The following is a 57671-nucleotide window of genomic DNA, read 5'->3' as shown; positions in this document are numbered from 1 at the left end:
ACGAATCGCGCAGGGCTTTGATGGTATCGTGGGCTTCTTTCACGCCCTGGTACTGCTTTTCAATCACCGACTTAACGGCGGAAGGCAGGTCCTGGGCCTTCAGGGCGGTTTGGTAGGCTTTCACGGCGTAGTCCTCGCCGCGCTCGCACTCATTGAGTACGGCCTTGCTGTCTTTGCTGGTGATAGCGGCTTTCAGGTCAATCCAAGCGCGGTGTACGGTAGCAGCTACCGAGCCGCTCTCGTCGGGCTTGAGGTTCATTTTGAACATCTGGTCCTCGATTTCGGTGATGTATTCCGAACGCTGGGCCGCGTACTTTTTGAAAGTTTCTTTCAGCTTGGCATCCTCCACGTCGGTCATGGCGTCGGCATAGCCATTTTGGCCATCCTTGAGGGTTTCTACCAATTCGTTGAGCAGGGTTTGGGTTGCTTTGGCTTCCATTGGAAAGGGAGTAAGTAAAGTTGAAAAATTATTCCCTGCTTTACTCCCTGCCCGCAGCTAAGGTTACAACCGGGCGGTGGGTGCCGCGGCCAGCGCCTGTCCAGCCAAATAGCCCGTGGTCCAGGCCGCCTGGAAGTTGAAGCCGCCGGTAATGCCGTCGATGTCGAGGACTTCGCCCGCAAAATGCAGCCCCGGCACGCGGCGGCTGCCCATGGTTTTCAGATCAACCTCTTCGAGCGAAATGCCGCCGCAGGTCACGAACTCGTCTTTGTAGGTGGTTTTGCCGCGCACGGCCAGCGGATACCGCAGCAGGAGTTCCAGCAGGCGGTTCTGGGTTTTGGCCGGCAAGTCGCTCCAGCGGGTGTCGGGGGCCACGCCGGCCTGCTCGGTGAGGCTGCGCCACAGGCGCTGCGGCAAGCCGAATTGCGGATTGGCGGCCACGGTTTTCTTGCCGTTTTCCTGGCGAAACTGCTGCAGCCAGGCGCGCAGGGTTTCTTCCGTAAACGTGGGAATCCAGTTCACCAGGGCCGTGCCCACGTAGCCCAATTCATTCAGCCGCCGGGCACCCCAGGCCGAGAGCTTGAGCACCGCCGGGCCGCTCACGCCCCAGTGCGTAACCAGCAGCGGGCCTTCGTACTGCAGCTTTTCGCCGGCCAGCACCACCCGGGCCTGGGGTACGCTCACGCCCATCAGCTCGCTGAGGGGGGAGTTGGGCACGTTGAAGGTGAAGAGCGACGGCACGGGTTCGGCCACGGTGTGGCCCAGGGCGCGCAGCCAGTCGTAGTTGGCGCTTTTGGGGTTGCCGCCGGTGGCAATAAGCAGGCGCGTGGCGTGCAGCGTGCGGCCGTGCCGGGCCGTGCCCGCGCCGCTGAGCTGCAGGGTGAAGCCTCCGGTGGAGGTGGCCTGAACTTCGTCGACCCCCACATTGGGCAACAGGCGTACACCGGCCCGCCGCGCGGCTTCTTCCAGGGCTTGCGCAATGGTTTCGCTGGAGTCGGTGCTGGGAAACATGCGGCCGTCGGCCTCGGTCTTGAGCTGCACGCCCCGACTGGCAAACCAGGCAATGGTATCGGCCACGCCAAACTGCTGGAACGCGGCCTTGAGCTGCTTGCTGCCGCGGGGGTAGTGCGCCACCAGCTGGGCGGCCGTGTCGCAGGCGTGCGTCACGTTGCAGCGCCCGCCACCCGAAATGCGCACTTTGCCGAGGAATTTGCCCGTTTTTTCAAGTAGTACCACCTGAAGCGCGGGGTTGGCTTCGGCGCAGGCAATGGCCCCAAAAAAACCAGCCGCCCCGCCGCCGAGCACGGCCACGAGGGGTTGAGCAGCATCAATTTTCACGGTGCAAAGGTACAGCAGGACGGCGGGCTGCCGGCCGGGCTAGCAGGAGGCCAGGGCCGCCAGCACGTCGTCGTGCTGGAATTGGTAGGGCACCATGCGGCGGACTAGCTCGCTGTCAATAATTTTGCCGCTCACCCCTTTTTCTTCCTTAAACGTGGGCGCTTCCAGCTGCAGATAGGCGGCGGCGCTGGGGTAAAACACCCGCCGCAGCGGGTGCTGGGCCGCGCACACGTTAAAGGTGTGCCCCCAGGCCTCGTGTTTGATGATGCCCGAGAGCACCCCCACGGCATCGGTGAGGTGCAGCAGGTTGACGGGCGCATTGCCGTTGGCCAGGTCGCGGCGGCCGGCCAGGAAGCGGCCGGGCGCCCGGTCGGGCCCGATGAGGCCTCCCAGCCGCACCACCGTGCTTTTCCACTGCCCGTAGCGGGGCACAAAGTGGCCCTCGGCGCGGAGCACGTCGGAGGCCGCGTCGCGGGTGCTCATCGCATCGCCTTCGCGCATCACGCGCGCTTCATCGGGGTACACGCTGGTGGAGCTCACAAACAGCACGTGCTTGGTGCCTGCCGCCGCCACCGCCCGGTGCACGGGCCGCAGCAGGGCGGGGTAGGTGCCCGCCGAGGCCGCGCGGGGCGGGACGTTCAGAACGAGTACATCGGCTTGCTGCAGCAATTGCAGGAGCAGGGCTTCGGCGGAAGCGCCGAAATCGGTGCCCAATTGCAACAAATACGGCGTAATGCCCGCGGCTTCCATGGTGGGCAGGAGGCCGGGCGTGGTGGTGGTGCCCAGTACCGGGTGCCCGGAGGCAGCGAGCGAGCGCGCCAAGGCCATGCCCAACCACCCGCACCCGAGCACTAACACAGTGGGGGAGGAGGCGCCCGACGCAGTGCCCGCAGAACTAGCGGAAACGGAACTGGTCATAGAAAAAATATGCGTTTGTACAGTTTAAGAGCACGAAGGTGCGAATAAAATGGGTAATACTATATTCAGGGCTGAGCTATTTATGTCCATTTATAGACGGGCTTGGTTGAATTGCGCACCGGCGGGCTTGTACCTTCGACCAGCGGGCCAAGCCGCTTTTTTCCACTCCACACCTGTTTTTCCGCATGAACAATCCCTACACGCAACCCATGCTACGCGACAACGCCCTGGCTGGCAAAACGGTCATCGTTACTGGTGGCGGCACCGGTCTGGGCCGGGCCATGACCACCTATTTTCTCGAGTTAGGTGCCAACGTGACCATTACCAGCCGCAAGCTGGAGGTGTTGGAGAACACAGCCGAGGAGCTCCGGCAGCAAACCGGCGGCAAGGTGCTGGCCATTGCCTGCGACGTGCGAAAATACGACCAGGTAGAAGCCATGCTGGAGCGCACCATTGAGGAGTTTGGCGGCGTGGACGTGCTGCTGAACAACGCGGCGGGCAACTTCATCAGCCCCACGGAGCGGCTCTCGCACAAGGCGTTTGATGTGATAGTGGACATTGTGCTGCGCGGCTCCTACAACTGCACCCTGGCCGTGGGCAAGCGCTGGATTGCCGACAAAAAACCCGGTACCATTCTCAACATCGTTACTACGTATGCCTCGGTGGGCTCTGCTTACGTGGTGCCCTCAGCGGCGGCAAAAGCGGGGGTACTGGCCATTACCCGTTCGCTGGCAGTGGAGTGGGCCAAGTACGGCATTCGCTCGAACGCCATTGCTCCCGGCCCTTTTCCAACCGAGGGCGCGTGGAGCCGGCTATTCCCGGAGCCATTGGCCAGCAAGCTCGACCCCGCCGCCAGCGTGCCGCTCAAGCGCGTAGGCCAGTACCAGGAACTGGCCAACCTGGCCGCGTATCTGATTTCTGATTTCTCGGCCTATGTCAACGGCGAAGTGGTCACCATCGACGGCGGCGAGTGGCTCAACGGGGCCGGCGAATTCAACAAGCTGGAAATGCTCACGCCCGAGATGTGGGACCAGATAGAGAAAACCATGCGCCGGTAAGGGGAGCGTAGTAATTGCAATTAGCGCAATACTAGAAAGGGGCCACTTGTTCGGTACAAGTGGCCCCTTTCTAGTATTGCGGCTAAATCAAAACTTGTAGCCTTTGTACTCTTTGCTGAATTCCTCCAGCGGGATAGACTGGTTTACTACAACGTCCGAAAACTCAAATTTTTCGAATAACCCTTTGTCGTCGTTCACCTGTACCATGGTGGGTAAATACGTTTTAGGGTCGACGCAGACGGTGGTGCGGCGGCCGTAGGCATTGGGCACTTGCAGTACTTTGCCTTCGGGAATCTTCTCGCCGATGGTGAGGCCATTGCGCTCAATAACGCGGTATTCGCCGCAGCCAAACCGGTCGGCCACGGTGGCAATGGTTTCGTTTTTGCCGGCTTTGTAGCTCACGTAACGGAATTGCGGATAGTCGGAGCGCAACACGTGGCTGGTGCGGCCGAGGATGGTGGTGTCGCCGGTGTAGCGGAAGGAGCGGCTGAAGTTATCGTTCTGACGCAGGCCGGTGGTGCTCAGCAAGTCGGAAATGGTGCCAAAGCCGGCCTGAAGCGCGGTGTGGTGCTGGTTGCCCCGCATCAGCTTGCCGTTGGGGTCCAGGCTGATGGTAATGTAGGGAAAGGAGGCAGGATACACCCACGCGTCGCCCCCGTTCTGCCCGCTCACCCACAGCACTTCAACTCCTTTTTGGTTTTTAATGTAAATCCGCAACGGCTTGTAGCTGATTTTCATCATGCTTTGGGCCCGGTTGATACCAGTGCCGATACGTTCCTGCGCTTTCACGTTGCAGCGCAACGTTTTCAGGTTTTCGATGGCGCTGCTGAGGCGGGTGGTGAGCTGTTCGGTGGAGAGGGTAGGCGGTGCGGGAGCCGGAGCATCGGCTAACGCCAAGGCCCCAAGCGGAAATACTACGCGAAATAGACTTGCAGTAAAGGGAAATAAAACCAGCATAGACAGGGAGGCAGAAGGAAATTAAGCAGATTAAATTATCGGCTGCAATAGTTGGTTATTCCACACCAGTAAAGTGAAATCTGCAGCCAGACGCTCAAAAATAATCAGCTAATCAATTTCCACGCCATGAAAAAACGGGTACAGGTCAATCGGCCGTATAGCCGCCTGCAGTGCACTGCTGAATGGGTATGAAAGCCGTTTGAGTAGCATTTGAAAAGCACCATGGCGGAGCACAGGTAGCCCGGCAATGTCTGCAAATACAGTGATTTCCGTGCACAATGAATTAGGGCTGCCGCCACCCAAGTCCGTCCTTGCTGCAGGGCTCTCTATGAATGGCCCAGCTCTGCAACGCTGGGCTGCGCGGCGTCGCCCATGGCGGGGAGGGCGGCTTCATCGGGCCGGGCGGGAGCTGCGCGCTCGATGGCGGACTGGCCCCGGCCGGCGTCTTCCCAGTCCCGGAAGCGGGATATTTCCGTAGAGAAACGCCCCATAAACCAACCAATTAAGCTCAGGTCATCCAGAAAGCCTACTACGGGAATAAAATCGGGGACGAGGTCGATGGGCGACAGCACGTAAAGCAGTACTGCGAGGCCCGTTGCTACAGTGCTTTTAGATATCTCGCGGTATTGGCCGCTGATAAAACTGCGCACCATGCGCACGAGGGTGAGGGCAACGTCGAAAAGCTGCCGAAACTTATTGGTGGTGTTGCCCTTTTCCGCCAGCTTGTCAGCGGCCTCGTTGAGGATGGTAACTACTTTAAAAGGGGTGCCCAGCAGCTTGGTAGCGCGGCCTAAGAAAACGTTGAACAGAACGTTTTTAGAAATTTTAAGGCCTTTGTCGGTGAATGAAGACATGGAGAGGAAATGGAGTTGAGTCAGCTCCGCATTACGCGCAACGAATCCTTCGCGTTGTTTAGCTTGCGGCCTTCCGCTCGAAAAAAGGCGTGGTGCCGCCCACCCAGTCCTTGTCTTTATTGAAGTCCACGCCAATCATCTCGCCGCGGCTCAGCCGGCACAAGCCCGTGAGGAGTTGGGGCCGGGCCACACCTTTGGGCCAGATGTAGAGCAGGCGAATCTCGCTCTTTACCAGGCCATCGGGCGATTGTACCACGGGCTCGTACACTACTTTGCGTTGCAATAGATAGTTCTGCTTGTCTGGCAATGAAGCAAGCTCATCGGCGGTTACGTGCAGGCGCACACCGGCCCCGGCAAAGGAAAACAAGGGCTTGAGCACGTAATTGTGCAGGTCATCGGGGTAGGTGGTGAGCGCCGACAAAAAGTGACTGGGCGGTACAAAAGGGCCTTGCAACAAGGGCAGGGTGTACTTGCTAATGCGAAAAAACCAGTTGGGGTGACCCACCCAGGTCACGTCAACATCCTGCGTTAAATTAAAGGATAAATCAAGCTCGGGGTGCCGGGCTAATTCATCGAAAATAACACGGTTATAAATGCGTTTTATTTTAATTAATTCACCATTATTCTCGTAAAATAATTCCCGCCCGATACGCTGCACTTGCGTGATACAGACGGCTTTAACACCCCATAATTTATTAGATAAAAAGAAATCAATTCGCGTCTTCTGCTTATCTGGAAACAACTCCAATAATATTACCTGCTCAGCTGGTTCGCCGGCCAGAATAAACTGGCGCATCTGCTCCTGATACGACTCGAAATCAGCAACCTCGATAAACGGGCTGACTGCGTCGGAAATGGGGTAATACTGGCGAAATACGCCGGGCAGCCAGGATTGAAAGGCGTACAGGGACGGAAATCCCTGCATTTCGATTAATTGCGGTTCCAACTCGCCGTTCGTATCGCGGCAAACGGCAAAATCGAAGGTGAGAAATTCGGGCCGGTCGTCTTCGTTGGGCACACGCTGGTGCGGGGGAATGGCTCCTTCGGTCAATTCCTTGAAATCGGGCCGCTCAATTACGCTGATGATGCTTTTGCCGGCCGCAATTAGCTTATCGCGCAACCCGGTGGGCACAAAAACCGGCGTTTCCGCCACCCGGAAATCAAGCTGTCCCGGCAATTGCTGGTCAATGTCGGCCAGCATGGCCTGGTAAGTAGCCGGGCTAAACGCGGCGTTGAACTTATGGCGGTGTTCCGGAATCATAACGCGAAGGATTGGTGGCCGCGCGGGCGGTACTTAAGCAGCCGTGAGCTGCCCCAGCTGGGCCAGGGCACGTCGCAAAAAGGTGGGTACGATGACCGATTCGGTCCGTTCGATGGTTTCGGGGTCGGCGAGCAGGTGCACCATCTCCTCGTATTTATCAGTTCCATAAGTGGTTACCACCTGCTGCTTGCGCTCGTCGGTGAGCATGTAGCGGAGCATGCCTTCTCCGTCGGCTTCGGGATGGAACTGCGAGCCGAAAACTTCCGGCGTAAAGCGAATGGCCATTACGGCACGTTCCAAAGGCACGTGGGGGCGTTCTTTCTCTAAGCACAACACCTCGGCGCCCAACTCTTCCAGCCGGGCTTCATTGAGCTGAGTAAGCTGGTAATCCCGCGAATCCACAATAAAGAAGGGGTCCTCGAGGCCCTGCAGCACGGGTTCGTGGCGGCCGGCCGGGGTGAGGTGCACCGGCAGCACGCCGAACGAAGTGGACTTGCGCCGGCTGATTTCGCCCACGCCCAGGTGCCGGCTCACCAACTGAAAGGAATGGCAGATGAGCAGCAGGTGCTTTTTCTGGTCAGAAGTGCGGTTGTGGTCCAGCAGCGAATCGATGAACGCGAAGTAAAGCGGCTCCCAGGCTTCATCGGAGGCCAGGGGGCTGCCGGGCCCGCCGCTCGAAATATAAAGGTCATACCCCAGGTCGGGCAGGGCGTTTTCGGCCCGTACGTTAAAGGTGTCTACCTGAAAATGCAGGCCATTTTCGGCCGCGCCACGGGCCAGCAGCTGCCGAATGCAGCGCATGCCTTCGTTCGGCGCGTTGTTGTACATATCCAGAATGGCAATGCGAATAGTATCCATAATAAAGCAACAGGGGTAACAGCCGGCCAAGCCGGCAAATAATAAAAGCTAAGCAGTAGCCCAGGCAAAAAAAAGGCAACGCCAACCGGAGGGCGGGCGTTGCCTGCACAAAGGTAATTTATTTACAGGCCGTGGGCCGTTTCAGCGAGAATGTAGTCGACTACCTTGCTCAGGTCACCGGTTTCGCGGAACACCCGGAGCTGGCGGTCGGCGCCGGTACCCATTTCCATCATCTTCAATACGTATTCTACCTCGTGGCGGCTACCTAAGTCGTCCACCACGTCGTCTATAAAGTCCAGCAGCTCCAAAATCAGCTGGCGCGTGGGTATTTCCTCCTGTTTGCCGAAGTCAATCATGTTGCCGTCGAGCCCGTAACGGGCGGCGCGCCACTTGTTCTCTTTAATAAGAGCACTGCGATAAACGCGAAAATTCAGGTTCTGGGACTTGAGCTTGTAGATTTTGGCCACCAACGCCTGCATCACGGCCGCCACGGCTATGGTTTCGTCGGCCCGCATCATCATGTCGCAAATTCGGTATTCAATGGTGTCGAAGAACGGGTGGAGGCGAATGTCCCACCATATTTTCTTGCCGTTGTCGATGCAGCCGGTCTTGATGAGCAGCTGCAAAAACTCGTCGTAGTCGCTGGCGCTGTGGAAGTAGCCCGGAATGCCCGTGCGCGGAAACCGCTCAAATACCTTAGTGCGAAACGACTTATAACCCGTTTGGCGGCCTTCCCAGAAAGGAGAGTTGGTGCTGAGGGCAAACAAGTGCGGCAGGAAATAGCGCAGCGTGTTCATCATGTACACGCCAATCTCCCGGTTTTCGATGCCCACGTGCACGTGCATGCCAAAAACCAGGTTGGAGCGGGCAGCTTCCTGCAGTTCCTCCACAATTTTGTCGTAGCGCACGTCGGGCGTGATGGGCTGGTCTTGCCACCGGGAAAACGGGTGCGTGCCAGCGGCCCCAATTTTTAGGTCCTGCTTGTCGGCCAGCTCCATCACCTGGCGGCGCAGGTGGAACACCTCGGTGCGGGCCTCCTCAATATTGTGGCAAATATTGGTGCCCACTTCCACCACCGCCTGGTGCATTTCGGCCTTCACCTGCTCGCGCAGGGTCATGCGGCCGCCCTCCACTATTTGCGACAGGTGGGAGCGGAGTTCCCGGGTTTCGGGGTCAATGGTCTGAAATTCTTCCTCGATGCCGAGGGTAAACGCGGGCATGGCCATGGACGGAGTGAGCTGAGTGAGAAAAATAATAAGCCTAAGGTCCGGCGCGCGAGCCCACGCACCGGACCACCAAGCGTTCAGGTGCTGTTACCCGGCCTTGTCAGCTTTGGGCTTTTTGGCAGCGGTTGCTTTGGGTGCGGCGGCTGCGGCGGCCGCCTTGGGAGTGGCTTTGGGGGCAGCTTTGGCAGCAGGCTTCTTGCCGGAAGCTGGTTTTGCTACCGTGAAGTGGGTGTCGTGTGCGGCGGCGCGGTGGGGGTGCACAAACGTGCCCCAGGTGAGGTTGTCCTGGCCGGGTTTATGGGCCTGGGCGCGCGCAATGGCCATGTTGGCCGCGGCTTCCACCACCCATTCAAAGTTCTGCTCACCCACCGAGTTGATGTCGGCATCGGGCGCGGGGTTGCCGAAGTCAATGGCAATGGGAATACCGTCGCGAACTGCAAATTCAACCGTGTTGAAGTCATAGCCCAGGCCTTCGTTGAGCTTCAGCACGTAGTCCTTCATGGTGGCGAGTAGCTTTTCGCCGGCCTCGCCGGTCGTTTTCATCTCGGTGGCGTAGCGCAGGTGCGGCTCGTTGCGGGGCTCGTAGGGCATGATGAGCACCTCGGTGCCGCCAATGCAGTAGCAGCGGAAATAGTCCGTGAAGTCGATGGACTCCTGGAAAAGCATCACCAGCTGGCCGGTTTCGGCATAGGCGCGGTAAAAATCGTCGGGCGAATGCAGCTTGTATACGCTTTTCCAGCCGCCACCCGAGTGGGGCTTCATGTAGGCCGGGAAACCGATGTGCTGGAAAGCCGCCTCCCAGTCCATCATCGACAGGTTGCGAAAGCTGCGCTCGGACGTATCCGCAGGCCGCTCTTTGCTGGGGAGCAGCAGGGTTTTGGGCACGGGCACGCCAAGGCGCACGGCCAGGGCATTATTAAAGAATTTTTCATCAGCCGACCACCAAAACGGGTTGTTGATGACGGCCGTGCCCATGAGGGCCGCGTTTTTGAGGTAAGCGCGGTAAAACGGAACGTCCTGCGAAATCCGGTCCACGATAACTGCGTAGTCAGAGTCCACGTGCTGCTCTACCTGGTCTATTTTCACAAACTCCGCCATAATGCCCTCCGGGGCTTTCTGGTTGATGCGGTCGATAAATGCCTGGGGGAAGGTGTTTTCCTGTCCGAAAAGAATGCCGATTTTTTTCATTGCAAAGGGTGCTTGGGTGTGGTAAGAGGATGAATGAGTGGAGGAAAAGGCAGCCGCATTCTGGTTAGAAGCCGGCACGGTGTGGCTCTGGCTCCGGTGTGCACAGCATGGGCGTGAAAACCCACGCGAGGCAGCCCCGGAAAAGCCCTGATAGACCCGCCTGCCCCGATGCCGCCTAAATTGTGCTGAGGTACTGCGGAAACATTTCGCGCCACACGGGCCAGTCGTGGTCGCCGAAGGGCTTCACGTCCAGCGTGTGGCTGATGCCTTTTTCGCTCAGAATACGGGAAATGTCGAAGGTGGAATTTTTGCAGAAGTCATGTTCCGCCGTGCCCAGGATGATGTTCATCCAGTGGAAATGCTCGCTTTGCGCGCCGGGCAGGTACTCGGGCGGGTTGTTGAAATACACGTTGTCGTCGTGGTAGCCGTCCATAAACTGCCGGATGTCGAAAGCGGCGCCCATCGTGAAGAGGTGCGCGACCTGGTTGGGGTGGCGGAAGGCAAAATTCAGCGCCTGGTAGCCGCCAAAGCTGCAGCCTGCCACGCCAATCTTGTCCACGTTGCACTCCTGTTGCAGCATGGGCACCAACTCGTCGCTCAAAAACTGGTCGTAGAACCCGTGGTTCTGCACCCGAATGGAAGGATGCAGGTGCTTGGCGTACCATGAAAACCGGTCGACGCTATCGATGCAGTACAGCTTCACGCGGCCAGCTTCTATCAGGGGGCGGGCCGCCTCGATGAGCTTAAAGTCCCGGGCTTCGTTGTCGTGGCCCCCCGAAGTGGGAAAAATGACGACGGGGAAGCCCCAGGTGCCAAAAACCAGCATGTCAATATCCTGGCCGAGGTGGTGCGAGTAAAAACGACGGTGTTGTTCGTGCACGGAGAAGGCGGATTAAGGTGAAGGGCTGTTGGACTAGTTCCTGTACGGCAAACTAGTAAAAAATAACGGGCTCGCCATATTCGGCCAGTTTTAAGGCCACTTGCCTGCCAACTCAGGCGGGTGGCGTTACTTTGTTAGATGCTTCATGATGCTTCCAGCCCTTCCGCTTTCCCTGCCGGCACCCGATTAGTGCGGGAAGTGCTGGCATCCAGCTTCTTGGCGCGCGATGTGGAGCTGAGCATCCTGCTGCCGCCCGCCACCACGGCCGCCCGCCCCGAGTACCCCGTGCTGTACCTGAACGATGGGCAGGACCTGGAGCGCCTGCATTTTCAGGCCACACTCGATAAATTGTACGCTGCCCACGCCGTGTACCCCTTTATAGTAGTGGCTGTGCACGCCAACGAACAGCGCGTGCAGGAATACGGCACCGCAGCGCACGCCGATTTCAACGGCCGCGGCGGCCTGGCGGGCGCCTACTCCCGCTTTCTGCTGGAAGAGTTGCTGCCTTTTGCGCAGGCGCGGTACCAGGCATCGGCCAATCCCGCCCACGCCGTCATGGCGGGCTTTTCGCTAAGCGGGCTCTCGGCTTTTGACGTGGTTTGGCATCATCCCGAAGTATTTGAGCGGGCGGGCGTTTTTTCCGGCTCGTTCTGGTGGCGCCACCGGGCGGTGGGCGCCGGCTATACCCCCGCCGACCGCATCATGCACGGGCTGGTGCAGGCCCGGCCGCCGCACCCCCGCCACCGATTCTGGCTGCAAATCGGCACGCTCGACGAGCGCAACGACCGCAACGACAACGGCGTTATTGACTCCCTGGAAGACTGCCTCGACCTGATTGATGCCTTGGTAATGGGCGGAATGGATGTCAACCAAGCCATTCGCTACGTGCAGGTAGAAGGCGGCCATCACCACCCCGACACCTGGGGCCGGGTAATGCCCGACTTTCTGACGTGGGCGTTTGGGCAGGAGGGTAGCACTGCCGCGCTGCCGGCGCCTCTGCCCGTGGTGCGCCTGCACCTCGACCCCGCCCTGGTCCCAGCCATTGTGCCGTCAACTGCTGCCCCCGCCGTTGCTGCTGCTGCGCCGCCCCTGGTGCTGGCGCCTACGGTTGGGGCGGTTTTGCCACCTGCTGTTCCCATTATTTCTCATTTGTACACGCCAGCCATGCCCATTTCGCGCCCCGTCGACGGCGACTTTCTGCCCTACGCCGGCAGCTACATCAACCTTGTGCCCGAAGGCACCGACCCGCGGGAAGCCCTGCAGACCCAGACCCAGGCCATTCAGGAAATCTTTTCTGGCCTGACCGAGGAGCAGGCGGAGAAATCCTACGCCCCCGGCAAATGGTCGCTCAAGGAAATGCTGCTGCATCAAATAGATTCCGAGCGCGTGTTCGGGTACCGCGCCATGCGCTTTGGCCGGGGCGACAGCCAGGATTTGCCGGGCTTCGACCAGGACGAGTACGTTGTTTACAGCGGGGCAAATAGCCGCTCCGTGGCCAGCCTCCTGGCTGAATACGAGGCTACCCGTGCCGCTACCCTGGCCATGTTCAATAGTTTTACCGACGAGCAGCTGGACCGCCGCGGCACTGCCAACGGCGGGCCCAACACCGTGCGGGCGCTGCTCTTTATCGTGCCCGGCCACGAGCTGCACCACCTCAACATCATCCGGGAGCGGTACCTGCCCATTCTGTAAGATTTCCGCAAAACTTCTACCTTCGCCCGGCACAACGCACCGGCCACCCCGCGCGTCGGCAATTCATCATTTTAGCATTTACTAACCTAACCCTTCTTTTCAATCATGGCCAAAGCACAAGACGCCCGCAAAGAGAAAAAGAAAGAACCCGTTAAAACCACCAAAGAGAAAAAAGCCGAGAAGGACGAGAAGAAGGTTGCCCGCGCCCGCAAGCAGGAGTAGACCACGGATTGGCGTGGATTTAAATGGATTTCACGGATTTTTGGACGATTAATTCGACCTTAAAATAAGAAAAGGCCACTCCTGCGAGTGGCCTTTTGTATGATGCCTGGCGAGCGAAACCACCCCGTGTCAACTACAAAACCCGTGTGAATCCTGCCAATCCGTGGTCAGAGGGTATAGTACGGCTCTTTTTCCTTGTCGTGGTGGCGGATGTAGCCGTGCAGCACCAGCTTGATGAGGGTTTGAAAGGCCCGACGTTTGCCAAAATTCACCAGTTTCATGTACTGGCCCAGCGTGATGCGCGGGTGCGTACGCAAATACTCCAGCACGGCCAACTCCTGCCGGGTGAGCGGAATGGTTTCGAAGCGGGAGTCTGGCTGCTGGCGCCCCAGTACTTTTTCGGTGAGGCCGCTGGTTTGCACGCTGGCATCGTGCACGCGCACGTAGCCGCGCCAGTCGCCGGGAGCTACTTGGGCGCGGTGCGGCTTGTTGGCGCTTTCGGGCACGGTTACTACCAGTACGGTGCGGCCGTCTAATTCCAACTCGTTGAACTCTAGCGTGGTGAGGGCTGGCTCTACGTAGTGCCGGGCGGCCTCGTGCAGCACATACCGTTCCTCTTCCGCATCGCGAATGCCCACAATGCGGCCGGCATCGTCGACGCCCACCAGCACCTGGCCCCCGCGGGTGTTGGCCAACGACACCAGGGTGCGGGAAATGCGGGAGGGGTGGGTGGTTTTCTGTTTGAATTCCAGCGCTTCGCCTTCGCCGCGCGCAATCAGCTCAACTAAGTCCATGGCCTAGTATACGGCGGTCGCAAATAAAAAATGCCGCCTCCGGTGAGCGGAGGCGGCATTTTTGTGGTTTACTGTGGCCACTGAGCGGCCGCAGCGGGACAGTGCCTAGAAAGGCAGGTCGTTGTCGTCGTCGCTGGCGATGGGCGCTGCCGAAGGCTGAGCGCGCAGCGTGGGGTTTTGGTTTTGAGCCGCGGGGCGGGGAGCCGCCTGCTGCTGGCCACCGCCGAAGCTGCCGTTGCCACCCGAAGCCGACTCAATCTTCCAAGCTTCCAGGTTGGTGAAGTACAGCATCTGGCCGTTTTTGTTGAAGCCACGGCCGCGCAGGTTGAAGGTAACCTTCACCTCATCACCCATTTTGTAGGGGTCGATGAGGCTGGTTTTGTCCTGAACCATTTGAAACTTGATATGCTCGGGATACTGGCCGTCCTGGACTTCGAGCACGAACTCGCGCTTGCGGAATTTCTCGCTTACCTGCTGTTCGTCAAATATTTCGTGCAGCCGGCCGGTTACGTCGTATGCCATAAAAGTAGGGTGTTTGGGGATTAGAATTCTTGAGGGTCAAACCTACGAAAAAAAACACTAGCCGCCCGCTGCCCGTTCCCTTGGAGTACCTTTAGGCCCAATATTCTTCACATTTTTATTCCCTAATGTTCGCACTTGCAATCCACGGCGGCGCTGGCACCATTGCCCGCGCATCGCTGCTTCCGGCCGATGAAAAACGCTACCGTTCTGCGCTGGAAGCCGCTCTAGACACAGGGTACGGCATGTTGCGCGACGGCGCTTCGGCCCTCGATTCGGTCGAAGCCGTGGTGCGCAGCCTCGAAGACTGCCCGTTGTTCAATGCCGGGCGCGGCGCGGTGTTCACCCACGAAGGCCACCACGAGATGGATGCCGCCCTCATGGCCGGGCACACCCGCCGGGCCGGGGCCGTGGCCGGGGTGCGCCAGGTACAAAACCCCATCCGGGCCGCCCGCCTCGTGATGGACCAAACCGAGCACGTGCTGCTGGCTTACCCCGGCGCCGACGAGCTGGCCCGCGAACACGGTCTGCCCCTGCAATCGCCGGATTATTTTTTCACCCAGCACCGCTTCGACCAGCTACAGGAAGCCCTGCGCGAAGGCCGCATGCGCCTCGACCACAGCCAGGCCACGCCCGCCCCGGTCCCGGACCCCAACTGGAAAAAAGGCACCGTGGGCGCCGTGGCCCGCGATGCCCACGGCCACCTTGCCGCCGCCACCAGCACCGGCGGCATGACCAACAAGCGCTACGCCCGCATCGGCGACACGCCCCTCATCGGGGCGGGCACCTGGGCCGATGCCCGGTGCGCCATCAGCTGCACGGGGCACGGCGAATATTTTATTCGGGCGGTTGCGGCCTACGACGTGGCGTGTTTGATGGAGTATAAAAACCTTTCTCTGGAAGAAGCCTGCCGCGTGGTGGTGCACGACAAGCTCGGCCCCGATGGCGGCGAGGGCGGCCTGATTGCCGTGGACGCCGCCGGCAACGTAACCCTGCCCTTCAACTCCGATGGCATGTACCGCGGCAGCCGCACCGAAGGGGGCGAGGCCATGATAGCCATTTATAAGTAGGGTTGTCGGTTGTTGAGGTTAGACAGTGTGCCGGCAGTAGAAAAAGCAGTCATGCTGAATTTAGTACGCTGCCTTCTGCACGATTACCTAACCTGACTACCAGGTGTAGTGAACCAGCGGCTTGATTTTGCGGTCGTACACCTCGCGCACGGCCTGCATTTGCTCCTTAGTAAGGGCGGGCAAGTCGGCGGCCTGCAGATTGGAGATGATTTGCTCGGGCCGGGAGGCTCCGGGAATGACGCAGCTCACCTCGTCGAACATCAGAATCCAGCGCAGGGCCAGGGCCGCAAGCTGCGGCTGGCCGGGCAAGGCTGCTTTTAGCTCCTCCACAGCGGCCAGACCGGTCTCATAATCGACGCCCGCGAAGGTTTCGCCTTTGTCGAAGGTTTCGCCGTTGCGGTTGAAGTTGCGGTGGTCATCGGCCGAGAAGCTGGTTTCGGCTGAGAACTTGCCTGTGAGCAGGCCACTGGCCAGCGGCACCCGCACAATAATTCCCACGTCGCGGCGGGCCGCTTCTTTAAAAAGCAGCTCTGGAGCCCGCTGCCGGAACATGTTAAATATGAGCTGCACGGTGGCCACGTTCGGAAATTCGATGGCCTTTAGTCCTTCCTCCACTTTTTCGACGCTCACGCCCAGGTGCCGGATTTTGCCTTCCTCCCGCAACCGGTCGAACACCTCAAATATTTCGGGCCGGTAGTAAACTTCGGTGGGGGGGCAATGCAGCTGCACCAGGTCCAGCACATCGAGCTGCATGCGGCGCAGGCTGTCTTCCACAAACTGGCGCAGCTTGGCGGGCTGGTACGCATCGGCTACGTGCGGGTTGAGCTGCCGCCCGCATTTGGTGGCCACGTAAATCGGCTCAGAACGCGAGCGCACCAGCCGGCCCACGGCCTTTTCGCTTTCGCCGTCGCTGTATACATCGGCGGTGTCAATGAAGTTGATGCCCGCGTCGGCGGCCGCGTTCAGGATGTGGTCGGCGTTAGCGTGGCTGAACGGGTCGCCCCATTTGCCCCCAACCTGCCAGGTGCCCAGGCTAATTTCTGAAACGGAAAGCCCCGTCTTGCCAAGTTTGCGATAGTTCATGAAGTTGGTGTTGTGGTGAAATAAAACGATGACGCGGCCGGGTAGGGGGAGCCCCAGCACTCCGCCACGGAGCTTAGCGTACGCAAACCGGCCGGTGCGGTAGCAAAAAGAGTCCGCCTATCCATGAGATGAGCGGACTCCTTATTATATAGTATCGCAAAAGGTGCCGGTTCCAGAAGAATTGAGGCCCCGGCAGCTGCTAGGACGGCACCGAAGTAGGCTCCGAAGAAGTAACGACCACGGGCGAGGGCTGGCTGTGCGCGGCCTGGGCGTCTTTGCTCACGTAGAATTTGCGGTGCTCCATGTCATACACGTTGCCCTTGGCCAGCACGTGCATGGTAATGTTCTCCACCGAAAGCACGGTGCCTTTTTTGGCAGCGGCCGCGTTATTGTGCTGAATGCTGTGCCCGTCAAGAATGATAACCAGGTTGGAACCAATGGTTTCCACCAGATTGCCTTGGGTGATGAGCACGCCGGTATCTTCCCCTAGCCCGATGCCGATGAGCTTGGGGTGCAGGGCCACCGACTCGATGAGGCGGCCAAACCGGCCCCGCTTTATAAAGTGCGAGTCGATGACGGCAGCGGCCAGCAGGCCCAGGCCGCTGCCCATCTTCACGGCTCCTTTCAGCAGGGCATCGGGCACCGAGCCGCCGCGAATCATGTACTGCGACATGGCCATGGCGCCCGCGCTGGTGCCGGCAATCACGAAATGCGACTCGGCGTAGTAGCGCTGCATCATGAGTTTCAGAAACTCAGTGTCGCCGAACATTTCGCGCAGCCGCGACTGGTTGCCACCCGAAAACATGACGACATCGGCCACCCTCAGACGCTCCAGGTACTCTGGCTGCTGGGCGTCTTCCACGGTACGGATATCCATAATGCCCACGTTCAGGCAGTTGAGCATGGCAAAGGAGCCCGTGTATATCGGCCCCACCTCTTCCGGAATCATCGAAGCCGTGGTAATGACTTCAATGCGCGGGTCGAGTTTGCCGGTTTCCAGCACAATGCGCTTGAGGATGCCCAACTCAAAAAAGTTGAGGTAGTACTTGCGGCGGGTGCGAGGGTTGGGGTAAGTGCCTTTGTCCTCGTTGCCGCCCACGGCGATGAGTTTACCGAGAGGGATGGTGCTTTTCAACGGATGTCTACAATTACTGAAAAAATCAAAACAGCTTGGGCTATGCAATAACGCAAGCAGGGAGCCCGGCGCAAAGTTCGGGCCGGAAGCCCTTTCGTGCGCTACTCCATTAGCGAATCGAGGGTGCCGGTTGCCACGGAATGGTAATTGGCGCGCGCCTGGGCATAAATAGCCCGCGCCCGAACGGGTCCGTCGGGCGTAGCCAGCAGGGCGCGGTACAGCGGCACCAGAAATTTGCGCCGGCCCACGTGCCGCAAAAAGTTTTCGGCGGCCGGCAGCGCCGCGGCGTACCCGGCCCGCAGCGTGTGCGCAAACCAGGCCGTGCTGATTTCGGCGTTGCCGGAAGCAGTGAAGTGAAACGCATCGTCGATGGGCCGGAGTTCGTCGGCGGAAAGGGTAGGCGGGAGGCCGTGCAGAAAATGCACCCACTCGTGGCTGCTCCACTCGGTGGTGGCTGGCACCAGAGCACCGGGGGCCGTGCCGCGCGCCAAACGGTGCAACACCTCCTCTACCGCCGCAAACCGGCTCGAACTGACGGCCGGTGCGGAAGAAGGCAGGCCCGGGCCGTCTACCCACGCGCCCAGGTGCAGCTGCTCCTCCAGCCCCGCTTCCTTATCCAGTAGCTCGGTGCGGAGGTAGGCGAGGAAGGTGGCCGTGTCCATGGCCCGGAAACTGAAGCGAGCGAAGTACTCCTTTATAAAGGCATCGAGGCGGGGCCGGCCAATAAGGCTTTCCAGGGTGAGAAGGAGCGCGCACCCTTTTTCGTATGCTATTTCCGTGAGGCCTTCGTCGGGGTCGCGGCCGGCAAGCTGCAGGCGCAGATGGGTATCGGGGCTGTCGGCCCCCAGCTCGGCTATGGTGTCGTGCAGAGCATCGCGGCCCAGCACCTGCAACATGTCGGCGTAGTCGCGGCCATACAAATGTTCCATGATGCGGCGCTCGAAATACACCGTAAACCCCTCGTTGAGCCAGAAATCATTCCACGTTCCATTTGTAACCAGGTTGCCTGACCACGAATGTGCAAGCTCGTGGGCCACCAAGCTAGTCAAACTCCGGTCGCCGGCCAGAATTGTTGGTGTAACAAATGTTAATCTAGGGTTTTCCATTCCTCCAAAGGGAAAACTTGGAGGTAACATAAGTAAATCGTACTGTTCCCAGCGGTAGGCGCCGTAGAGCTGTTCAGCCGCGGCCACCATCTTTTCCAGGTCGGCAAATTCGTACATGGCCGCGGGCAGCGTAGCAGGCTCGGCGTAGATGCCGGTCCGGTGGCTAAGCGGAGCATAAGCCAGGTCGCCCACCGCCAGTGCCATGAGGTAAGCCGGAATGGGCTGACTCATCCGAAAGGTGTAGGCTCCGGTGGCGCTGCGGGCCGTGGGGTTCTCGGCGCTCATCAAGGCCAGCAAGTGGGCCGGTACCTGCAGGCTGGCCTCGTAGGTGAAGCGAATGCCCGGCGAGTCCTGGCACGGCAGCCAGGTGCGCGCCAGTATGGCCTGCGACTGCGTGAAGAGGAAGGGCTGCGTGCCGGCCGTTTGGGCGGGGGCCAGCCACTGCAGGGCGGCCGCGGTGGGAGCGGTGCGGTAGCGTACACGCAGGGCGGAGGTATCGGCCGCTATGGCCACGTGCAGGGCCTGCCCCAGGGTCGGGTCGGCGGTGCCCAGGGCGAAGGTGGCAGGGGTGGTGTCGCCGGCTTTGTCGAGCAGTTCTACTGCCTCAATGTGGAGGTCGCGCGTGTCGAGCACCACTTCGGTGGCCGCGGCCGGGTTGTCCAGCTGCCAGGTGGCGCTGCCCGCCAGCGTATGGTGATCAAAGTCCACGGTGAGGGCGAGGGCAAGATGGCTGACCCGCGCCGTGCTGCGCCCGGCGTAGCTGTGCGGGTCGGGCGCCAGAGAAGGCAACGGGGCTGGCGAAGAGAAAGGAGGGGCCATGAGCTAGAGGTTAAAAAAATGACAGAGGTGAAAAACGACCGCGGCGGCGGCAGCAGACAAGGAAAGTGCTTTTTGCTGGTAAGCCCGGCGTAGCGCCGGCGCGTGCCTGCTAGCCAGCTTAACGGGCCCGGCTTCCGGTGCGTTAAGGCAACGCTACCAGGCCCTCAGGTGACCCGGGCAAGCCCAGCAGACCCAGGCGCTGGACTGGGTTGAAGTACGGTGGAAACCTAAAGTTGGCATGATTACGGCCAGTGGAAGTACAAGCTCTGGCCGGCACTTGCGTACTTTGCATCAGGACAGCCTCTCGGCTTGCTGCGCAACCACGCTCGCCGCTTGGCAGTACAATGCCTAGCCCGTGGCGGTTGCCCGTGGCTTATGTTCTTTTCGCTTAACTCCCATCCATGTCCTTACTTTTTCGATTTTCTTCCGTGTTGTGGGTGCTGCTAATTGCAGTGGCCGGCAGCACCACACTCACTTCCTGCGGCTCTGAGCAAGGCAGCTCGGCCGTGGCTGAGAAAGTAGGCGGTCTGTTCTCCTCGGTTCCCCTGGGTCCTCAGCCGCTGCTCGATAGCACCTACATCATCAACACCCTGCGGGCCGAGCCGGCGTTTAAGCCCCATTTGGCCACGGCCCGGCGCTTCTACCGCGAGCGGGGGTTCAAGCTGGCCTGGTTCAAAGACCATGAGCCCGTAGAACAGGTGGAAACTCTTCAGCAGATTATAGCTAAAGCCCAGGATGAGGGTCTTAATCCTAAGGAATACCAGGTTAAGGACTTAAAAAAAATGCTGGCTGAATTCGAACAGGCCAAGTCCGACAGCGCGAAGCGTAATGCTTTGGAGCAGCAGATAGATGTGGCCCTGACGGGTACCTACATGAAGTGGGGGTCCGACTACTACCGTGGCATTGCCAACCCGCGCGATAACAAGAACACCGCCTGGCAGGTGAAGCCCAACAAAATCAAGCTCAACAAAGCCCTGCTCACCTTCCTGGGCGAGCGCAAAAGCCGCTACAACTACTACGAATTTGCCCCCCTGCACCCCGAGTACGACAACCTGAAAAAGGCCCTGGCCGCTTACCGGGAACAGGAGCGGGCTGGCGGCTGGCCCGTGCTTCCGGCCAGCCTGAAGCTTCGCCCGGGGCAGTCGTCGCCCGCCGTAGCGGCTCTGCACCGGCGCCTTTTGGGCGATGCCGGCAGCCCGCAGCCCGCTGCGGCCCCTACGGCCGTACCGGTGTCGCAGCGTGAGGGCGGCACACCTTCAACGCCTGCAGCCCCCGCCGATGCGCTCTACGGCCCGGAACTGGTACAAGCCGTGAAAGCCTTCCAGCAGGACGCTGGCCTGCGCCCCGACGGCATTGTGGGCGGCGAAACCCTGCAGGCCCTCAACGTGCCCATTGGCACCCGCATCGACCAGCTTATTCTGAACATGGAGCGGTGGCGGTGGCTCCCCAAGAAGTTTGAGCCGGACTACCTGCTGGTAAACATTCCCGAGTACACCCTGCACGTGGTGGAGGACAACAAGGAGGTGATGAAGATGCCCGTGATTGTGGGCAAGGTTCTCAACGAAACCCCCATCTTCAGCGATAAGCTGGAGTACGTGGTGCTGGCCCCCTACTGGAACGTGCCGTTTAGCATCATTGAAAAGGAGCTACGTGGCAAGCTCGTGGCCAACCCCAACTACCTCGACCGTCTCGATATGGAGGTGGTGAAGGGCTGGGGCGCCAAGGCCACGCCCATCGACCCCAGCAGCGTAGACTGGGCAAACGTGACCCGGGAAAATTTTAAGTACACGCTACGGCGCCGGCCCGGCCCGAAGAATGACCTAGGCGATGTGAAGTTCATTTTCCCAAATAGCAACGATATCTACCTGCACGATACCCCCCACGATGAGCTGTTTTCGCAAACCAATCGCAGCTTCAGCCACGGGTGCGTACGGGTGAAAGAGCCCATCAAGCTGGCCACCTACCTGCTCCGGAAAAAAGCGGGCTGGGACCAGCAGACCATCCTGGATACTATCTCACGACGCCGGGAGAAGTACATTACCTTGAAAGAAAAGCTCCCCGTTTATCTGGTGTATTTCACGGCCTGGGCCGATGCCGACGGGCACCCCCACTTCCGCAAGGATATCTACGGACACGACAAAAAGCTAGCCCGCGAGTATTTCAATTAAACGAATCTTGGTGGGCTGAGCCTTACGGGCCTGCTCCTCCACGCGGATCCACGATATATAAGAGCCCGACAACTTCTCAGTTGCCGGGCTCTTTTGTTTTATCATATAAATAACGCCACAAGCAATACACACACTCGCCAGATTGATTACAATTATAACGGACGAGTAGAAATCGGTGTTCATACGTTTTGGATTGATATGATACAAATGTAATGCAAACATAGTTCAGAATTGTAATCACATCCAAATATTTTCTCTAAAAATATTTTTTAATTCAGGAAAACATTTATGTACATTTGTAACCAAACCTTTATAGATGGTCGAGCGTATTCGGACGTTGCTGGAAACTCGCCAGCTCACTCCTACACAATTTGCTGATTCCATTGGCATCGCGCGCCCTATCGTCAGCCACATTCTGTCGGGCCGCAACAAGCCCAGTTTAGAAGTGGTACAGCGGATTCTGGCCGCTATGCCAGACTTATCAATGGCCTGGCTGCTCAATGGCACCGGGACCATGCTGGCCGGTGCGCCCATTGCCCCTCAGGTTCAGCCCGCCGCACAAGCCCCATCTGCTCCCACCGAACCTAAAGTAGCCCCGGTGCCACCCCAGGAAGTTGTGCTGGGAGTTGCTGAAGCACCCGTCGGTGCCCCGGAGGCCGCTCCAAACCGCTCTCCCAGCCCCGAAACGCCTACAAAACCTAGCCGATTGGCTGCCACGGGTGGGGGTTCTGCACCACCGGAACCCAAGCGGTTTGCGCCTACGGCTGCCCCAGCGCCCCGTCAGCCTGCGTCCGGCCCTGTTCCTCAGGTGCTAACGGAAGCTCCGGCTGTGGAAGTGGAGCCCGTAGCCGCTGTCGCGGCTCCTGTTGCTCAGCCAGCTGCACCAGTAGTTACTGCAGCAGTTAGTGTTGAGGCCCCAATCATTCCAGCCGGCCCCGACTCTATCGAAGCGACGCCCGCCACCACGGCCCTGCTGGCCCGGACAGAAAAGCCAATCCGTCGGATTGTCATTTTCTACCACGACGGCTCCTTCGCCGACTACCGGCCCGAGTAGCAACCTTATACTTTACGGGTAAGAACAACGGGGTGCTTTCCCGCATAGCCTTGGCGCGCCCTTTCTAAAAGCATGCACGCTTTAGGTGGCGCGACACGCCTGGGCATGTGGGAGACCCCGGCTGAACTGCGGCTTGCAGGTAGCACCCCAGCTTGCGATTTGGGTCCTCCCCGGCGTAGGTCAGGTGCTCATTACCCACTTTGTTTTAATGGAAAAAGTCTTGCCCATGCGCCCATCCGGCGGCGGATAGGAGTCGTATATAAAACTCAAGCGGCTGGTAGTTAATGCTGTCATCCCTGTTTGCTATTAACGGCATAACACAAATTATCAGGTTGTTGCAAAGGGGCTTTTAAAGTAATGCTATTCGTTGGTATCCTACGCTCACCAGTGAGTAAGATTCTTATATTCAGGTTTACTTGATGCTAAGTAGAATGGGGGCTAATTGCTGGTGTTAATTGAATGTTTTATTTTGTTCATAAGTTATTAATAACCAAATCAATTGCACTAACTAACGAAAGTGTTGAGTGAATGTTAGTGAGGGGTGTTTTTCGATTTGAAATGGAGAAATTTACTTTGGATTGAGCTTTTGTTTAACTAAGAGAGTTGGTTGCAGCCCAGCGCGTGGAGTAGGCGATGATGCTAATCTTATAGGCTGTAAGCTGACTATGAAAAGTAGTATTGTGGTTGCGGGCGGGCTGGGCCGTATGCTAAGCTATTGAGCGATGAATCCTGGCTCCAAATGCATTTCCAAGTAGTAGCCGGCACCTAGCAGACAGCTGAAAACTGAGGTATGGGGCACAGCCTTTACGTGAGGGGTGCCTGGCATTTGAGGGAGGTGGTCAGCACGGACCGATGAGGGGATAAATGCTCCAGTTGTCAATTGTAAATGGGTGATTATAGCCGGCCGACGCAACTATCAACCCCCAATCAGAATGACCCGTTGCTGTTGCGGTCAGCACAAATGGACCGCATCTTGGCCGTCAACTTTGGTGGGAGTGGTTGTTCAATTGGCGGCGAGAGGCTACCTTCGCAGTATGAAACTGACCCGCACGAATCTTTGGTTGGCCGCTGCCGCGGCAATGTTCCTGACCGCCTCCTGCTCCCAGGCCCCCGACGCTGAAAAGGACCCGTCGGCTGATGCCGCCTACAAGCGCGCCCACCGCGCCGAAGGCTACCGCGAAGCCCAGCGCTCCAACGTCACCCGCTAATTTCCAGGCGAAGCTTATTGTGGCCTCTGCGGCTGTTCAATAAGTCCAGCCCAAGTCCCAACAGAAAACGGCCCCCGCCAAATATGGCAGGGGCGTTTTCTGTTGGACTTGGGTGAAGTAGTCAGGCCGTAAAGGCCGGGTTTAAAAATCGCCGTTGACTCAGGCCTCTGCCGCGACAGCCGCGAAGGCGGGGGTGGGCACGGGCTGGGTGGTGAAGCTGGGCAGGGTGATGCCGGCCAGCAGGTCGCGCTCCAGCAGGTCGGCCCAGGTGCGGAGATAGAGCACCACGTCGTCGCGCTGGTTGTGGCGGAGGGTGTCGCGTCGCTCAAACGCTATGGCTGCCCGAATAGTGGGGTCAGAAATTTTCTCCAGGTGGGTGAGGTCGGTGCGGGAGAAACCCAGGGCCAGCATCTCGTCGATGGTCTGGTCGATGGGCAGGCCGCTGGTGGGGCAATAGTCAATGAGCTGCCGCTCCCAGTCGCCGTAACGCTGCATGGCGCGGGCGTGAATCTCAGCTTTGGTGAGGCGCGTGACGGTTTGGGCGAGGTGGCCGCAGTTGCAGCTGCCCATATGGCCCCACTGGTAGGGCGCTTGGGTGGCGAGACGCTGGGCCGTGTCGCGCAGGGCTTGGATAACAGGAAGCGTGGGCTGAGCCATAGGAACCGAATAGGGAGTAATTAGGGGCGAACAAGCACGTAATCTGCTATAAAAAGCAATGAGGCCCGGAAAAAGTTTTCCTGGCCTCATTGCTCTTTGCTTGAAAATGTGCCCAATACAAAAGAACGTCATGCTGAGCTTGCCGAAGCATCTCTACCGCGCTACTATTCCATTTCGCATGGGATTAGCGTTGCGGTAGAGATGCTTGGGCAAGCTCAGCATGACGTTCTTTTAATCAAAGCAGCCTGTGATGGCGCTTAGAACGAGCCGCGGCGGGTGCCGCCGGCATCGCCGCGACGCCGGCCGCCCAGGTCACCGCCTTCGCGGTTGCCGCCCACGTTCACGCGGGCACCGCCGCTGCCAAAGCGGCGCGACGTGTCCGACTGGCCACTGCCCGCCGCTGGAGCGGGGCGACTGCTGCGCTCGCCGCCGCCGCTGGGACGGCCGCCACCGGAGCGTCCGCCGCCCTGGCCACCGCCGGAACGACCGCCGCCGCCATTGCCACCCTCGCGGGGACCGGAACGGGCCGGACGACCCGCCGGGCCTTTGGGCCGGATGATGCGCTCGTTGCCGTGCAGCATCACCGGCTTGATGCGGCCCGACACGAACGGATGCTCGGCTTCGATGTCAATCTGGCGGCTGATGAGCTTCTGGATGTCCTGCAGGTAGGCGCGCTCCTCGTCTTCCACAAACGAAAACGCGGTGCCGAACGCGCCGGCCCGGCCGGTGCGGCCAATGCGGTGCACGTAGGTTTCGGGCTCGTTCGGGATTTCGTAGTTAATAACGTGCGTCAGCTCGTCCACGTCGATGCCGCGGGCGGCGATGTCGGTGGCCACCAGCACGCGGGTGCTGCCGGCTTTGAAGTTGGACAGGGCCCGCTGGCGGTGGTTCTGGCTTTTGTTGCCATGAATGGCTTCGGCCGGAATCTGGTTGGCGGCCAGGGCTTTCACCACTTTGTCGGCGCCGTGCTTGGTGCGGGTGAAAACCAGCACCCGTTTAATCTCGCGGTCCTGCAGGATGTGGCGGAGCAGGGCGGGCTTGTCGTTGTTTTCCACCAGGTACACCGATTGGGTCACGGTGTCGGCGGTGCTGCTCACGGGCGTCACGGCCACGCGCACCGGGTTGGGACGCAGGATGGTGCTGGCCAGCTCCTGAATCTGGCCGGGCATGGTGGCCGAGAAAAACAGGGTCTGGCGCTTGGTGGGCAGCTTGGGCAGAATGCGCTTGATGTCGTTGATGAAGCCCATGTCGAGCATGCGGTCGGCTTCGTCGAGCACGAACACTTCCACTTGGCGCAGGTCCACGAAGCCCTGGTTCATGAGGTCGAGCAGGCGGCCGGGGGTGGCGATGAGTACTTCTACGCCGCGCTTGAGCTGCGCAACCTGCGAGCCCTGGCTCACGCCGCCGAAAATAACGGTGTGGCGAATCTGGCTCAGGTGGCGGCCGTAGGCGCCGAAGCTTTCGTTGATTTGGATGGCCAGCTCACGGGTGGGCGTGAGCACGAGGCAGCGAATGGCGCGCGGGGCGTGGTTCGATACCTGGGCGGTGCGGTGCAGCACCTGCAGAATGGGCACGGTGAAGGCCGCGGTTTTGCCGGTGCCGGTCTGGGCCACGCCCAGCAGGTCTTTGCCTTCGAGCACGTGGGGAATGGCTTGCTCCTGGATGGGAGTGGGGGTAGTGTATCCTTCCTCTTTGAGGGCTTTGAGGATGGGGTCAATCAGGTTTAAATCGTCAAACGTCATGTGTGGGGGTTTGGTACTCGAATAGTTCGGGTGGGGGGGGCTGGAGCCAACAAGGGGCCGCGCAGCAATAGGGAGCGCCTCGTGCGGAAGCACAGGCGGGCATGGCCACGCCGACGGTGCCGGACGTGGGCGGGGTTGGCGGCTCGTCGGAGGCCGTCAGATTCCCTGAATAAAGAGAAGTTGGGGTGAGGTGCGCTTACTTGCGGAGGCAGCCGAGGCGCGTGGCTTTGCCCGACGCAGCCGGGCAGCGGGCTGCTCCGACGGCGGCCCTGGTGTCAACAAAGGTACAACATAGTAATCCGAACATGCAGATTATCGAGCGGACCCAGGTTTTCAATGGTCACTACAAAGTCAACCAGCTAATCGTTCAGGACGGCGACCAGCAGCTCCGACGTGAGCAATTTGCGCCCGGCAAAGCCGTGGCCGCCCTGGTCTACGACACGGCCCGGCAGGTGTACGTCCTCACCCGCCAGTTCCGCATCGGCCCCGAAGCCGACATTCTGGAAATAGCCGCCGGCATGATAGACGGCAACGAAGCCCCCGAAACCGCCGTGCGCCGCGAGATTCACGAGGAGCTGGGCTACGATGTGAACCGGCTGGAGGAAATCGTGTGCATCTGGCCCTCGCCGGGCACCAGCTCCGAGGAAATTACCGTGTACTACGCCGAGGTAAGCCACAAAACCGGCGCTGGCGGCGGGCTGGCCGAAGAAAACGAGAACATCGAAATGGTGGAGCTGAGCTGGGAAGCGCTGGCAGCCGAGCCGTTGCGCGATGCGAAAACAGTGCTGGCAGTGCAGTGGGTGCGGCTGCGGGAGTAAACTGGAATCTAACCTCTATTAATGGATGAACTACTTTGAAGGGAAGCCTACAGAACGAAGCGAAGGTTCACGGCCAGGCTTGGTATTAAGGCAATTCAGCGCCCGGTGACGGGTCCGTTTGTTCCATTGCCGCCGTGTTCAAAACTGCTGGCCCACAGGTTGTAATCCTAGTGTTTACCGCACATAAGCATCCTAGACAACTCCGTCACGGCACAACGTAGCACTGGCACCAACCGGGGCACAAACATGGTATAATCTGCTGGGTGCGGTCCTTGGTAGCAAATGTCAGCTTGGCGAATGAAATAATCCAGAAACCATTCCCAGCATGGCATGAGTTGACTAATGGGAACCAGAAAAGTAGAGACCTTCGATTCAAGTTGCGTTCGAAAAATCTATGAATATCCGTCTTGTGCAATCCCGACGCCAACCATTAATTACCTGGATTAACTCATTGCTGCCTCATGTTTTAAGTGTTTAAATCTAATAAATATAATATTACTCTTAAAACCAAAATTTAGGGTCAATCGCACACCCACGGCGGTCTATAATTTCAAAATTAAGGGCCTTTAGTCGAGCTCGTTGGGAAAGGGTCGCTAAAGAGTGATTAACCCATTGGCCCTCGACCATTTTTTTCTTTACCAAAGAGCGCACTTCTGGTACTTCAGGCAATCTATTCGTAGCAAAGGTCCATCCACTGGTATTCCGCGTTCCATGGAAATAAAGGATTTGGTCAAAGTCCTCATTGGCTGTTGTCTGCAGTAAAACAGGCACCACGCATTTGCTGCTGTCAGGACTAAAGAAAATGGCCTCATCTATTTTGGAAGCGTACACAATCGAAGAATCAACAAAAGCGGTTCTATACATTGGATTATAATTCTTCTCCGCTATCAATCTGGGTATACTAACAGAAGCGCTGGCATGAGTTTCGCGATATACTGTACTACTGCTGGCCTTCTTGAGTTTTTCATCGTAACAAGCCACTTTATCAAAGGCTTTACACCCTACAAGTAACCCAAACGAGAGGATGACAATAATTTTCATGGATAAAGAAGCTTTACTTTACAAAAACAGTAATATTTAAATCTCTAAAACAAACTGCAAGCTTATCAAGGTTAGTCGATACAGAGTGGCCTTTCATATAGTCTTCTTCACAAGTATCATTTTGTAAGCTCCTCCTCAAAGTACGCCATTCATAAATAGAGAGGCATTAGACAAATGCTACTGCACCGCCGGCAGCGTCAGTGTGTACTCAAACGTCTGGTAAAGCTTGGCGTCGCGGATGCTCACGTTCAGCTCCTGAGCGTCCATTTTGGGGAAGGCAATGGTGCGCTGGGCCTGGTAGAGGTCGCGGCCGAAGAAGCGGCCGTTGCCGGGGGCCAGGGTTTGGGCGAATACTTCCTTGCCGGTTTTGTCGGTGGCGGTGAGGGTGAGGTTGGACAGCTCGGCATTTTTGGGGCCCTGGCGGTGAATGGTGACCAGGAGCACGCCTCCGGCGGGCAGAGCCGCCAGCCGGCGCTGGTAGGTGGTGTCGGCCCAGTTATTGAGCTTTTTGAGGGCTTCGATTTCGGTGAGCATGTCGGTATAGGAGCGGTAGCCGAGGCGGGTGAAGCTGCCGTCGACGTCCTGCTCCTCGTCGGTGTTTTTGGTCACGTTCTGCACGTAGGGCGACACGCCATCCCTTTGGGCAAAGGTGTAGCGCTTGCGGCCTTTGGCGGCTTTGCCGGTGGGCTGGGCGGCGGCGGCCCCGGCCAGCAGGCTCAGCAGGCCAACGGTGAGCGTGTGGCGAATCAGGCGAGGAAAAGTGGGCATAGCGGGGATTGAATTAAAGCGGTAAAACACAATGAGAATAGGAATGCTGATAATCGGTCCAACAAAGAAACTACTTCCCGCGCAAACCCCGGCCGTACCGCCCCAAAAAGTTGCATAAGCCCGCCCAGGCCCCCAAAGACCAGGTGCAATGGTGACGCCGCTGTGAAGCCCTATCCATCGAACGGAGCGAACTTTGGCAACTGGATAAATCCATTATTTGGCTTCCAAAATACCATGCATTTTTCGATTCTACTGATTGTGGTAGAGATGCTTCGACAAGCTCAGCCGGACGCACCAGCTGTTTTTCTGAATCGCCGGGAGGGCAGCTGACCGAATTTAAGCTCGGGTAAGCCGCCCACAGCGTCAGATATGCCGTAGAAGTCGTTTTACAGTTTCTTATGTCCCGCATACTCTACGCCATCCAAGGCACCGGAAACGGCCACCTAGCCCGCGCCCTCGACGTGGTGCCCCTGCTGCAGGCCCGGTGCGAACACCTCGAAATACTGGTCAGTGGTCCGCCGGCCGACCTGCCCGTTCCGTTTGAGGTGCAGCACCGTGCCCGTGGCATGGGTTTTCTGTTCGGCAAAAAAGGCGGCATCGATTTCGTCAAAACGTTTTTGCAGTTCAACTCCGCCAAGTTTTTGCACGAGGTGCGCCACCTGCCCGTCAGGGATTTTGATTTGGTCATCAGCGACTTTGAGCCGGTGTCGAGCTGGGCCTGCAAGCTGCGCGAAGTGCCCTGCGTGGCCCTGAGCCACCAAAGCGCGGTGCTGCACCCGCTGGCGCCCCGGCCCGACGAGGAGGACCCCGCGGGCCGGGCGGTGCTCAAGCATTACGCCCCCAGCACGGCGCAGTACGGCTTTCATTTTCAGGCCTATGGGCCGGGCATCTTCACGCCCGTTATCCGGCAGCACGTGCGCGAGCTGAGCCCCACCAACGAAGGCCACTACACGGTGTACCTGCCCGCGTTTGAGGAGCATTTCCTGGTGGAGCGGCTGCAGTACCTGAGCCGCTCGGTGCGGTGGGAGGTGTTCAGCAAGCACAGCACCAAGGCCACCACCTACGGCAACGTGGCCGTGCAGCCGGTGAGCGGCCCGGCTTTTCTCGACAGCATGGCCCGGTCGGCGGGCGTGTTGTGCGGCGCCGGCTTCGAAACCCCCGCCGAGGCCCTGTTTCTGGGCAAAAAGCTGCTGGCCATGCCCATGAAGCAGCAGTATGAGCAGCAGTGCAACGCGGCAGCGCTGGCCAGCATGGGCGTGCCCATCATCAAAAACCTCAAAGACAAAAACCTGGATAAAGTAGACCAATGGCTGCACCAGGTCGACACCGTGGCCGTGGATTACCCTGACCAGACCGGCGCCGTGATTGACCAATTACTTCGCGAACAGCTGTAGGGTGCCCGGCAGGGGTGGTTTTTGAAGCGAAGCTGCCTTGCATGGATTTCAAGAACGAACCTGAACGTCATGCTGAGCTTGCCGAAGCATCTCTACCGCTTCGTTGCCTCGGCATGGATTACTACTGCGGTAGAGATGCTTCGGCTACGCTCAGCATGACGTTCTTTTTTGAACTACTAAACAGCCTCAGCAGCAGGCAACGCGCTGCCGGACGCGTCAACAACCCCCACTACCTCCCATTTCCGCGCCCTGCGCATGACCACACCACCACCCCGCTTTGAGGAGCCGCTGCCCCCGGCCTTTTACCCGGCTTCGGCGCCGCTGCCGTTTTCCCGCGCCGACTTCGGACCCGATTTCCATTGGGGGGCCGCCACCGCCGCTTACCAAATAGAAGGCGCCTGGCAGGAGCAGGGCAAGGGACCCAGCATTTGGGACGATTTTACCCGCCGCAAGGGCACCATCCGGCGCAACGAGCACGGGCGCGTGGCCACCGAATTCCACCACCGCTACCAAACCGACCTGGACCTGGCGCAGGGACTGGGCCTCACCGATTTTCGGTTCTCCACCGCCTGGGCGCGGGTGCTGCCCGCGGGCGTGGGCACCGTGAACCCGCCCGGCCTCGACTTTTATGACCGGCTGGTAGATGCCTGCCTGGAGCGCGGCCTGAACCCCTGGCTGACGCTCTACCACTGGGACCTGCCCAGTGCCCTGCAGGCCCGCGGCGGCTGGACCAACCGCAACATCGTGGGCTGGTTTGCCGATTACGCCCAGGCCATGGCCCGCCGCCTTGGCGACCGGGTGGCGCACTGGGTGGTGCTAAACGAGCCCATGGCGTTTGTGGGGGCGGGGCACTTGCTGGGCGTGCACGCGCCCGGCCGGCGGCACCTGGGGGCGTTTCTGGCCGCCGCGCACCACGCCACGCTTGCCCAGGCCGAGGGCGGCCGCGCCCTGCGTGCGCTGCTGCCCGGCTCGGCCCAGGTGGGCACCACGTTCTCCTGCTCCTACCTCACGCCGCACCGCCCCGGCCACGCCAACGACGAAGCCGCTACCCGCCGCGCCGATGCCATCCTGAACCGGTTTTTTGTGGAGCCTGCCCTGGGCCTGGGTTATCCGCTGGCCGAGATGCCGGGCCTGCGCTGGCTGCTGGGGCGCTACCAGAAACCCGGCGACGACCAGCGCATGCAGTTCGATTTCGACTTCTGGGGTGTGCAGAACTACACCCGCGAAGTGGTGAAGTTTTCGCCCTGGCTGCCGCTGCAATGGGCCACGCTGGTGCCAGCCAAGCAGCGCGGCGTGCCCCACACCGACATGGGCTGGGAGGTGTTTCCGGAGTCGCTTTACCAAATGTTAAAACAGTTTGCAGCTTATCCAAATGCGCCAACATTGCTGGTAACTGAAAGTGGCTCAGCGTTCCCAGATGTGGCAATGGGCGGCCGGGTACACGACCCGGCCCGGCGGGCCTACCTGCAGGCGGCCATCGGGCAGGTGCTGCGGGCCCGGCGGGAAGGCCTGGACGTGGGCGGCTATTTCTCCTGGAGCCTCACCGATAATTTTGAGTGGGCCGAAGGCTACGGCCCCCGCTTTGGGCTCATTCACATCGACTACGATACCCAGGCCCGCACCGTGAAGGATTCGGGGCTGTGGTACCGGGATTTTTTGGGTGGGCAACCGGTACTGGCAAGGTAGAACCAGTCGTTCGGCGGCGATGAGATGCTTTGCTCTGCTCCGCTTGACAGAGGTAGCGGCTGCGCCGTTTTAGCGCAGCAGCTCGCGGCAGTTCATGAATTTCTCAATGAGCTGTTCCGGATGCTGCTCGTCGAACTCGCCGAAGCCCAGCAGCAGCGCCGGGGCCGGCTGCAGAAACTGCATGGCTTCTTTCACGGCCTCCAGGTACCAGCTCAGGCGCTCGCGGTCGGCGCCGGCGGCGGCTACTTCGGCGTCCCAGCGCAGGGCTGCCGGAGCTTTGCGCACCAGAAACGGGATGACGAAGGGGACATAGCGGCTGAAAATGGGATTTTCGGCGTGGGTTAACCGGGCATCGGGCCACACGTGGTACTCGGCAAAAGAGGCGGGCGGCACCACCAGAAAAGGTGTTTTCTCCAGCGTCATTTCCCCAAACATTTCGATGCGGCTGGGCTGCGCGTAGAACTGCGCAAAGGCCGTGTACCACACCGACACCCCGGCCGGATTGAGCAGCTGGTACGGATGGAAGGAGCTGGCAATGCTGAACCCGCCGTGCGCGCCCACCACGAGCTTGTAGAGCTCACCAAACTTATCAAAGTCAGTAGACTGCTGGTAAGGAGTGGTGGTGAGGCCGTAGAGGTAAAAGCTGGCGAAATCGTTTGGCGTGGGGCCGGTAGGGGCGGCGGGAGGAATGGTGTCAGGCACGTGGGGCGGCTTTGGGGGCAAGGGATTCAACCGGAAACAGGGTTCCAGTATGCAAACCTATTTCCGGTTGGCTGAAAAACCATTACCGCGGCTGTCCGCGCTTTCTTTAAGCCAGTGCTTACCTCTGACACGAGGTGCTTGCTGCAACCTGACTGCCCGCCCCAACGGCTGCTTGCCGCGGCGAAATGAACCAGCGCGCCGGCACGGCACGGGAAGGGGCTACCTCCGGCGACGCTACTCAAGGTCGCTGCTGACGGCTCACGTAGCTTAAGTGGTGGCGTAAGCGAGCTAAATACGGACTAGGGCAGCGGCACCAGCTTCACGCCGGTGTACAGCTGTGGGTTGCTCACCGAAGCCATGGGCTCGATGCGCATGCGCTTATCATACTCGCTGACGTTGGCCAGCTTGAGCAGGGTTTTGTAGTCGCGGGTAAGGCCCGATTTGGTTCTGATGAAGTAGCTGTTGACGTGCAGGCTCTCGGGATTGTAGCTCACAACGAGGGCCGTGGTGTCGTGCCAATAGGTTTTGCTGGCCTCTTTGCCGCCACCGCTGAGCATTTCGCGCGGGGTGCGGTCCTGGTCGTAGCGGATGTCCTGGCCGGTGAGGGGCCGCACTATCTGGGTGGCGTTCATGCCCAGCAGGGCCGGCACGTCGAAGGCGCGGTCCACATTGCGTGCCGTGGTATCGGCAGGAGATTCAGAAGCAAGCTGGTCGGAAGCGGCGCAGCTAAACAGGAAGGCAAGGGGTAGCAAATAGGCGTGACGCATGAGCATGGCGGGCTGAAGTGAACAGGATTGCTACGCAGTAGCCGTTAAAACGGTTCAGCTTCGCCATCCAGCGTCCAAACTTACCTATATATTTTCATGCTAAGGCTACGCTTTGTGAATGCAGGCACTCAGGTGGCCATCCCGCTTTGGCGCGGCCGGGCTCACGGGTGCCTCCCGGCAACTTACGGCAGCCGCCAACCAAAAGCGTGTACCTGCTCTTGTGCAGCCTTCGCACCGGGCCTATGCGGCCTACCCAAATAGCAAGCGCCAATGGTCAATTATTTGAGGCAGCGCTTTGTTGTTATTGGATATAACGACTTATATTTATGAATATAATGTCACTTTTTAGCCTGACTCCTTATGGAACAAAAGCCAACTGCCATGGAAATTGGGGTTTTACCCGCCGATTGGGAAGAAACGGTGGACTTTTATTCCCAGATTCTGAACCTGCCACCGGATTACATCACGAAGGACAAAGTGCTGTTTCATACAAGTGAATACGACTTGTACCTCATTAATCTGGTTACCAATCACGCCAGCCTTTTTGCGGAAAAATTTCCGCCTACCTACTTCCGGGTACGCGACCTCGGAATGGTGGAAACCATTTACCAGAACGTGCTGAAGAAAATACCCGGCGCCGGGCAGTTTCAGAAGAAAACCACCCTGCTTGCCTACCCATTTCCCAACGCTGAAACGTCGGAGTCGGAGGCTCGCACAATTACCATGGCGAGCGTGGTCATTAAGCCGAAAACGGAGTGCAAAGCCCAGGTTGAGATGACGTTGGGCGTTATTCACAATCCTCCCTATTAAAAGTTGATACGTTGAATTTTTGCTGATTATCAAGGATTTGCGAAAATTACATTGCCTGGCCGAGTACTTCTTTAACATTCCCCTCCAGCATGCGAGCGTATGCCATTCTGTTGGTCCTGCACGCCACGTGGCTGGTGCTGCCGGCGCAGGCCCAGCCGGCCCGCGACGATAGTTTGCGGGCGTTGCTGCGGGCCCAGCCGCGGCCCGATACCACGCGGGTGCGGCGCCTGCTGGCCCTGGCCACCGAGCTGCGCGTGAAGGACGAAACCCAGGCCACCACCCTGGCGGAACAGGCCCTGGGCCTGGCCCAGCGCCTGAAAGACCCCCCCGGTGAAAGCGAGGCCCTGCTGCTGGCTAGTATGCTCTACCGCCGGCAAAACCAGTTCGACCGCGCCTATTCGTATGCGCAGCGGGCCCAGCGCCTCTGCACCCGACGCGGCGACCTCAGCGGCCAGGCCCGGGCCTGGCTGCAGCTGAGTTTGATTCACATGCTGCAGGGCAACCCCACGCCGGCCCTGCAGGCGGCGCTGCGAGGCCTACCGCTGGCCGAAAAGGCCGGCGACATCGTGACCCTCACGCGCCTGCAGGCCAACCTGGGAGAAATTTATAACCTCATGGGCAACTACGACGAAGCCGTGCCGGTGCGGCACGCCGTGCTGCGCAGCGCCCAGCGCACCGGCGACCGACAAGTGGCGCTTACTGCCCTCAACGGCCTCGGCAACACGTTCCAGATGCTCAGGCAGTGGCCCCCGGCGCTGGCATACTACCAGCGGGCTCTGCAACTGAGCAAAGAATTGGGCGACACCTCGGGGGAGATTGGCAACGAAACCAGCCTGGCCGAGGTGTACGGCCTGTTGGGCAACCGCACCGAGGCGCTGGCGCACAGCCGGCGGGCCCGGCAGCTGGTGCGCCAAACCGGCGACGACTACAACCTGCCCATGGTGGAGCTGATGCTGGCCCGGGCCTACCTGCTGGACCAGCAGCCCGACAGCGCGCTGGTGCTGGCCCGTCACGGCCTGGCCCTGAGCCAGCAGGCGGGCACCAACGACAACATTCGGAAAGCAACCGACATCCTAGCGGACGCCTACGCTCAGAACGGCAATTTTGAGGAGGCTTACCGCTACCGCAACCTGCACATGGCTTACACCGATACGCTATCGGGGGAGGATACCAACCGGCGCAGCAGCGCCCTGCGCTACGGCTACGAGCTGGACAGAAAACAGGTGCAGATAGACCTGCTCAATAAAACGCGGCAGTTGCAGGCCCACAAGGCCGCCCGCCAGCGCCTGCAGCTCTACGGCCTGCTGGCCGGGCTGGTGGGGGTGGTGCTGGTGGTGGCGCTGCTGCTGCGCAACATTTTCCTGAAGCTGCGTGCCAACCGCCGCCTCAACGAAAAGAACGTGGAGATTGCCGCCCACCGCGACACCCTCGACCGCACCCTGACCGAACTGCAAACCACGCAGGCCCAGTTGGTGCAGCGCGAGAAAATGGCCAGCCTGGGCGAACTCACGGCCGGGGTGGCCCACGAAATTCAGAACCCGCTCAACTTCGTTACCAACTTCTCCGAGCTGAGCGTGGAGCTGGTGGATGAGCTGGAGTACGAGCTGGCCAGGGAGCACCTGAGCACCGCCGGCCGGCAAACCCTCGACCAGCTTCTGCAGGAGCTTTCCCAAAACCAGCACAAGATTCACGAGCACGGGCACCGCGCCGACCTCATCGTGAAGCGCATGCTGGAGCACTCCCGCGGCAGCAGTGGCCAGCGCGAGGCCACCAACCTCAACGCCCTGGCCGAAGAATGCCTGCGGCTGGCCTACCACGGCTGGCGCGCCAAAAACCAGGGCTTCAACGCCACCCTCACCACTGCGCTGGACCCCGACCTGCCGCCCGCCCACGTGGTGCCCCAGGACCTGAGCCGGGTGCTGCTCAACCTGCTGACCAATGCTTTTTATGCCGTGGCCGAAAAAAGCGCCCAGGCCGGGGCCGGCTACCAGCCCGAGGTGCAGGTGCGCACCAGTCACACCCCCGGCGCGGTGCTGCTGCAGGTGCGCGACAACGGCAACGGCATTGCGAGCGCCGTGCGCGACAAAATCTTTCAGCCGTTTTTCACCACCAAGCCCACCGGGGAGGGCACGGGGCTGGGACTGTCGCTGAGCTACGACGTGGTAACCAAGGGGCACGGCGGCACGATGTCGGTGGAAAGCCAGGAAGGTGAGTTTACTGAATTCACCGTCTCCCTGCCCGTGACGGTGCAGGAAGCCGTGGTTTAAACCAGAACAATTCAGCCATTTTATTAAATTAATTCTATATATTTAACAAATTCGCCGGTTTGCCTCTAACGGGTACGCTGGTGCCCTTTTGGGCAATGAGCTTCTGAGCCGTTGGGTGGGCCTGCGCCTGCCGGAAGCGGCGTATAGAGAAGGCCGCGCCCCCTGCCCGGAAGCAGGGAGGGCGCCCGCCTGGGAACTGCGGTGCTGGCTGGAATAGCCGGCAATGATGCATGGATTTCGAAAAAAGTAGGTTGCCGGGCTGGCAACCAGTGCACACGCCGGAATCCGTTTAGTGGCTGCTCACGGTTTTTTTCGGTTCCGATGTTATTCGACCAACTCATTCCTCCAAGCTTCCGCATGCGGAAAGCTGCCCTGCCAGCCGCAGCGCCGGTTGTGGCCGATGCCGCTGCACCGGGCGCCCTGGGGCAGGCGGCGCGGCAGTGGGTGCGCCCCGTGCTGCAGATGCTGCTGCTGGCGGCCGGTGTGTTTTCTGCCGCGCTGGGCCTCAAGGGGTTTTTGCTGCCCAACGGCTTCATTGATGGCGGTGTTACGGGCATTTCGCTGCTCATCAGCCAGCTCACGGGCGTGTCGCTCTCGGTGCTCATCATTGTCATCAACATTCCGTTCATCGTCCTCGGACACTACCACCTGGGCCGCAAATTCGCGCTCAGAACGCTGTTCACCATTCTGGCGCTTTCGGGTGCCTTGCTGGTCGTCACCTTCCCGGTGCTCACGCAGGACAAGCTCCTGATTGCCGTGTTCGGCGGGTTTTTTCTCGGCGCGGGCATCGGCCTGGCCATGCGGGGCGGCGGCGTGCTGGACGGTACCGAGATTCTGGCGTTGTACCTGAGCCGGAAACTACCCGTTTCGATTGGTGATATAGTGCTGAATATAAATATTATAATATTCGGCGTGGCTGCCTGGCTGCTTTCCATCGAAACAGCGCTGTACTCGATACTCGCGTATTTGTCGGCGGCCAAAACCGTTGATTTTATCCTGGTGGGCATCGAGGAGTACACCGGCCTCACGGTCATTTCCTTCCACAGCACCGAAATCCGGCGCATGATTACCGAGCAGCTCCACCGCGGCGCTACCGTGTACGAATGCACGCAGGGCTACGGCTCGCACGGGCACCAGCACCTGAAAGTGGAGGCCGTGTTCACGGTAGTGACCCGGCTGGAAGTGGTGGGCCTCTTCGACGAGATTCATAAAATTGACCCGCACGCTTTTGTGGTAACGCACAGCGTGAGCGACATGAAAGGCGGCCTGATAAAAAAGCGGGCCTTGCACTAACGCCGTGCGGCCCGCCGCACGCCAGGCCGCCGGGTGCGGCGGCCTGCTTCCTAAGCAGCAGTATGATGGACAAGTGGTTTCGTTTTCTGGGAGTGCGGCCGCGGGAAACCAAAACGGTCTGGCTGTTTTTCGTGCACCACTTTTTGCTGGGCATTGGCACCATGCTGGTGTACGTGGCCGCCCACGTGCTGCTGCTGGCCGATAACCCCGCGCGCAACTTGCCGCTGGCCTACTGCATCAGCGCGCTGGCCATGCTGGCCGTGGGCAGGGCTTACGCCCACTACCAGCACCGCCTGCTGCTGCGCAAGCTGGCCACGCGGGCGCTGCTGGTGGCCGTGGTAGTGGCGGCGGTGCTAAGTCTGCTGCTGTTGCGGGCGCCTTCGGTGGCCAGTGCCGTGACCATCGTCACGGGCTACCGCCTGATTTACCTGCTCACCAACCTGGAGTTTTGGAGCATGTCGGCGGTGGTGTTCAACGCGCGGCAGGGACGGCGCCTGTTCAGCAAAGTGAGAGCCGGCGAGATGCCGGCCAAGGCCCTGGGCGCCGTTATTGCCGTGGTTGTGCACGCCCGCAGCGCCCTCACTATGTTGCTGTTCACGGCGGCCGTGGCCTACGTGCTGGCGCTGCTGGCCCAGCGGCTCACTTTCCGGGTGCAGCGGGTGGGCGGCCATCCCCAGGCGCGGCGGCTGGTGCAGGCTCCCGCCGGCCACTCTTCTTTTTGGCGCACCCTGCTGGGTAGTAGCCCGTTGGTGCGCAGCATGGGCCTGAGCATCATGGCCGTAGCCACGGTGGCGGTGGGGGTGGAGTACCTGTTTTTTATGCAGGTGAAGGACAGATTCCAGGAACAAGCCACCATACTGGAGTACGTGGGTGGGCTTTTGGCAATTACCTACCTGCTGGCCATGGTCTTCAAGCTGGGGCTATCCCAACCCGGCACTGGCCGCCTGGGCGTGCGCCGGCTGCTGGCCGTGCTGCCGCTTCTTGCTTTGGGCGGGCTGCTGGTTTTTGGCACCCTGCGCGCGGTGGGGGCCGGCCCGGCGGTGGTCATGGCTTATTTCGGCGGCTTGGTTCTGGTGCTGGAGGTGCTGCGCCGGGCCGTGCTGGAGCCCTTGTTTCTGGTGTTGTTTCAGCCCATGGCCACGCCGGAGCGGCTGCAGGGCTACGCTGTGGTGAAAGGATTTTACGAGCCGCTGGGTCTGGGTATGGGCGGGGCCTTGTTGCTGGCGCTGCACCAGTCGCCCGGCTTCAACCAGTGGGTGCCTTTTCTGTGGATGGCAGCTTTCTTGATTGGCGCAGCCGTGCTACTGCAGCGTGCTTATGCCCATTACATCAACGATTTGAAGCATGTGCTGGGGGTGCGGTTAGCCCCTGAGCCGTTGCGGGAGGCCGCGGCGGCCAGCCAGCCCGTGGCCCGTGCCAGCCTTTTTCGCACCAACCACCGCGAGGCAATTCAGGCCATCGATTACCTGCAAAAAGCCGAATCGGACGCGCTGGTACAACACGCCGAGGACTTCTTGAAACACGCCGACAGCCGGGTGCGCAACCGCGTGCTCAGCCTGCTGGGCAACCGAGCCGACGTGCCACTCCTGCGGCGGCTGGCCCTGGAGGACCCCGACGACGCGGTGCGGGAAATGGCCAGCTGCCTGGCCTGCCACCACCCCGAACCCGCTGCCGACGACCTGCTGGAACACCCGGACCTGGCGGTACGCAAAGGCGCAATTCGGGGCCGGTTGGAGCTGGCCCCCGCCCATGCCGGTGCCCTGGCCAGCCTCGCAGCCATTGCCGCCGCCCCCGATAGCTGTGCCCGCCTGGTGGCCCTGAGCCTGCTGGACCTGCTGGACCCCACCAGCCAGGTTGCCGTGCTCACGGCCAGCTTCCACAGTGCCGACCGTGCCGTGGTGCACCGGGCCGTGCAGGCCACCGCCGCCGCCCCCAGCACCGGCCTGCTGGCGCTCCTTATGGCGTTGCTGCGCGAAAAATCCACGCAGCAGGCCGCTGGTACCTGCCTGGCCAAAGCCGGGGACGCCGCGCTGCCCGGCCTCAGGGCTGCCCTGGCCCAGGAGCCCGACGGGCGCTACCTGCAAGCCCTGGCCCAGGTGTGCACGCGCCTGGCCACCCCCGCCGCCCGGCAGGTGCTGGTAGAAGTGGTGCAGGGGCCCCGGCTGAGCGCGCGGGCGGCGGCCCTGCGCGCACTGAGCGGCTACGCCACCCTGCTGGCCGACAAGCCCGTTTTCCAGCGGCTGGTGGAAGAAGAAATGCGCCTGGCGCAACAGCTGGTGCACGGCATGGCCGCCGCCACCACGGAGCTGCGCCAGGCCCTGCACTACGAGCTGCGCAGGAGCCAGCAGCGCATTTTTGGCCTGCTGATGCAGTTATATGAGCGCCAGCCCGTTGTGGATGCGCAGCGGGGCGTGGCCCATGCCACCGGCGAGCGGCAGGCCAGCGCGCTGGAAATTCTCGATAACCTGATTCCGCGCCCCCTCTACCAGGGCCTGCAGGCCATGCTGGAGACGGGCCGGCTCTCCGAACGAGTGCACCGATTCGACGACCTGCTGGGCCCGATGGTGACCACCGAAGCCATTCAGACCACCATAGTGCGCCGGGGCACGGCCGCATTTTCGGCCTGGACCGTGGCGGTGGCCCTGCGGCAGTGGCATCCGCAGCCCGCTACCGTGGCCTGCCTGCAGCCGCACCTGGAATCCACCAATGCCCTCATTCAGGAAAGTGCCCTGCTGGTGCTGCGGCAGCTGCCCGTGGAGCGCCCGGCCGCCTTCGACTTTCTGCAAGTCCTTCATCCCGACATAACCGCCTTGCTCATGCCTTCCTCCGTCCCCACTTCTACCGTCCCGGCCCGCGAGCGGGTGCTGATGCTCAAAGGCACCACCCTGTTCACCGAAACCTCCGAAAACGTGCTGGGTACCATCGTGCCCATCATGCGGGAAGTCAGCTTTCAGCCGGAGCAGGAAATATTTGTGAAGGGGACCCTGGGCACTTCTTTGTTCATTGTGTGCGAAGGGGAGGTGGGCATCTTTGATGGCGCGCGGCAGCTCACCTCCTTTCACCGGGGCGAATTTTTCGGGGAATTATCGCTGCTCGATGCCGAAGCCCGCTCGGCTACCGCCGTGGCCCTGACCCCGGTGGTGGCCTTCCGCATCGACCAGGAAGATTTTTACGACGTGATAGAAGAATGTGCCGAAGTGGCCCGCAACGTCATGCGGGTACTCTGCCAACGCTTGCGCCGGCAAAACGAGCGGACGCAGCCTGCCGTGTCCGCTCCGGCTTAAGAGCCGCACAGGACCGGCGCCGTTACTGGTTGGGCCGGGCGCGGCCCCCTTCCTTACTTTACGCCCATGTCCGACTTTCGATTGCAGGTGTTCGCGGCCGTGGCCCGGCACCTGAGCCTGACCAAAGCGGCGCAGGAGCTGTTCATCAGCCAGCCGGCCGTAACCAAGCACCTCCATGAGCTTGAAAAACAGCACGGACAGCGGTTGCTGGAGCGCCGCGGCAACCGCATTGCCCTCACCGAGGCCGGCCGGCTGCTGCTGGGCCACGCCGAAGCGGTAGCCGCCTCCGCCCAGCAGCTCGACGACCAGCTCCTGGCCCTGCGCGACCCCGACGAAGCCGCCGGCCGCCTGCGCCTAGGCGCCAGCACCACCCTCAGCCAGTACGTGCTGCCCGGCCTGCTGCCGGCCTTTCAGGCCCGCTATCCCAACGTGCGCCTCACCCTGCTCAACGCCAACTCCGAGCGCATAGCCGATGCCCTGCTGCGCAACGAGCTGGACCTGGGCTTTGTGGAAGGCCGCACCAAAAGCCGCGACCTCCACTACGAACTCCTGCTGCCCGATGAGCTGGTGGCCGTGCGGCGTGCCCACCCCCGCGGCACCCCGCCCGCCCCGCTCAGCCTGGCCGAGGCGCTGGCGCACCCATTGGTTTTGCGGGAGCGCGGCTCTGGCACGCTGGAGGTACTGGAGTTTGCCCTGAGCGAACTCAAAACCAAGCTCAGTAGCCTGCAGGTAGCATTTTATTTTGACAATACCGAAGCCATAAAGGCGTACCTGGAGGCCGCTCCCGGGGCGCTGGGCTTCGTTTCGCGCCGGGCGTTGGCCCGTGAGCTATCGGCAGGGCTGCTCGAAATAGTGCCGGTGCAGGGCCTGCACCTGCCCCGGCAATTTGAGGCCGTGTGGGTGCAGGGGCAGCCGCTGATACGCCCGGCCCAGCGCTTCCTGGCGTTCGCGCACGCCCACTTTCATGCCGGCGCATAACCTAAGGTTATCTCAAATAACATTTTTAAACCATCCAGCCGCTGGGTTGCCCCGTAAATTTGCAGCAAGTACTCCCACTTACTGCCCATGTCCCAATTCCCGGTCGCTCCTCCTGAGTCCCGCCCCGTACTTCGCCCAGCCACGCCCGCCGAAGCCGTCCATGACGAATCGGCGACGGCTGCGGCCCCGGCAACCAAAGCGTCGGGGTTCTGGCAGGCATTTCACACGCGGCGGGTGGTTTGGGGCTATTCCTTTGCCCTGCGGGAAGTGGTATTCGGGCTGATTGTGCTTTTCTGTTTCACGCCCTGGGCATCGCCGCCCGTGGCCCTCGCCTTGGGCCTGCTGCTGGCCCAAACGCTCGGCAACCCCTTCAGCACCCAAGCCAAGAAGGTCACGGCGAAGCTGTTGCAGTACTCCGTAATCGGGCTGGGCTTTGGGATGAATGCGCACGCCGCCGTGCAGGCCGGGCGCGAAGGGCTGCTGTTCACGGTAGCCTCCATTGCCGGCACGCTGGTATTGGGCTACCTGGTGGGCCGGTGGCTGGGGCTGGGCCGTCGCGTGGTGCACCTCATTTCGTGCGGTACTGCCATCTGCGGCGGCAGCGCCATTGCGGCCGTGGGCCCTGTGTTGCGGGCCAAAGATGAGGAAATGTCCGTGGCGCTGGGTACGGTGTTCGTGCTCAACGCCGTGGCACTCTTTGCTTTCCCGACCATTGGCCACGCCCTGGCCATGACGCAGAACCAGTTTGGACTCTGGTGCGCCATCGCCATTCACGACACCAGTTCGGTGGTGGGAGCCGCCACTGCCTACGGCGACCAGGCCCTGCAGGTAGCTACCACCGTGAAGCTGGCCCGAGCCCTCTGGATAATCCCAGTTGCCTTGGGCACGGCCCTCGTTTTCAAGCAGAAGGGGGTTAAAATCAAAATCCCCTACTTCATCCTGGGCTTTGTGGTGGCCATGCTCATCAACACCTTCGTGCCCGCCGCCCGGCCGCTGGGGCCGCTGATGGTGAGTCTGGCTAAGATAGGCCTCACCGTAACCCTGTTTTTGATAGGAGCGGGGCTGTCGATGAAGGTGGTGAAGTCGGTTGGCCCGCGGCCGTACCTGTTAGGCACGGTGCTGTGGCTGGTCATCTCAATGGCCTCGCTCTACGTCATTCTGCAGGCCGTTTAAGCCACTGCCAAAAGCCGGCAGCTGGTCCCCAACAGGTTAAGAAGCAGCCGTGGCCACCCGATTGCGCCAGGCGGCCAGGTCGTCGGCGTTGTCCACGTCGGAGAGCACGGGCAAGTGAGCCACACTCAGGCCGAGCCGGGCTGCATCGGCCAGGGTAGTGGGCAGCACCGCGTCGGTGCTCCACTCTTTATTGATAAAAAAGTCCGGGATTAACGTGCGCATGCCCAGCAGGTAATAGCCTCCGTCGCGGGCGGGCCCCACTACCACATCGTGCGTTGCGAGGTATTGAAAAGCTGCGTCCAGATGCGCGGTGGTCAGCTCTGGGCAGTCGGTGCCGATGATGACGGCCGCAGTGGCCCCGCCGCTAAAGGCCGTGGCGAAGGCTTGGTGCATGCGCTCGCCCAGGTCGCCGGCCGGTTGCGGGTGCTGCTCAAAGCCGGCCCACTCGCCAAAGGCCGAATCAGTGGAAGGCTCGTCGCCGGCCAGCCACAGGGTTTTGGTCGCGGCAACGCCATCGGCCGCTTTCCGCGTGTGGTGCAGCAGCTCCTTATATATATGCAGCGCAGCCTCTGGCCCTTCGGTGCGCGCAAGGCGCGTTTTTACTTGACCCAGCGCAGGGTGGCGGGCAAAAATAAGCAGTTGGTGAGCCATGTAGCAGGCAGAAGGGAATATGCCGATAGTGAATGGATGGGCTGCAGCCAGCCTTGGCAATGCTGAGCAAGTGGCCAAGCAGCCTGGCAAAGGAAGCGTATGCAGCAGCAGAAACAGGAAGCAGGGCCAATAAATAAACGGCCATGCGACTGCCTGCTACAGGAGAAGCGGCATTACTTCACCACTAAACTGCCCCGCAGCATCCCCATGCCGCAGGTAAACGGGAAAGTGCCGGCCTTTTCGGGCAGTAGCTCCACCAGCGTGGTTTTGAAGGCCGGCAGGTCGCGGCGAATGCTGAAATCGGGCATGAGCAGCTCTTCTGAGCAGCTGTTTTCCTCGTCGCGGTAGAAACTCAGCCGCACGGGCTTGCCGCGCTCCACTTCAATCACGTCGGGCGAGTATCCGCCTTTTACCGTGATATCCACTTCCTGCACGCCGCTGGATGAGGAAACGGCGCTGGCCGTCTGCCGGGGCGAGAAAAAGAAGTACCACAGCACGAAGGCAGCCAGGCCCAGGCCGACGATGGTGACGATGATGGCGGTTGTATCCATGGTTGAAGTCAGAAGTTAAACGTGAAAGTCTGTCAGCTTATTTAACTCAGAACGTCATGCTGAGCGCAGCCGAAGCATCTATGCCGCTTCGTTGAGCCGATAGGATTACTACTGCTGTAGAGATGCTTCGGCTGCGCTCAGCATGACGTTGTTTTTGGTTTTTTACGCCCTCCTAAACACCCTCCCTAGCGCTTAACTGAAAAGCTCCGCAGGCGCAGCGAATTGGTGAGTACCGAAACCGAGCTCAGGGCCATGGCCGCGGCCGCCAGCATGGGCGAGAGCAGGATGCCGAAGAAGGGATAGAGCAGCCCGGCCGCCACCGGAATGCCCAGCGTGTTGTAGATGAAGGCGAAAAACAGGTTTTGCTTGATGGTGCGGATGGTCTGGCGGCTCAGCTCGATGGCCGTGACCACGCCGTGCAGGTCGGAGCGCATGAGGGTGATGCCGGCTGCTTCCATGGCCACGTCGGTACCCGAGCCGATGGCCAGGCCGATGTCGGCCTGGGCCAGCGCCGGCGCGTCGTTGATGCCGTCGCCCACCATGGCCACGATGCGGCCCTCGGCCTGCAGCGCTTTCACCTTGCCGGCCTTTTCGGCCGGCAGCACTTCGGCAAAGTAGCGCGTAATGCCCACCTGGCCGGCCACCTGGGCGGCGGTCTGGGGGTTGTCGCCCGTCATCATCACCACCTCAATGCCCAGGGCCTGCAACTCTTTAATGGCGGCAACGGAGGTGTCGCGCACGGTGTCGGCCACGCCCAGCAGGGCCACGGCCTGCCCGGCCACGGCCACGTAGAGCACGGTTTTGGCCTGGCTCAGCAGTTGCTCGGCCTGGGCTGTCAGCTCGGGCGACAGGGTAATTCCCTCGTCGGCCAGCAGGCGGCGGTTGCCGATGAACACGGCCTGGCCCCCGACGGTAGCGGTGGCGCCTTTGCCCTCCACGGCCCGGAAGCCAGTGGCCATCAGTTTATCACCGCCCTGGGCGTCGGCGTGGCGCACCACGGCTTCGGCCAGCGGGTGCTCGCTCTGGCGCTCCACGGCGGCTACCAGCTGCAGCAGGCGCGGGCCGTCCTGGGCCACCCCGGCAAGGCTGGGGGCCAGGAAGTCGGTTACGGCCGGCTCGCCGCGGGTGATGGTGCCGGTTTTATCCAGCAGCACGGTGTTCACCTGGTAAGCTTTTTCCAGGGCTTCGGCGTTGCGAATCAATACGCCGTGCTCGGCGCCCTTGCCGGTGCTTACCATGATGGCCGTGGGCGTGGCCAGCCCCAGCGCGCAGGGGCAGGCAATGATGAGCACGGCCACAAAGTTGACCAGCGCCAGCGGCAGGCGCGTGTCCACCGGGGCCAAATCAAACCACAGCACGAAGGTGAGAATGGAAATGACAACCACCGTGGGCACGAAAATGGAACTGACCTTATCGGCCAGCCGCTGAATGGGGGCGCGGCTGCCCTGGGCGTCTTCCACCAGCTTCACAATCTGCGAAAGCATGGTGTCGGAGCCGACTTTGGTTACCTCGAAGCGGAAGGAGCCGGTTTTGTTGAGCGTGGCCCCAAACACCGGGTCGCCGGCTTTCTTGGTCACGGGCAGGCTTTCGCCGGTGAGCATGGCCTCGTCGAGCGAGGACTGGCCTTCGGTGATGCGGCCATCGGTGGCCACTTTTTCGCCGGGGCGCACCACCACGATGTCGCCGAGCTGGACCTGCTCGATGGGCACATCCACTTCCTCGCCGTTAGGGCGCACCACGCGGGCAGTTTTGGCCTGCAAGCCAATGAGGCTGCGCATGGCGGCCGAGGTCTGGGTTTTGGCACGTAGCTCCAGCACCTTGCCCAGCAGAATCAGGGCAATGATGGTGGCCGTGGTGTCATAGTACACCTCGGGCACAAGGCCCCGGCTGGTGAAAAAGCCGGGCACCACGGTGGCGGCCAGGCTATAGAGAAAGGCCGCGCCAGTGCCCACGGCAATGAGGGTATCCATGTTGGCCGACCGGTGCTTGAAGCCGTTCCAGGCCGATACGTAGAACTCGCGCCCGCTGTAGGCCAGCACCGGCAGCGTGAGCAGCAGCAGGGCGTAGTTCAACACCGGCATGTTTACCCGCGCCATCAGGGCCGGCCAGAGCATGAGCATGCTCAGCGGCATGATGATGATAGCCAGGACCGTCGCCACCCAGAAGCGGCGCTTGAGCTTCTGGTAAGCCAAGGCTTTCTGGCGGTCGATTTCGGCGCTGCGCTCGGCGGCGCTGGTGTCGGGGGCACGCTCCATTACCCCGTAGCCGGCATTCACCACGGCTTCCTTCAGGCTGGCGGGGCTGGCCTGGCCGGGCAGGTAGTGCACGGTGGCCTTTTCGGTGGCGAAGTTGACCATGGCGCTTTGTACGCCGGGGGCCCGGCTCAGCGACTTTTCGATGGCCGACGCACAGGAGGCGCAGGTCATGCCTTCGATGTCGAGGGTTTCGGTTTTGGTAGTTGGTTCCATAGAAAAACAGGTTGGAGGGGGTGCCGGGCATTGCTCGCAGCGGAGAAAGCCCACAACCACTTGTACAAAATAACGGCTTTCCCACAGGGAAGTTGGTACTGAATACCGCCGTAGAATTGCATAATTTGGCGGCTAGTGGTTATTATACAACTCCTATAGTTTACGGGTGCCCGGAGATTTGGGCACTAGAGGCTGCGCATATAAGGCTTGGATAGACAGTCGTTGAACACTGACGCGCCTACTAAAATTATGCTAGTTGATTGCACAATTATGCTTCGCAGCCTCGCTTACTACCTGCCAGAACTGACGCAGAAGTCGGTTTAATCGATTGCCAGCCCTGTTTAAGCCTTTATCCCGGCCATTCGGCAACCGGCGTTAAACCCTATTGAGCTTCGCGAGTTAGATGGGCTGCCGACTGCATTCAGCCAACAAAGCCTATTTTTGTAGCTACTTAGTGCCCGTTATGTTCCGTAGCCTGTTCCCTTTCCGCCGTTTGCTGGCGACGAGCTTCCTGCTCGTCTTCGTCAACGTGTTTGTGGGGCAGTGCTGGTGCGCGACGGTAAACCCGGAGTCGTTGGTCGAGGTGGCCATTGTCCAGCCACCCGTTGCGGCCACGCCGGCGCACCCAGGCTGCCCGGGGCATGGGGCCGCAGTTGAGCGTCCGGCCAAGAAGGAGAGCCACTCTACCAATAAGTCGACCGACGGCAAGGACGACTGCTGCAAGGACAACGCGGCAGCGGTGCTCTCGTCGCTTACGGTACCCGCTCAGAAACACCTGTTTATAGCTGCCCCGGCCGTGCTGCCGATGGCAATGGCGTTTTACTTCCGGCCCCTGGCTGGCCAGTGGGACCGCACGGCTCCCGTTGCCCTGGTTCCGCCCCGGCAGCTCAAGCCCAAAATACCCGACATCCGTATTTTCATCCAGTCGCTGACTGTCTGATTGTTCCGACGCGCTAAGGCTCGCGCCGGCATGGCTATGCTATGCCCGGGGCGGGCCTTTTCGTTTGCTCGTCGCGCTGCCATTTCGGGTAGCTTTTCACTTTCATTTTGTGGGTACATCTGGCAACAGCCAGTCATTGCCGCCGTTTGGGCGGCCCTATTTCTTATGAACAAATACAGTGCTTTCCTGCTGGCCGCTGCCAGCGTTTTCACCGTGGCCAGTTGCTCTTCCGATTCGTCGGGTAGCAGCGCTACCAACGCCGTTACCACGCCCACCGGCACCGCGCCCGACAGCACCGCCGGCCACGCCGGGGGCCACACCTACGCCTGCCCCATGCACCCGGAGGTGAACAGCACCGAGCCCGGCCAAAAGTGCTCCAAGTGCGGCATGGACCTGGTGCACAACGACCAGGTGAGCAACGGCAAGGGCTACCAGATGAAGTTTGTGCCCCAGCCCATGCAGCTGGCGGCCGGCCAGCCCGCCACGCTCACCTACACCCCCCAGGAAGTAGGCAACGAAGCGGCTCCGGTGCCGCTGGCAGTGGTGCACGAGAAGAAAATCCACCTCATCATCGTCCGCAAAGACCTGTCGGTGTTCTACCACGAGCACCCCGAATTCACGGCCGAAGGCAACTACAAAGTGCCTTTCACCTTTCCCAAAGGCGGCGAGTACGTGTTGTATCAGGACTACTCGCCGGCCGGCGGCGGGCACCAGCTGGGCCGCCAGGTGGTGAGCGTGCAGGGTGCGAAGTACACGCCCGTCAAGTTCAGCAAAGACCAGATGCAGTGGGAGCAGGATGGCTACCAGGCCACCCTGGCCTTCGACAAGGACCTGAAAGTGGGCCAGCTGCTGGGCATGAAAATCACGCTCAGCAAAAACGGCCAGCCCGTAACCGACCTCGACAAGTACCTCGGGGCACTGGGCCACGTGGTGGTCATCAGCGAAGACACCGAGCGCTACCTGCACGTGCACCCCAACGACCAGGCCGACAAGGGCCCGGCCATCGGCTTCAACACCAGCTTTGAGGCGCCCGGCCTGTACCGCGTGTTCCTGCAGTTCAACCACGCCGGCCAGATTCACACCGGCAACTTCACCATCAATGTGAAAGGTCCGGCCGCCAGTTAGGCAGCCTTTCCAACCGCGTTTTTTCCTTCGCCACTTCCCTGAACCCATGAAAACCCAAGCCATTTTTTGCGCCCTGCTATGCTCCGGCACTCTGCTGCTGAGCAGCTGCGATACCAAAACCGCCACGGACACTACCGCCGCCACTGAAAACGGCGCGGCCGGCGACACGGCCCCGATGGACCATTCCACCATGGACCACTCCACAACGGCTGGCGACTCGCCCCTGAAGGCCTCGATGGATGAGATGATGGCCAAGATGGACGCCATGAAGATGAAGGGCAACACCGACCACGACTTTGCCCACATGATGCTGGAGCACCACAAAGGCGCGGTGGCCATGGCCGACATTCAGCTGCGCGACGGCAAAGACGCCACCATGCGTCAGATGGCCGAGAAAATCAAAGCCGACCAGCAGCAGGAAATTGGGGAGTTGGAAGCCGTGGCCACCCGCCTCGACAATGCCCCCACCAACTACCAGCCCCAGGACCTGAACGACCCGTTCACGGCCCAGATGAAGATGTCGATGACGACCATGATGCAGCATATGCCTGCCACCGTGGCCAACCCGGACATGAACTTCAACATGCTGATGACCACGCACCACCAGAGCGCCATGGACATGGCCAAAGCCGAAGTAACCCACGGCAAAGACAGCAAGCTCAAGGCCATGGCGGAGAAGATGATAGCCACTCAGCAGAAGGAAATAGATGCCTTCAAGACCTGGCACGCCCAGAATGCCGATAAAATGTAGCCTTCCGCATTTCCTGCTTTTTCCCTAAACCCACTTTCCCCTTACTCATGAAATTTTCCCGAATCCTCCTCGCCGCCGCGCTCGTGGCCACCGCTTCTTTCTCGGCCCAGGCCCAGCACAGCCACAAGCCTGGCGCAGCCGCGCACGGCCATAAAGCAGCCGGCGAAACCCACGCCCACCAGTCGCCCCACGGGGGCGTAGTCCGGACGGCCGGCGCCTACCATTTGGAGCTGGTGCAGCAGGCCGGCGAAGTACACGTGTACCTGCTCGATGCCAACGAAGCCACGATGGCCCCCACCGGCACCACCGGCACGGTGATGCTGCTGACCACGGCCGGCAAAACCAGCACCGCCGCCCTCACGCCCGCCGGCGACCACCTGGTGGCGCAGGTTCCGGCCGGCATTACCGTGCGCACGGCCATTGTCAGCCTGAAAGCCAAGGGCAAGTCGCTGTCGGCCCGGTTCGAAAAGCTCGACGCGGCGGCTAAAACCGGCAAAGCAGTGGGTGCCGCTTACCAGTGCCCCATGCAGTGCGAAGGCAGCGCCAGCGACAAGCCCGGCGCATGCCCGAAGTGCGGCATGGCCCTGGTGAAAAAGTAGTTGACCGCGCCGGTTTTCGGACGCTTGGCGTCCGGGCCTTTTCCGCCCCGGGCCGTCCGCTGCTGCAACGGCGGGCGGCCCATTGGTGGGCCCTAACCTGATTTTATGACGTATTTTGAATTGAAACGCGGGCCTCGTTGGCTGCTGGTACTGGCTCTGCTACTGCAGGGGCCGTGGCGGGAGGCTGCCGAGGCCCAAACCGTCATCGGTCTCGACAGCGCCGAAGCCCGGAGCCTGCGCCGCCACCCACGCCTGCGGCAGTCCGACCGCGAGGTGGAGGAGCAACGCGCCCTGAAACGGGGCTCGTTTGCGCCGGCCAACCCGGACCTGCTGTTCTCGGCCCCTTCGGGCGAGCGGTGGGCCCCGGGCGTGGTGCAGACCATTGACTTTCCAAACGTGTACCGGCGCCAGCGCCAGGTGGCGGAGGCGGGCATCAGTCTGGCCGAGCGCAACCGCGAGGTGAGCCGGGCCACGGTGCTGCGCGATACCCGGCTGGCTTACCTGAGCCTGCAGTTTGCCGAGGCCCAAATACGGCAGCTCACCTACCAGGACAGCCTGTACCAGGCGCTGCGGGTGGCTACCGAGCGGCTGTTTGCGGCCGGCGAAATAACCTCGCTGCAGCGCATCAGCACCGAAGCCGAAGCCCGACAGGTAGCCGTGCAGCTGCTGCAGGCCACCGCCGACTTGCGCGCCGCCCAGCGCCGCCTGGGTTTGCTGCTGGGCCAGCCCACGGCCGCTTTCACTGCCAGCACCGACCTGCGCCGCAGTGGTCCGGAGCTGGTGCAAACGGGTGGGGCGCTGCTCAGCGGCCTGCCCACCGAAGACAGCGCGGCGCTGGTGCGCAGCCCCACGCTGGCGGCCGCCACCCAGAACGTGGCCCTGAGCCAGTCGGGCATCAGTCTGGTGCGGGCCCGGCGCACGCCGCGCTCACGGTGGGGTACCAGAACCAGGGCTTCGCGGATTCGCCCACCCGTTACCGCTTCCAGTTTGGCGTGTCGGTGCCCGTGTGGTTCTGGACCTACCGCTCGCAGCTGCAGGCGGCCACGGCCCGCAGCGAGGCGGCCGGCTACCAGCTGCAAACCCAGCGCCTGGAGTTGAGCAGCCTCTACGAGCAGGCGCTGGCCGATACGCGCAAGTTCTCGGCCTCGCTGGGCTACTACGAGCAGACCGGCGTGCCGCAGTCGGGGGCCATCATCAGCCAGTCACAGCGCCTGTTCCGGGCCGGCGAAATCAGCTATCTGGTCCTGATTCAGAGCCTCAACCAGGCCTTTGCCATTCAAAATACCTACCTGACTACCATCCGTGACTACCGTCAGGCTCTCATCGAACTTAACTACCTGCGGGGTGAATAACATGAAACAACTCCTGATTTTGCTGCTGGGCCTGCTGCTGCTGAGCAGCACGGCCCAGGCCCACGGGGGCGAAGACCACGGCGACGGCCCCAAGGCCGGCACCCCGGCCGGGGCGACGTCGTTTTCGGTGGCGGCGCTGTCGGAGCAGTTCGAGGTGCTGCTGCGCTACGAGCCGCTGGAAGGTGGCCAACCCGCCGACCTGCGCCTGTTCCTTTCCGACTATGCCACCAACGTGCCCATCAAGGGGGCCAAGCTCACGCTCACCACGCCGGAGGATGCCAGTCTGAAGTGGGCCATAACGGAGCAGGAGCCGGGCATCTACCTGGTGGAAGGCCAGTTTCCGGCCAACAAGGCCTACAGCTTCACGGTCAATGTTGTGGCCGGCGACAAAGCCGATTTGCTGCTGCTCGAGGGCATTAAGGTGGGCGAGAAACTGCCCGTGGCCGCGGCGGCTCCGGAGGCCGCCGCCGCGCTTTTTTCCTCCTGGAAAACGATTCTGGCCCTACTTGGGGCCTTCGTGCTCGGCATCGGGCTCACGGTGCTGCTGCTGCGCCGCCGCCGCCCTGCCGCCCCTGTTTCCACCTCCAATCCTGCCGTGTATGAAAACCAAGCATAAATTTCTGGCCGTTACGGCCGCGGCCGGCCTGGTGCTGACCGTGCTGCTGCCGCCCCCGGGCCTGGTGCAGGCCCACGGCGGCGAAGACCACGGTGGCGAGGCCAAGGCCAGCACCGGCGTGGCCCTGACCGATGAGGTGCTGCTGCCCAAGGAAAGCCAGTTCCTGTTTCAGGTGCAAACCAACCTCGCTGCTTACTCTACCACCTACAGCCGGGCCACGCTCTACGGCACGGTATCGGCGGCGGCGGGCGGCGAGGGCCGCGTGGTAGTGCCGCAAAGCGGGCGCATTGTGAGCTTAGCCGCGCAAGTAGGCCAGCAGGTGCGCGCCGGCCAGACGCTGGCCGTCATCGAGCAGACGCTGGATGCCACCCAGCAAATCGGCCTCAGCACCGAGCGGGCCAACGCCCAGGCCGAGCTGCGCGCCGCTCAGCAGGACTACAACCGCCTGCAAAGCATTGCCGACATTGCCGCCCGCAAAGACGTGGTGGCGGCCGAGCTGCGCCTGCGTCAGGCCCGCCAGAACGCCGGTATTCAGAACAGCCAGGCGGGCCAGCGCCGCGTCAGCATCACCTCGCCGGTGAGCGGCACCGTGGACGTGTTCAACCTCGCCGTGGGCCAGCAGGTCAGTCAGGGCGACGAGCTGTTTCGGGTCATCAACCCCGGCAAGCTGCGCGTGGAGGCCCAGGTGTTTGCCCAGGATTTGGCCAAGGTCACGCCAGGGGCCGCCTTCCGGGTGGAGGGCCTGCAGGGCCAGGCGGGCGTACCAGCCCGGCTGGTGGTGTTCAGCAACGTGGTCAACCCCGTGAATCAGGCCCGGCAGCTGGTGCTGGAACTGGATGCCACCGACGGCAGTGCCTACCGGGCCGGCCAGGCCGTGAACGTGCAGGTGGTGGGCCAGACCGGCGGCGGCAAGCCCCAGCTGGTGGTGCCCACTTCGGCCATCACCGACCTCAACGGCAAGCCCGTGGTGTTTGTGCACACCGAGCCCGAGCGGTTCAAGATTCGCTACGTGCAGCCGGGGGCCGTGAACGGCCAGCAAACCGTGCTGGTGCAGGGCGAGGTGAACGAGAACGACCGGGTGGTAACGGCCGGCACCTACCAGCTTAAGTCCATTTACCTCAACCAGTAATTCCCTCAACCACTATTTCCCATGAAGAATCTAGCTGCTTTTGCCGCCCTGGCCACCGTGCTGGGCCTGACCTCGACCACCGCCCGGGCCCAGGCCCCCGCCGCATCATTGGCCGCATCATCGGCCGAGGAAACGGCCGTGAAAAACGTGCTGCGCCAGTACCAGCAGGCCGTTGAGAAGCTGGATACTACGGGTACGCAACGCCTCTTCACGGCCAACTCGCAGGTGTTTGAGTCCGGCGGTGTGGAAGGTACTTACCGGCACTACGCCGCCCACCACCTGGCCCCGGAGCTGAAGGAGTTTGCCGCCTTCAACTTCAGCGACTATAAGGCCGCCGTGCAGGTGGACGGGCCTTACGCCTTTGCCACCGAAACCTATACCTACACCATTGGGCTGAAGAAAGGCCCCAAGGACAAGGAGGCCAAGGCGCCCATCGTGCGCCGGGGCGTGGCCACATCGGTGCTGCGCAAGAACGCGGCCGGCCAGTGGCAGATTATGAGCACGCACTCCTCGGCCCGGACGCCCCGGGTTAAGAAATAAATCGGCACCCCCCGCCGGTGGGCGGAAACCCAGGCGCCGCCCCTACTGCCGAACAGCCGATTTGACGGCTCCCATCCTCTGTTGTTAACCGATGCTTGACAAGATAATCCGCTTTGCTCTGCAGAACCGCCTGCTGATGCTGGCTTTTGCCCTGGGCCTTATCATTGCCGGCACCTACACGGCCAACCAGCTGCCGGTGGACGTGCTGCCCGACCTGGACCGCCCCCGCGTAACGGTGTTTCTGGAAGCGCCCGGCATGGCCCCCGAGGAAGTGGAGGCCCTGGTGACGCTGCCCGTGGAAACGGCCCTGAACGGAGCCACCGGCGTGTCGGCGGTGCGCTCCAACTCGGCTATCGGCCTGGGCATGGTGTTCGTGGAGTTCGACTATGGCACCGACATTTTCACGGCCCGCCAGATTGTGAGCGAGAAGCTGCAGACCACCGGCGAGCAGCTGCCGCAGGGCATCACGCCCGTGCTGGGGCCCATTTCGTCGGTTATGGGCCAGATTATGCTCGTGGGCCTGTCCGGCGGCAAGGAAACCAACGCCGCCGACCTGCGCACGCTGGCCAACTACACGGTGCGCCAGCGCCTGCTCAGCATTCCCGGCATTGCCCAGGTTATCCCCATTGGCGGCGACAACCTGCAGTACCAGGTGCTGCTGGACATGCCCCGCCTGAACGCCACCGGCCTCACGGCCAACCAGGTGGAAGAAGCCCTGCGCCAGTCGAACCTGAACACCACCGGCAACTTCTTTGACCGCAACGGCTCGGAAGTGCTCATCCGTAACCTGGGCCGTCTGCGCTCGGTGGCGGATATTGTGAACATCGTGGTGGGCTACCGCGCGCAGTCGCCCATCCGCGTGGCGGATGTAGCCAATGTGAAGTTCGGGGCCCGCTTCAAGCGCGGCGATGGCAGCGTAAACGGCCAGCCCGCCGTGATTCTGAGCATCGAGAAGCAGCCGGGCGCCGCTACCGTGGGTTTGACTGAAGCCGTAGAAAAGGCCTTGGTGGAGCTGCAGCCCTCGCTGCCCAAGGACGTGAAAGTGAACACGCGCCTGTTCAAGCAGTCGGAGTTCATCGAGTCCTCGATTTCCAACGTGGAGGAAGCCCTGCGCGACGGGGCCATTCTGGTGGTTATCGTGCTGTTTGCCTTCCTGCTGAACGTGCGGACCACGTTTATTTCGCTGGTCGCCATTCCGCTTTCGCTGCTGGTTACGGCGCTGGTGTTCAAGGCGGCGGGCATCAGTATCAACACCATGACGCTGGGCGGGCTGGCCATTGCCATCGGCGAGCTGGTCGACGATGCCATTGTGGACGTGGAAAACGTGTACCGGCGCCTGCGCGAAAACAAGCAGCGGCCCGACCCGCAACCGGTGCTGCGCGTCGTGTATTCGGCCTCGTCGGAGGTGCGCAACTCCATCGTGTACGCCACCATTATCGTGGTGCTGGTTTTTCTGCCGCTATTCGCGCTGGAAGGCATGGAGGGCCGCATTTTCGCGCCCTTGGGCATTGCCTACATCACCAGCATCGTGGCCTCGCTGTTCGTTTCGCTGACGGTAACGCCGGTGCTGTGCTACTACCTGCTGCCCGGCATGAAGCAGATGGACCACCCCGAAACCGACGGTGGGCTGGTGCGCTGGCTCAAGAAAAAGGACACCCGGCTGCTGGGCTGGGGCATGCGGCATCCTAAGCTGGTGCTCACGTCCACGGCTTTGCTCTTTGCGATGGCCGTGGCCATGGTGCCCTTCTTCGGCACCGAGTTTCTGCCGCCCTTCAACGAAGGCTCGCTGACGGTAAACTTCTCGGCCCCGGCCGGCACCTCGCTCACCGAAAGCAACCGCCTGGGCACGCTGGGCGAGCAGCAGATGCTCAAGATTCCGGAAGTGGCCTACACGGCCCGCCGCACCGGCCGCGCCGAGCTCGACGAGCACGCCGAATCGGTGAACAACTCGGAAATCGAGGTGGCCTTCAAGACCGAAGCCGAGCTGGAGAAGGAGGGCAAAACCATGCGCAGCCGCGACGAGATTCTGGCCGACATGCGCGACAAGCTCAGCCTGATAACGGGCGTGAACGTGAACATCGGCCAGCCCATTTCCCACCGCCTCGACCACCTGCTGAGTGGGGTGCGGGCCCAGGTGGCCATCAAGGTGTTCGGCAACGATTTGCTGGAGCTGCGCCGCTACGCCAACGAGGTGCGCGACGCCGCCGCCACCGTGCCCGGCGTGGTGGACCTGCAGGTGGAAAAGCAGGTGCAGATTCCGCAGCTGCTCATCCGGCCCAAAGACGACGCGCTGCGCGCCTACGGCATGGGCCGCGGCGAGCTGGTGCGCGACCTGGAAACGCTGTTTCAAGGAACCGTCGTCTCGCAGATGGTCGACGGCCAGAAGCGCTTCGACCTGGTGGTGAAGCTGCCCGAGGAGCAGCGCAACGACATGGCCGCCATCAGCCAGACCCGCATCGAAACGCCCAGCGGCGCGCTGATACCCGTGAGCCAGGTGGCGGAAATAATTTACGAGCCGGGGCCCAACACCATCAACCACGAAAATACCCAGCGCCGCATCACCATCTCGCTCAACGTGGCCGAGCGCGACCTAGGCTCCACGGTGCAGGAAATTCAGGCCAAAATAAGCCAGCAGGTGAAGCTGCCGCCGGGCTACTACCTCACTTACGGCGGGCAGTTCGAAAGCCAGCAGTCGGCCTCGCAGAAAATTATGTGGCTGAGTCTGTTTTCGCTGGCCGGCATCTTTCTGGTGCTGTACTCGCACTTCAAGTCGGGGCTGATGGTGGGGCAGATTATGCTCAACATTCCGCTGGCCCTCATCGGCTCGGTGGTGGCGGTGCTGCTCACGGGCGGCACGTTTAGCATTGCCTCGCTGGTGGGCTTCATCACGCTCACCGGCATTGCCTCGCGCAACGGCATCATGATGATTTCGCACTACATCCACCTCGTGGAGCACGAGGGCGAGAAGTTCGGCATGCCCATGATTATCCGCGGCTCGCTGGAACGCTTGGTGCCGGTGCTCATGACGGCGCTGGTGGCGGCGCTGGCCCTGGTGCCGCTCACGCTGGCCAAGGACGCGCCGGGCAAGGAAATCCTCTACCCCGTGGCTACCGTGATTCTGGGCGGCCTGCTCAGCTCTACCTTCCTCGACATCATCGTAACGCCGGTAGTGTTTTGGCTGGTGGGCGAAAAAGCGTTGGCCCAGTACTTTGCTTCCCACCAGGAGGTGGGCCTCGACGCGCACCCCCAGGAGCTGGACGCGTCGCCCTTCACGCCCCCGGCCGACCAGAACCCGGTGGAGCGGGCTGTTTGAATGGTGCGTAACCGTTGCAAAAAAGGCGGTCAAGCTGAGCTTGTCGAAGCATCTCTACCGGGCGACTCTTTGCGCCTGATTTAGGGGCGTGGGAAGGAAGGGGGGTGGAGAAATTGTGTAGGCTGGGGGCGCAATTCTGTAGCCCTTTGCCGGAGCCTTTGCATCGGGTTTTTCGTTTAATGCTCACTGGGTGCTACTAATGGCCCCACTAACTTCTTTCGCTATGACCAAGCTTCAATTCAAAACCAACATCAACTGCGGCGGCTGCATCAAGGCCGTTACGCCCACGCTCAACCAGCACGCGGCGCCGGCAACTGGCAGGTAGACACCGCCAACCCCGATAAGCTGCTCACAGTGAGTTCCGATACGCTCACGGCCGAGCAGGTGATGCGGGCCATCGAAGAAGCTG

48 protein-coding genes and 1 pseudogene (1 of these 49 running past the window's edge) are annotated in these 57671 nt (G+C 61.0%); 25 read left to right on the top strand and 24 right to left on the bottom strand.

Going from position 1 to position 57671, the window contains the following annotated elements; genetic code table 11:
- The 3 genes from BEN48_RS06215 to BEN48_RS06205 form a co-directional block, all read right to left on the bottom strand.
- On the bottom strand, positions 1–439 hold the 5' portion of the coding sequence (locus tag BEN48_RS06215; protein WP_070733742.1) for a PA2169 family four-helix-bundle protein. The gene continues 8 nt to the left of window position 1, outside the view; only the first 439 of its 447 coding nucleotides appear in the window; it begins with the start codon at positions 437–439; its stop codon lies beyond the left edge, outside the window.
- 63 nt (positions 440–502) lie between these two features.
- A complete protein-coding gene (locus BEN48_RS06210) occupies positions 503–1777 on the bottom strand; it encodes a BaiN/RdsA family NAD(P)/FAD-dependent oxidoreductase (RefSeq protein WP_241502193.1) in 1275 nt (424 codons plus the stop codon).
- A 39-nt stretch (positions 1778–1816) separates the two neighbouring features.
- On the bottom strand, positions 1817–2695 hold the full coding sequence (locus BEN48_RS06205; protein WP_070733741.1) for a Rossmann-fold NAD(P)-binding domain-containing protein: 879 nt from the start codon (positions 2693–2695) through the stop codon (positions 1817–1819).
- A gap of 185 nt (positions 2696–2880) precedes the next feature.
- Here BEN48_RS06205 and BEN48_RS06200 point away from each other — a divergent pair, with 185 nt between their 5' ends.
- Entirely contained in the window at positions 2881–3753 is an 873-nt protein-coding gene (locus BEN48_RS06200) for an SDR family oxidoreductase (RefSeq protein ID WP_070733740.1), read from the top strand.
- Positions 3754–3840: 87 nt separating this feature from the next.
- Here the strand turns inward: BEN48_RS06200 and BEN48_RS06195 are convergent, their stop codons facing one another.
- From BEN48_RS06195 to BEN48_RS06165, 7 genes are all read right to left on the bottom strand, one after another.
- Positions 3841–4650 carry a DUF1571 domain-containing protein gene (locus BEN48_RS06195; protein WP_158010112.1) on the bottom strand — a complete coding sequence of 270 codons (810 nt, stop codon included), beginning with the start codon at positions 4648–4650 and terminating at the stop codon, positions 3841–3843.
- 386 nt (positions 4651–5036) lie between these two features.
- Positions 5037–5564: a YkvA family protein gene (locus BEN48_RS20160; RefSeq protein WP_070733738.1), complete on the bottom strand. Its 528-nt coding sequence runs from the start codon at positions 5562–5564 to the stop codon at positions 5037–5039.
- A 58-nt stretch (positions 5565–5622) separates the two neighbouring features.
- Positions 5623–6825, bottom strand: coding sequence for a hypothetical protein (locus BEN48_RS06185; RefSeq protein ID WP_070733737.1), 1203 nt, complete (start codon positions 6823–6825; stop codon positions 5623–5625).
- Positions 6826–6858: 33 nt separating this feature from the next.
- A complete protein-coding gene (locus BEN48_RS06180) occupies positions 6859–7683 on the bottom strand; it encodes a type 1 glutamine amidotransferase (protein WP_070733736.1) in 825 nt (274 codons plus the stop codon).
- Between the two features lie 122 nt (positions 7684–7805).
- Positions 7806–8903, bottom strand: a complete 1098-nt coding sequence (locus BEN48_RS06175; RefSeq protein WP_070733749.1) for a carboxylate-amine ligase — start codon at positions 8901–8903, stop codon at positions 7806–7808.
- A gap of 93 nt (positions 8904–8996) precedes the next feature.
- Complete coding sequence (locus BEN48_RS06170) at positions 8997–10097, bottom strand: ATP-grasp domain-containing protein (protein WP_070733735.1); 1101 nt, start codon at positions 10095–10097, stop codon at positions 8997–8999.
- A 175-nt stretch (positions 10098–10272) separates the two neighbouring features.
- Positions 10273–10923 carry an alpha/beta fold hydrolase gene (locus BEN48_RS06165; protein ID WP_394330924.1) on the bottom strand — a complete coding sequence of 217 codons (651 nt, stop codon included), beginning with the start codon at positions 10921–10923 and terminating at the stop codon, positions 10273–10275.
- Between the two features lie 192 nt (positions 10924–11115).
- Between BEN48_RS06165 and BEN48_RS19650 the strand changes: the two genes are divergently transcribed.
- Positions 11116–12669, top strand: coding sequence for an alpha/beta hydrolase-fold protein (locus tag BEN48_RS19650; RefSeq protein ID WP_241502192.1), 1554 nt, complete (start codon positions 11116–11118; stop codon positions 12667–12669).
- A 389-nt stretch (positions 12670–13058) separates the two neighbouring features.
- Here BEN48_RS19650 and BEN48_RS06155 read toward each other — a convergent pair whose 3' ends face one another.
- A complete protein-coding gene (locus BEN48_RS06155; RefSeq protein WP_070733732.1) occupies positions 13059–13685 on the bottom strand; it encodes an AlbA family DNA-binding domain-containing protein in 627 nt (208 codons plus the stop codon).
- Positions 13686–13790: 105 nt separating this feature from the next.
- The gene (locus BEN48_RS06150; protein WP_070733731.1) at positions 13791–14207 is read right to left on the bottom strand and encodes a DUF3127 domain-containing protein; all 417 of its coding nucleotides are present in this window, start codon (positions 14205–14207) and stop codon (positions 13791–13793) included.
- Between the two features lie 125 nt (positions 14208–14332).
- Here BEN48_RS06150 and BEN48_RS06145 point away from each other — a divergent pair, with 125 nt between their 5' ends.
- Positions 14333–15274 carry an isoaspartyl peptidase/L-asparaginase family protein gene (locus BEN48_RS06145; RefSeq protein WP_070733730.1) on the top strand — a complete coding sequence of 314 codons (942 nt, stop codon included), beginning with the start codon at positions 14333–14335 and terminating at the stop codon, positions 15272–15274.
- Between the two features lie 96 nt (positions 15275–15370).
- Here the strand turns inward: BEN48_RS06145 and BEN48_RS06140 are convergent, their stop codons facing one another.
- From BEN48_RS06140 to BEN48_RS06130, 3 genes are all read right to left on the bottom strand, one after another.
- The gene (locus tag BEN48_RS06140; protein WP_070733729.1) at positions 15371–16357 is read right to left on the bottom strand and encodes an aldo/keto reductase; all 987 of its coding nucleotides are present in this window, start codon (positions 16355–16357) and stop codon (positions 15371–15373) included.
- Positions 16358–16556: 199 nt separating this feature from the next.
- Positions 16557–17492, bottom strand: coding sequence for a cyanophycinase (locus tag BEN48_RS06135; protein ID WP_070733728.1), 936 nt, complete (start codon positions 17490–17492; stop codon positions 16557–16559).
- A gap of 101 nt (positions 17493–17593) precedes the next feature.
- Complete coding sequence (locus BEN48_RS06130) at positions 17594–19417, bottom strand: M1 family metallopeptidase (protein ID WP_070733727.1); 1824 nt, start codon at positions 19415–19417, stop codon at positions 17594–17596.
- 401 nt (positions 19418–19818) lie between these two features.
- Here BEN48_RS06130 and BEN48_RS06125 point away from each other — a divergent pair, with 401 nt between their 5' ends.
- From BEN48_RS06125 to BEN48_RS19050, 3 genes are all read left to right on the top strand, one after another.
- Positions 19819–21585, top strand: a complete 1767-nt coding sequence (locus tag BEN48_RS06125) for a L,D-transpeptidase family protein (protein ID WP_083320809.1) — start codon at positions 19819–19821, stop codon at positions 21583–21585.
- A gap of 316 nt (positions 21586–21901) precedes the next feature.
- Positions 21902–22639 (top strand): helix-turn-helix domain-containing protein, encoded by a 738-nt coding sequence (locus BEN48_RS18045; protein ID WP_083320807.1) that lies wholly within the window; start codon positions 21902–21904, stop codon positions 22637–22639.
- A 1034-nt stretch (positions 22640–23673) separates the two neighbouring features.
- Entirely contained in the window at positions 23674–23847 is a 174-nt protein-coding gene (locus BEN48_RS19050; RefSeq protein WP_158010111.1) for a hypothetical protein, read from the top strand.
- A gap of 159 nt (positions 23848–24006) precedes the next feature.
- Here the strand turns inward: BEN48_RS19050 and BEN48_RS06120 are convergent, their stop codons facing one another.
- Together BEN48_RS06120 and BEN48_RS06115 are read right to left on the bottom strand one after the other, a co-directional pair.
- Positions 24007–24504, bottom strand: coding sequence for a hypothetical protein (locus BEN48_RS06120; RefSeq protein ID WP_070733725.1), 498 nt, complete (start codon positions 24502–24504; stop codon positions 24007–24009).
- Positions 24505–24761: 257 nt separating this feature from the next.
- Positions 24762–26246, bottom strand: coding sequence for a DEAD/DEAH box helicase (locus tag BEN48_RS06115; protein ID WP_070733724.1), 1485 nt, complete (start codon positions 26244–26246; stop codon positions 24762–24764).
- 305 nt (positions 26247–26551) lie between these two features.
- Here BEN48_RS06115 and BEN48_RS06110 point away from each other — a divergent pair, with 305 nt between their 5' ends.
- On the top strand, positions 26552–27064 hold the full coding sequence (locus BEN48_RS06110; protein ID WP_070733723.1) for an NUDIX domain-containing protein: 513 nt from the start codon (positions 26552–26554) through the stop codon (positions 27062–27064).
- A 501-nt stretch (positions 27065–27565) separates the two neighbouring features.
- On the opposite strand, the gene BEN48_RS18665 is transcribed toward BEN48_RS06110, so the two are convergent.
- Positions 27566–28105 (bottom strand): hypothetical protein, encoded by a 540-nt coding sequence (locus BEN48_RS18665; RefSeq protein ID WP_125932502.1) that lies wholly within the window; start codon positions 28103–28105, stop codon positions 27566–27568.
- A gap of 177 nt (positions 28106–28282) precedes the next feature.
- A complete protein-coding gene (locus BEN48_RS06105) occupies positions 28283–28873 on the bottom strand; it encodes a hypothetical protein (RefSeq protein WP_070733722.1) in 591 nt (196 codons plus the stop codon).
- 398 nt (positions 28874–29271) lie between these two features.
- Between BEN48_RS06105 and BEN48_RS06100 the strand changes: the two genes are divergently transcribed.
- Both BEN48_RS06100 and BEN48_RS06095 read left to right on the top strand, forming a co-directional pair.
- Positions 29272–30267 carry a glycosyltransferase family protein gene (locus BEN48_RS06100; RefSeq protein ID WP_070733721.1) on the top strand — a complete coding sequence of 332 codons (996 nt, stop codon included), beginning with the start codon at positions 29272–29274 and terminating at the stop codon, positions 30265–30267.
- A 255-nt stretch (positions 30268–30522) separates the two neighbouring features.
- Entirely contained in the window at positions 30523–31953 is a 1431-nt protein-coding gene (locus BEN48_RS06095; protein ID WP_083320806.1) for a GH1 family beta-glucosidase, read from the top strand.
- Positions 31954–32022: 69 nt separating this feature from the next.
- Here the strand turns inward: BEN48_RS06095 and BEN48_RS06090 are convergent, their stop codons facing one another.
- Together BEN48_RS06090 and BEN48_RS06085 are read right to left on the bottom strand one after the other, a co-directional pair.
- Entirely contained in the window at positions 32023–32655 is a 633-nt protein-coding gene (locus BEN48_RS06090; RefSeq protein WP_125932501.1) for a hypothetical protein, read from the bottom strand.
- A 299-nt stretch (positions 32656–32954) separates the two neighbouring features.
- Positions 32955–33422 carry a hypothetical protein gene (locus BEN48_RS06085; RefSeq protein ID WP_125932500.1) on the bottom strand — a complete coding sequence of 156 codons (468 nt, stop codon included), beginning with the start codon at positions 33420–33422 and terminating at the stop codon, positions 32955–32957.
- A 360-nt stretch (positions 33423–33782) separates the two neighbouring features.
- On the opposite strand from BEN48_RS06085, the gene BEN48_RS06080 reads away from it, so the two are divergent.
- From BEN48_RS06080 to BEN48_RS06055, 6 genes are all read left to right on the top strand, one after another.
- On the top strand, positions 33783–34232 hold the full coding sequence (locus BEN48_RS06080) for a hypothetical protein (protein WP_070733718.1): 450 nt from the start codon (positions 33783–33785) through the stop codon (positions 34230–34232).
- Positions 34233–34321: 89 nt separating this feature from the next.
- A complete protein-coding gene (locus BEN48_RS06075) occupies positions 34322–36499 on the top strand; it encodes a tetratricopeptide repeat protein (RefSeq protein WP_070733717.1) in 2178 nt (725 codons plus the stop codon).
- A gap of 357 nt (positions 36500–36856) precedes the next feature.
- Complete coding sequence (locus tag BEN48_RS06070) at positions 36857–37792, top strand: YitT family protein (protein ID WP_094122937.1); 936 nt, start codon at positions 36857–36859, stop codon at positions 37790–37792.
- Between the two features lie 62 nt (positions 37793–37854).
- Positions 37855–41076 carry a cyclic nucleotide-binding domain-containing protein gene (locus BEN48_RS19940; RefSeq protein ID WP_070733716.1) on the top strand — a complete coding sequence of 1074 codons (3222 nt, stop codon included), beginning with the start codon at positions 37855–37857 and terminating at the stop codon, positions 41074–41076.
- 66 nt (positions 41077–41142) lie between these two features.
- On the top strand, positions 41143–42054 hold the full coding sequence (locus BEN48_RS06060; RefSeq protein WP_070733715.1) for a LysR substrate-binding domain-containing protein: 912 nt from the start codon (positions 41143–41145) through the stop codon (positions 42052–42054).
- A gap of 87 nt (positions 42055–42141) precedes the next feature.
- A complete protein-coding gene (locus tag BEN48_RS06055) occupies positions 42142–43227 on the top strand; it encodes a YeiH family protein (protein ID WP_083320804.1) in 1086 nt (361 codons plus the stop codon).
- 36 nt (positions 43228–43263) lie between these two features.
- On the opposite strand, the gene BEN48_RS06050 is transcribed toward BEN48_RS06055, so the two are convergent.
- From BEN48_RS06050 to BEN48_RS06040, 3 genes are all read right to left on the bottom strand, one after another.
- Positions 43264–43878 carry a TIGR04282 family arsenosugar biosynthesis glycosyltransferase gene (locus BEN48_RS06050; protein ID WP_070733714.1) on the bottom strand — a complete coding sequence of 205 codons (615 nt, stop codon included), beginning with the start codon at positions 43876–43878 and terminating at the stop codon, positions 43264–43266.
- Between the two features lie 173 nt (positions 43879–44051).
- Positions 44052–44429, bottom strand: a complete 378-nt coding sequence (locus BEN48_RS06045) for a cupredoxin domain-containing protein (RefSeq protein ID WP_070733713.1) — start codon at positions 44427–44429, stop codon at positions 44052–44054.
- Positions 44430–44614: 185 nt separating this feature from the next.
- The gene (locus BEN48_RS06040; protein WP_070733712.1) at positions 44615–46897 is read right to left on the bottom strand and encodes a heavy metal translocating P-type ATPase; all 2283 of its coding nucleotides are present in this window, start codon (positions 46895–46897) and stop codon (positions 44615–44617) included.
- A gap of 463 nt (positions 46898–47360) precedes the next feature.
- Here BEN48_RS06040 and BEN48_RS06035 point away from each other — a divergent pair, with 463 nt between their 5' ends.
- From BEN48_RS06035 to BEN48_RS05990, 10 genes and pseudogenes are all read left to right on the top strand, one after another.
- Positions 47361–47837, top strand: a complete 477-nt coding sequence (locus tag BEN48_RS06035) for a hypothetical protein (RefSeq protein ID WP_070733711.1) — start codon at positions 47361–47363, stop codon at positions 47835–47837.
- A 165-nt stretch (positions 47838–48002) separates the two neighbouring features.
- Complete coding sequence (locus BEN48_RS06030; RefSeq protein ID WP_070733710.1) at positions 48003–48962, top strand: heavy metal-binding domain-containing protein; 960 nt, start codon at positions 48003–48005, stop codon at positions 48960–48962.
- Positions 48963–49008: 46 nt separating this feature from the next.
- A complete protein-coding gene (locus BEN48_RS06025) occupies positions 49009–49713 on the top strand; it encodes a DUF305 domain-containing protein (protein WP_070733709.1) in 705 nt (234 codons plus the stop codon).
- 47 nt (positions 49714–49760) lie between these two features.
- Positions 49761–50312 carry a heavy metal-binding domain-containing protein gene (locus BEN48_RS06020; protein ID WP_070733708.1) on the top strand — a complete coding sequence of 184 codons (552 nt, stop codon included), beginning with the start codon at positions 49761–49763 and terminating at the stop codon, positions 50310–50312.
- A 105-nt stretch (positions 50313–50417) separates the two neighbouring features.
- Positions 50418–51023 (top strand): annotated as a pseudogene (locus tag BEN48_RS19640) (TolC family protein); the annotation flags it as partial.
- 221 nt (positions 51024–51244) lie between these two features.
- The gene (locus BEN48_RS06010; protein ID WP_083320803.1) at positions 51245–51664 is read left to right on the top strand and encodes a TolC family protein; all 420 of its coding nucleotides are present in this window, start codon (positions 51245–51247) and stop codon (positions 51662–51664) included.
- Position 51665: 1 nt separating this feature from the next.
- Positions 51666–52280, top strand: a complete 615-nt coding sequence (locus tag BEN48_RS19045; RefSeq protein ID WP_070733705.1) for a hypothetical protein — start codon at positions 51666–51668, stop codon at positions 52278–52280.
- Complete coding sequence (locus BEN48_RS06000; protein WP_070733704.1) at positions 52264–53409, top strand: efflux RND transporter periplasmic adaptor subunit; 1146 nt, start codon at positions 52264–52266, stop codon at positions 53407–53409. The genes BEN48_RS19045 and BEN48_RS06000 overlap by 17 nt, the downstream gene beginning before the upstream one ends.
- A 21-nt stretch (positions 53410–53430) precedes the next feature.
- The gene (locus tag BEN48_RS05995) at positions 53431–53949 is read left to right on the top strand and encodes a YybH family protein (protein WP_070733703.1); all 519 of its coding nucleotides are present in this window, start codon (positions 53431–53433) and stop codon (positions 53947–53949) included.
- 91 nt (positions 53950–54040) lie between these two features.
- A complete protein-coding gene (locus BEN48_RS05990; protein ID WP_070733702.1) occupies positions 54041–57262 on the top strand; it encodes an efflux RND transporter permease subunit in 3222 nt (1073 codons plus the stop codon).
- The last annotated feature ends 409 nt before the right edge of the window (positions 57263–57671 follow it).

It is taken from the genome of Hymenobacter glacialis (assembly GCF_001816165.1).
Lineage (GTDB): Bacteria > Bacteroidota > Bacteroidia > Cytophagales > Hymenobacteraceae > Hymenobacter > Hymenobacter glacialis.
The sequence above is the reverse complement of the archived record's forward strand: the minus strand, read 5'-3'. Positions and strand labels throughout refer to the sequence as shown.

What these genes read in the sequence shown, in the direction of transcription:
- BEN48_RS06205 (WP_070733741.1), bottom strand. Translation starts at nt 2,695, where the DNA reads ATGACCAGTTCCGTTTCCGCTAGTTCTGCGGGCACTGCGTCGGGCGCC.
- BEN48_RS06200 (WP_070733740.1), top strand. Translation starts at nt 2,881, where the DNA reads ATGAACAATCCCTACACGCAACCCATGCTACGCGACAACGCCCTGGCT.
- BEN48_RS20160 (WP_070733738.1), bottom strand. Translation starts at nt 5,564, where the DNA reads ATGTCTTCATTCACCGACAAAGGCCTTAAAATTTCTAAAAACGTTCTG.
- BEN48_RS06185 (WP_070733737.1), bottom strand. Translation starts at nt 6,825, where the DNA reads ATGATTCCGGAACACCGCCATAAGTTCAACGCCGCGTTTAGCCCGGCT.
- BEN48_RS06180 (WP_070733736.1), bottom strand. Translation starts at nt 7,683, where the DNA reads ATGGATACTATTCGCATTGCCATTCTGGATATGTACAACAACGCGCCG.
- BEN48_RS06175 (WP_070733749.1), bottom strand. Translation starts at nt 8,903, where the DNA reads ATGCCCGCGTTTACCCTCGGCATCGAGGAAGAATTTCAGACCATTGAC.
- BEN48_RS06170 (WP_070733735.1), bottom strand. Translation starts at nt 10,097, where the DNA reads ATGAAAAAAATCGGCATTCTTTTCGGACAGGAAAACACCTTCCCCCAG.
- BEN48_RS06165 (WP_394330924.1), bottom strand. Translation starts at nt 10,923, where the DNA reads ATGCTGGTTTTTGGCACCTGGGGCTTCCCCGTCGTCATTTTTCCCACT.
- BEN48_RS19650 (WP_241502192.1), top strand. Translation starts at nt 11,116, where the DNA reads ATGCTTCATGATGCTTCCAGCCCTTCCGCTTTCCCTGCCGGCACCCGA.
- BEN48_RS06155 (WP_070733732.1), bottom strand. Translation starts at nt 13,685, where the DNA reads ATGGACTTAGTTGAGCTGATTGCGCGCGGCGAAGGCGAAGCGCTGGAA.
- BEN48_RS06150 (WP_070733731.1), bottom strand. Translation starts at nt 14,207, where the DNA reads ATGGCATACGACGTAACCGGCCGGCTGCACGAAATATTTGACGAACAG.
- BEN48_RS06145 (WP_070733730.1), top strand. Translation starts at nt 14,333, where the DNA reads ATGTTCGCACTTGCAATCCACGGCGGCGCTGGCACCATTGCCCGCGCA.
- BEN48_RS06140 (WP_070733729.1), bottom strand. Translation starts at nt 16,357, where the DNA reads ATGAACTATCGCAAACTTGGCAAGACGGGGCTTTCCGTTTCAGAAATT.
- BEN48_RS06130 (WP_070733727.1), bottom strand. Translation starts at nt 19,417, where the DNA reads ATGGCCCCTCCTTTCTCTTCGCCAGCCCCGTTGCCTTCTCTGGCGCCC.
- BEN48_RS06125 (WP_083320809.1), top strand. Translation starts at nt 19,819, where the DNA reads ATGTCCTTACTTTTTCGATTTTCTTCCGTGTTGTGGGTGCTGCTAATT.
- BEN48_RS18045 (WP_083320807.1), top strand. Translation starts at nt 21,902, where the DNA reads ATGGTCGAGCGTATTCGGACGTTGCTGGAAACTCGCCAGCTCACTCCT.
- BEN48_RS19050 (WP_158010111.1), top strand. Translation starts at nt 23,674, where the DNA reads ATGAAACTGACCCGCACGAATCTTTGGTTGGCCGCTGCCGCGGCAATG.
- BEN48_RS06120 (WP_070733725.1), bottom strand. Translation starts at nt 24,504, where the DNA reads ATGGCTCAGCCCACGCTTCCTGTTATCCAAGCCCTGCGCGACACGGCC.
- BEN48_RS06115 (WP_070733724.1), bottom strand. Translation starts at nt 26,246, where the DNA reads ATGACGTTTGACGATTTAAACCTGATTGACCCCATCCTCAAAGCCCTC.
- BEN48_RS06110 (WP_070733723.1), top strand. Translation starts at nt 26,552, where the DNA reads ATGCAGATTATCGAGCGGACCCAGGTTTTCAATGGTCACTACAAAGTC.
- BEN48_RS18665 (WP_125932502.1), bottom strand. Translation starts at nt 28,105, where the DNA reads ATGAAAATTATTGTCATCCTCTCGTTTGGGTTACTTGTAGGGTGTAAA.
- BEN48_RS06105 (WP_070733722.1), bottom strand. Translation starts at nt 28,873, where the DNA reads ATGCCCACTTTTCCTCGCCTGATTCGCCACACGCTCACCGTTGGCCTG.
- BEN48_RS06100 (WP_070733721.1), top strand. Translation starts at nt 29,272, where the DNA reads ATGTCCCGCATACTCTACGCCATCCAAGGCACCGGAAACGGCCACCTA.
- BEN48_RS06095 (WP_083320806.1), top strand. Translation starts at nt 30,523, where the DNA reads ATGACCACACCACCACCCCGCTTTGAGGAGCCGCTGCCCCCGGCCTTT.
- BEN48_RS06085 (WP_125932500.1), bottom strand. Translation starts at nt 33,422, where the DNA reads ATGCGTCACGCCTATTTGCTACCCCTTGCCTTCCTGTTTAGCTGCGCC.
- BEN48_RS06080 (WP_070733718.1), top strand. Translation starts at nt 33,783, where the DNA reads ATGGAACAAAAGCCAACTGCCATGGAAATTGGGGTTTTACCCGCCGAT.
- BEN48_RS06075 (WP_070733717.1), top strand. Translation starts at nt 34,322, where the DNA reads ATGCGAGCGTATGCCATTCTGTTGGTCCTGCACGCCACGTGGCTGGTG.
- BEN48_RS06070 (WP_094122937.1), top strand. Translation starts at nt 36,857, where the DNA reads ATGCGGAAAGCTGCCCTGCCAGCCGCAGCGCCGGTTGTGGCCGATGCC.
- BEN48_RS19940 (WP_070733716.1), top strand. Translation starts at nt 37,855, where the DNA reads ATGATGGACAAGTGGTTTCGTTTTCTGGGAGTGCGGCCGCGGGAAACC.
- BEN48_RS06060 (WP_070733715.1), top strand. Translation starts at nt 41,143, where the DNA reads ATGTCCGACTTTCGATTGCAGGTGTTCGCGGCCGTGGCCCGGCACCTG.
- BEN48_RS06055 (WP_083320804.1), top strand. Translation starts at nt 42,142, where the DNA reads ATGTCCCAATTCCCGGTCGCTCCTCCTGAGTCCCGCCCCGTACTTCGC.
- BEN48_RS06050 (WP_070733714.1), bottom strand. Translation starts at nt 43,878, where the DNA reads ATGGCTCACCAACTGCTTATTTTTGCCCGCCACCCTGCGCTGGGTCAA.
- BEN48_RS06045 (WP_070733713.1), bottom strand. Translation starts at nt 44,429, where the DNA reads ATGGATACAACCGCCATCATCGTCACCATCGTCGGCCTGGGCCTGGCT.
- BEN48_RS06040 (WP_070733712.1), bottom strand. Translation starts at nt 46,897, where the DNA reads ATGGAACCAACTACCAAAACCGAAACCCTCGACATCGAAGGCATGACC.
- BEN48_RS06035 (WP_070733711.1), top strand. Translation starts at nt 47,361, where the DNA reads ATGTTCCGTAGCCTGTTCCCTTTCCGCCGTTTGCTGGCGACGAGCTTC.
- BEN48_RS06030 (WP_070733710.1), top strand. Translation starts at nt 48,003, where the DNA reads ATGAACAAATACAGTGCTTTCCTGCTGGCCGCTGCCAGCGTTTTCACC.
- BEN48_RS06025 (WP_070733709.1), top strand. Translation starts at nt 49,009, where the DNA reads ATGAAAACCCAAGCCATTTTTTGCGCCCTGCTATGCTCCGGCACTCTG.
- BEN48_RS06020 (WP_070733708.1), top strand. Translation starts at nt 49,761, where the DNA reads ATGAAATTTTCCCGAATCCTCCTCGCCGCCGCGCTCGTGGCCACCGCT.
- BEN48_RS19045 (WP_070733705.1), top strand. Translation starts at nt 51,666, where the DNA reads ATGAAACAACTCCTGATTTTGCTGCTGGGCCTGCTGCTGCTGAGCAGC.
- BEN48_RS06000 (WP_070733704.1), top strand. Translation starts at nt 52,264, where the DNA reads ATGAAAACCAAGCATAAATTTCTGGCCGTTACGGCCGCGGCCGGCCTG.
- BEN48_RS05995 (WP_070733703.1), top strand. Translation starts at nt 53,431, where the DNA reads ATGAAGAATCTAGCTGCTTTTGCCGCCCTGGCCACCGTGCTGGGCCTG.
- BEN48_RS05990 (WP_070733702.1), top strand. Translation starts at nt 54,041, where the DNA reads ATGCTTGACAAGATAATCCGCTTTGCTCTGCAGAACCGCCTGCTGATG.